Genomic DNA, 57671 nt, shown 5'->3' with positions numbered 1-57671 from the left:
TGCCAGCGCGCCAGAGAGAAGATCAACGCGGCAACGGCGACGATCGACGTGAGCAGCAGCATAAGCGCCGAGAGATTATCGAGCACCAATACGATGCCGAAGGGGGCGCTCCAGTTTCCGAGAAGATAGGCTCGCTCCTGACCGGCCGAGCCTCCCTCGGCGCGAAAGAGCACAAACGTAACGCCGACGAGCAAGAGCGTCGCGGCAAGGCTCACAAGCGCCTTCAACGTGCGTTCGCGCTCGTCGATGAACAGCAGAACAGCAGCAGCAACCAGCGGCAGCAAGATGGGAACAATGATGAGATGATGCGACCAGCCTGTCATTTATGGTCGCTCCTTCCGTCGACATGATCCGTGCCGGTCAGCCCGCGTGAGGCAAGCAGCACCACCAGGAACAAGGCAGTCGTCGCGAAACCGATGACGATCGCCGTCAGCACCAGAGCCTGCGGCACCGGATCGGCGAGCGTCGATGTCGGGGCACTGCCGGACAGCAGCGGCGGCATATTCGTCTTCACGCCGCCAACGCCGAAGATGAAGAGATTGACCGCATAGGATAGTAGCGAAAGGCCTATAATGACCTGATAGGTGCGCGGCCGCAGGATCAGCCAGACGCCGCAGGCCGTCATCACGCCGATAGCCACGGACAAGATGAATTCCATCAATCCCCCTTTGCCTTTTCCGCCTCGATGGCGCGAAGGCGATTGATACGGATCGATTGGTGCGCCAGCGCAACCAGGATCAAAACAGTGGAGCCGACAACGAGCAGGAAGACGCCGAGGTCGAAGAGCAGCGCGCTCGCAGCCGGCACCTTTCCGATCAGCGGCACGTCCAGATATTGGAAATGCGACGTGAGGAAGGGGTAGCCGAAGAACCATGCTCCGACGCCGGTTGCCGTCGCCACGAGAAGGCCAGCTCCCATCCATCGCAATGGCAGGATGCGGATGCGGTCTTCCGCCCAGCGCGTGCCGCCGGCCAGATATTGCAGCAGGAAGGCGATCGACAGCGTCAGGCCGGCCGAGAAGCCGCCGCCTGGAGCATCATGCCCGCGCATGAAGATATAGACCGACAGAGCGATGACGAAGGGGAACATCCACTGCATGATCACGGACGGCACGAGCAGATAGTCGCGCACCGTATCGCCGGCCGAGCGCTCCGGCCGTTCCTCGTCGAAACGGTTCTGGATCTGCTGCTGTTCCGGCATCTCCATGCTGTCGGGCGCCGGACGGAAGCGGCGCAGAAGCGCATAGACCGTCAGCGCGACGACGCCGAGAACGGCGATTTCACCCAAAGTGTCGAAGCCGCGGAAATCGACCAGGATCACATTGACGACATTGCGGCCGCCACCTTTCGAATAGGCATTTTCGAGGAAGTAGTTCGCAATGGCGTCGGGCACCGGCGTAGTCATGACCGCATAGGAGATGAACATCATGCCGACACCGCAGATGACGGCCAAGGCGAGGTCGCGGAAACGGCGGAAACGCGCGCGAAGATCGACCGTATCGTCGATCCCCTCTGTCCGCTTCGGCAGCCAGCGCAGCCCCAGAAGAATGAGAACCGTGGTGACAATCTCCACGAGCAGCTGAGTGATGGCGAGATCGGGCGCGGAAAGCCAAATGAACGTCATGCAGACGATGAGCCCCACTCCGCCCAGCATCACCAGCGCTGCGAGCCGGTGATATTTGGCAAAGAAGGCGGTGCCGATCGCCAGGCAGATACCGATTGCCCAAATCGCCGCGAAGACAGGATCGGCGCCCGAGAAGGCAAAACGCTTCGCCTCGAAGCCGGCCAGATAGAGTGGCAGCAGGCCGGCCGCAAAACCGGTCACGACCACCCAGCGAAGCTGCGGCTGCAGCTTGCGCGTGCCGATCCGCTTTTCCGCCGTTCTCGCCCAATGCCAGGAAACCTCGACCAGAACGCGCTCGAAGATGCGCTGGCCCTTCAGGCGCCGGAAAAGAGGCGGTCCATCCCCGCAGCGCGACAGATAATCCTTGAAGACGAAGTAGAATATTGTTCCGCCGATCAAGGCGATCACGCTCATGACGAGCGGCAGATTGACGCCGTGCCAGAGCGAAAGGCTGTATTCGGGCGTGTCAGCATGCAAAACGCTTGCGACGGCCGTGTGCAGGAACGGCGCGATCGAGACAGCCGGCGCGATGCCGACGATCAGACACACCACCACCAGAAGCTCGATCGGGAAACGCATCCACCGCGGCGGCTCATGCGGCTTGGCAATCGGCAGATCGGCCGGCGCCGGCCCGAAGAAAACCGTTTGAATGAAGCGCAAGGAATAGGCGACGCTGAAGGCGCTCGCCAGGGTCGCCACATAGGGCAGGATCCGGTCGAGAATGGAATCGGCGTGCGTTTCGAGAGCCTCGGCAAAGAACATCTCCTTCGACAGGAAGCCGTTCAGCAAGGGGACGCCGGCCATGGCCGCACTCGCGACGATCGCCAGCGCGCCCGTGAATGGAAGGTATCGGAACAGGCCGCTCAAGCGGCGCATGTCACGCGTGCCGGTTTCATGATCGATGATGCCGGCCGCCATGAACAGCGACGCCTTGAAGGTCGCATGGTTGAGCATGTGGAAGATGGCGGCGACGGTCGCGAGCGGGCTTCCGAGGCTGAGCAGCGTGGTGATGAGGCCGAGATGGCTGATCGTCGAATAGGCGAGCAGCCCCTTCAGGTCCTGCTGGAACATCGCGAAATAGGCTCCCAGCAGCAGGGTAGTGATGCCGGCCGCACCGACGAGATAAAACCATTCATCCGTACCGGCCAAAACGGGCCAGAAGCGCGCAAGCAGGAATACACCGGCCTTCACCAACGTCGCGGAATGCAGATAGGCCGAGACGGGCGTCGGAGCCGCCATGGCGTTCGGAAGCCAGAAGTGAAAGGGGAATTGCGCGCTCTTCGTCAGCGCTCCCAACAGGATCAGCACAAGGGCAGGCGAATAGAGCGGGTGATTGCGGATGATGTCGCCGGAGGCCAGGATCTTGTCGAGATCGTAGCTGCCGACGATATGCCCAAGCAGGATCAGCCCGATCAGCAGGCAGAAGCCGCCAATCCCGGTAATCGTCAGCGCCATGCGCGCACCGTCACGGGCGGCGGCGCTGTTGTGCCAATAGCTGATGAGCAGGAACGAGAAGATGCTCGTCAGCTCCCAGAATATCGAGAGCAGGATGACATTGCCCGAAAGCACGATGCCGAGCATCGCCCCCATGAAGGCAAGCAGGAAAGAGAAGAAACGCGGAACCGGATCCTCTTCCGACATATAGTATCGGGCATAGAGGATGACGAGAAAGCCGATCGCCGTAATGACGACGGAAAAGAGCCAGGAGAAACCATCCATTCTCAGGCTGAAATCAAGCCCGAGCTGCGGCAGCCACTCGATGCTGAAGCGCACCACTCTCTCGTCCATGACGGCAGGGTAGAAGCTGACCGAGATCAACAGCGCCAGAAACGTGACAGCGCCGGCGACCCAGGCTGGCGTGCGCCGCGACTGAGTGCGTAACAGGCAAACGGAGAGAAGACTTCCGATAAACGGCAGAGCCAAAAGTGCTAGAATAAGAGTGGGCCCGCTGGTTATCCCAAAACGTCGTTCCTTCCTTCAGCCGGATCACCACAGCCGCCTTAGGGGGCGAACACCTCTAGCAAACCAGCACAATATGGCCTATATGATAGATATTGCCCAATATGGGCAGTTTAGAACTACACGTCAAGGTAAGATGGCGATGATTTTGACACCCGCGCTCTGTCGAGCCGCCCGAGGGTTTCTCGACTGGACTCAGATGGACCTTGCCGACCGCTCCGGCGTATCGCGCAGCACGATCCGCGACTACGAGGGCGATCGCCATAGCCTGCATCGGGCAACGGAAGCACAATTGCGACTGGCCCTCGAAAACGGAGGGATCGCTTTCTTCCGCGTCGAGGGGCACGAGATCGGTATCTGCCGCAAAACTCCAATCACAGATGCGCCCGCGCCGACAAATACCGGGAGCGGCGAGATCTTGTCGACGTCGGGCGGATACAGTCAGACGACACGCAAAACCGGACAGTAGGCCCATAGGTGGCGACTTGACGTCCCTCAATCACGACTGCGCGCGGCTCGCATTTCCCGCTGTATGCACGGATGATCCTGATGCCATTCCCCGGTCACGCCATCTCCGCGGTCGAGTCTGCCATGAGCCGCGGAAGCCAGCCAATAAGCTGAGGCGACTACTGCAGATTGAGACGTGACAAGGTGAGACGCGACTGCTCGCACAGCGCCTCGTTTCTACCGCCTCGATAGTAGCTCAGAGCGATGACAGCCCCGTAAAGCGCCCATCCCTCGGCCCTGAGCCAATCGGCATCGTTCACCTCGCAGGCTATGCGAAAGGCTTCGCGAGCGGAAGGATCAACCCAGGACCATGCCGCCGCATAATCGGCCGCGGGATCGCCGACGGCGCAGAGGCCCCAGTCGATCACCCCGGTCAGTCGCCCACCTCTGGCTATCAGATTATCCGCCTTGAGATCGCCGTGCAGCCAGACCGGCGGCCCCTGATGCACGGTTGCACAAGCCCGTTCCCAGAGCTGCCGCGCCGCGGGACCGTCGATCTCGTCCGCCACAATATCGATCGCCGGCAGCGTGATGGAAGACAGAACCTCAAGCGCCACGCCGCGGCGATGATTGAGCTCTCCTGCAAGCGGTGCCCCTCGGGTGTCCACGCGATGCAGCGCCTTCAGAAAAGCCGCAAGTCCGAGTGCCGCGGCTGCCGGATCGGCAATGTTGGCTGGAGAGGCGATGTCTCCTTCCATCCAGTCGAAAATGCCGAAATCGCAATTCAAGCCGAACCCTGCCCTGCCTCGAAAACGCAGTCTCGGCACTTCGAGCGGCAGATCTGCAAAACGAGGCAGCCAATCGATTTCCTTATCGATGAGATGAGCCGCAGCTTCGCGCCGCGGAAGGCGCAGCAGCAATGTCTCGCCGATGCGATAAATCGCATTGTCGGTGCCCGAGGACACCAAACACCGAACGGGAAGATCCGCCCATTGCGGCGTCATCTCCGCCAGCAACCGCCGGATCGCAGCCTCTTCCGGCCCAATGTCATCCTGCATCAGACAACCCCAATATCCCGTCTCATTGCGGCACGACTTTCGGCGACATTCGAAAAAACGGTTCCAAGTCGGCGTCAACCGATCAGGCCTTTCGTTCGTCCATCTCCAGCCAGAGGCGACAGCGAGTAAAGTCAGATTTCGGGCCAAACTTGAAGCCGACCGCCTGCCAAAATGCGGCTGCGTCGGCATTGTCGGTGTTCACGGTCACGATGGTCCCGCTCGGCAGCGCGCGCCCCAGAATCGCCATCGCCAGCGCACGACCGAGACCGTGACGCCGGTAAGCGGGCCGAATATAGAAGCGACGCATGCGCATGGCGGACGGCTTGTCCGGATCAGCCGTCATCCCGCCGATCCCCGCCAGTTCGCCATTCACCCTGATCGCCAGCAGGATTTCATGCGCTCGATCAAACCGCTGCACACCATTCTGCCACTCGGCATATAATCGCTCCAGGAAGCGCTGCCCGTCGGCGGCAGCCTCCCGACGCAGCACCTCGAAATCAGGCGGAAGATGCTCCGTCAACTCCTCCAGCTCGAAACCATGCGAAGCTTGCATCCCTGATATCCTATTGCTTTGGCTCGATGGCGCTTGAGATTGCAAGTTGGCGGGACAATTTTCGATATGTTGTGAGCGGCAGAATTGGTGCGGCGGCCATTTCACTGCGGTTCGCCGATCTCCACCGCGTGACCATCCGGATCATAGAAGCGAAACACGCGCTGCCCCCATTCCTGCCGTTCCACGGGATGGATGAGTTCGACATGCGGAGCCACTTTTTCGAAGGCTGCATCCACATCGTCATGTTCAAAATAAAGCAAGACGTTTCGACGCCCGTAGGGTTCCGGCATCATTTCGGAGCCCGTCTTCCAAATCGTTTGCTCAAGCGATTTTCCGTTGTGTATTGCAAACCCAGTTTCAAAGAGCACGAAATTCCCAAAATCGCTCAGGATTTGAAGCCCCATGACGTCCCTATAAAACACCTTGGAGCACTCGATATCACTGACGAAGGGGATTGGATTCGATCGTGTCCCATGGAGTGGTGTAGCTTGATTTCATAGCCATCGGTGATTTCCGGTAGGGTCGGGTTGCTTAGAGCCAACCTGAGGGACACCACCGATGACCGACGACATGATGAACCTGCGCTCACTCGTTGAGAAGAGCGCTGATGCCGATTTGCTGCGGGAGATGATCGGCTTTGCTGCCGAGAAGCTGATGGCGCTGGAGGTCGGCACGAAGACCGGCGCGGCCTATGGCGAGAAGAATGGCTTCCGGCTGGCCCAGCGTAACGGCTATCGCGACCGGGATTGGGAGACACGGGCGGGCACCGTCGAGCTGCGCATTCCCAAGCTTCGCACCGGCAGCTACTTCCCGAGCTTCCTGGAGCCGCGCCGCATGGCCGAGAAGGCTCTGACGGCGGTCATCCAGGAGGCTTATATCCAGGGTGTTTCGACCCGCTCTGTTGATGACCTCGTCAAGGCCATGGGCATGTCGGGCATCTCCAAAAGTCAGGTGTCCCGGCTCTGCGAGGAGATCGATGAGAAGGTGAAGGCCTTCCTCGACAGGCCCATCGAAGGAGAATGGCCCTACCTGTGGATCGATGCGACCTACCTCAAGGTTCGGCGCGGTGGTCGTATTGTCTCCGTCGCCGTAATCATCGCCGTCGGCGTCAACACCGATGGCCGACGCGAAGTGCTCGGCATGGAGATCGGCACGTCCGAGGCCGAGGCGATCTGGACCGAGTTTCTTCGAAAGCTGATCAGGCGGGGGCTGCGCGGCGTCAAGCTCGTCGTCTCCGATGCCCATGAGGGCATCAAGGCCGCAGTATCGAAAGTGCTTTCCGCCACCTGGCAGCGCTGCAGGGTGCACTTTATGCGCAATGCCTTGGCCCATGCTGGAAAGAGCGGACGCCGGGTTGTCTCCGCGTTCATTGCAACGGCCTTCGCTCAGGACACGCCGGAGGCCGCAAGCACTCAGTGGCGCAACGTCGCCGACCAGATCAGGCCAAAGGTACCGAAGCTCGCCAGTCTCATGGACAGTGCCGAGCAAGACGTGCTCGCCTACATGACCTTTCCCAAGCAGCATTGGGCCAAACTTCACTCGACCAACCCCATTGAGCGATTGAACGGTGAGATCAAGCGGCGCACAGAGGTCGTCGGCATTTTCCCCAACGACGACGCCATCGTGCGCCTGGTCGGTGCGCTGCTGCTCGAACAGAACGATGAATGGGCCGTCCAGCGATCCCGCTACATGACACTTGAGACAATCGCCACAATGAGCGATGATCCGCTCATCAGCCTGCCAGCAGCAAGCTGATACTCATCCGACCCTCTGGGATGAGCCGTGGTCGTCTAAGCTACACCACGTCCTGGGACATGATCTTGGATTCACGAAACGCATATCCGAAACCAATTCTGCAGGAGAGGACGGATCGAGACGGAAATGACTTTTCAAATGATGCCGGAAAAGTGCATTTCCCATTGTCACACCGTTTCCAAATAAAGGGTCGATGTCAATTCTTCGGACATTGCGATCTTGAGATGCACCAATTGGAGGGCTGATCGATGACGGATAATGCGCGCACCATGATTGTCATGGATGCCGGAGTTTCACGCTTCCAGCTTCGGGCGGGCGCCTTGATCCGCTCCAACGGTCACCTCCTCATTCATCGTGCGGTCGGCGACGCCTTCTGGTCCCTGCCCGGCGGCCGGGTGGAGTTTCACGAGGCGGGTGCCGAAACGCTGGCGCGCGAGATCGAGGAAGAGATCGGCTGTCAGGCAGCGATCGGACCGCTGCGCTTCGTCATCGAGAACTTTTTCGAATTCGTCGGACGACGTGTTCACGAGGTCGGATTCTATTATGAGGCGGAGCTGTCCCAGCCGCTACCCTTCCACGAGAAGGAAATCGTGCATCGGGTCAAGGACGGCAGCGCCGACCTCGAATTTCGCTGGGCGCTGCCGACACGTGCCGCCCTGACGCAATTCGACCTGCAGCCCGCGCCCTTGCAAACTCTGATCGAGACCATGCCCGCCGGCGTTCAACACCTCGTTCGCCGCAACGCGGCCTGACTGTGAGGACAGTTGACCGCTGGATGCGAAATGGCTTGGTTGCAACATAACCAGCGGTCGGTTTCGTCAAACCGCGCCCCGCTCGGCACGCACGGTATCCGGCTGTCGGGATATGAGCCTCGACCAGCGGCATCGAACTCGATCCGATAATCCGGGAGAAGGCGGTTGCGCGCATTCGCGAGCTCGGCCAACATGCCGAAGAACTCGCCGCCGGAGCCTTGCCGGAAATGCATGAGGACATCTATCACCACGGCGCTGGCGGGCATTCCCTCAGCACCGGCATCCGTGATTATCTGCGACGCAACCAGCTGCATCGACAAGGATTGAACGCATGACCACGATCTTCGACGCCCCGGAAGAATTCGCTACGACGGCACTTGCGGGCTTTGCCGCGCTCCATGGCCGCTTCGTCCGCCTGGTAAAGGGCGGCGTGGTCCGCTCGACATCGGTGCCGGAAGGCAAGGTCGCCGTCATCGTCGGCGGCGGTTCGGGTCACTATCCCGCCTTTGCCGGCTATGTCGGGCCGGGCCTGGCAGATGCCGCGGTCGCCGGCGATGTCTTCGCCTCCCCTTCGACGGCAGCCGTTGCCCGAGTGTGCCGGAAGGCGCATCGCGGTGGCGGCATCCTGCTCGGCTTCGGCAACTATGCCGGCGATGTTTTAAATTTCGGCGTGGCCGCCGAACGTCTACGGGCCGAAGGTATCGATGTGCGCATCGTAGCGGTGACCGACGATGTCGCCAGTGCTCCCGCCGAGACCGTGGCCAAGCGCCGTGGCGTTGCCGGCGATCTCGTGATCTTTAAGATTGCCGGCGCCGCGGCGGAAGCCGGACTTTCGCTTGATGAAGTCGAGCGCCTGGCGCGGCACGCGAATGCCCGCACCGTCTCCTTCGGCGTGGCCTTCGACGGCTGCACCCTGCCCGGTTCTGCCGGCCCGCTCTTCATCGTACCGCGCGGCAAGATGGCTCTCGGCCTCGGCATCCACGGCGAACCCGGCATCAGCGAAGAAACAATCGTCAGTGCCGGGGATCTCGCAACGCTATTGACCCAAAAGCTTTTGCCGGAGCGTCCGAAGGATGCGCGGAAGGTCGGCGTCATCCTCAATGGCCTCGGCGCCACGAAATATGAAGAGCTCTTCGTGCTCTGGACGGCGATTTCGGCTCGTTTGGAACAGGCGGGGCTAGAAATCGTCGCCCCCGAGGCCGGCGAGTTCGTCACCAGCCTGGATATGCAGGGCTGCTCGCTGACGCTGATCTTCCTGGACGACGAGCTCGAGCGCTATTGGACCGCCGCCTGCGACACCCCGGTCTTGCGCCGCGGCGGCGCAATCGCCACCACGCCGGCAACGGACATTTTGGCCGGTGAGGACGGACCGGCGACCTATCCGCCAGCCGATGCCGAGGGCCAGCGCGGCGGTGCTTGCATCGCCCGCATCTTCACAGAGATTTCCGTGCTGCTTCACGAGGGGGAAGAGGAACTCGGCCGGATCGACGCTGTCGCAGGCGATGGCGACCACGGCCAGGGCATGGCCCGCGGCGCAGCAGCGGCCCTGGAAGCTGCCAAGGCCGCAAGCGCCGCCGGCGCAGGTACGGCGAGCGTGCTGGCGGCGGCGGGCGATGCCTGGGCCGACCGCGCCGGCGGCACGTCGGGCGCGATCTGGGGACTTCTCCTGCGGTCATGGAGCAATGCGCTCAGCGATGACGGTGCCGTCGACGGCCGCGCTGTCGTCAAGGGCGCCCGCCGGGCGCTCGATAGCGTGATGCGACTGGGCGGCGCAAAGATCGGCGACAAGACGCTGGTTGATGCATTCTCTCCTTTCGTGGATGCTTTGGAAAAGAGCTTCGCCGAAAGCGGATCTTTGGCCACCGCCTGGGGGCATGCCGCATCGGCCTCCAAGCTTGCAGCCGATGCGACGACGCAGCTTACGCCGAAGCTTGGGCGCGCCCGCCCGCTTGCAGAGCGAAGCCTCGGCCATCCCGACGCCGGCGCCGTTTCGCTTGCGATGATAGCGGGCTGCGTTGCCACTCTGCTTATTTAGCCGAGGAGCAAGCACGGAAGCCCGCCCCCTGCGCAAACCATCATTCTGGCGATTGCGCAGGTGGCCCATTTATGGAAATCACAAATCGCCCGCGGGGCGACACCCTCGTTGAAGGATGCCCATGAACATCCTGTCGCGACCACCGTCACCAAGGCTAGCGGCAGCAAAAAACCATTCCAAGAGATGGGCAATCTTTGAGACGATCTTGTTTGCTTTGGCAAATGACGAGCCCTAGCTTCAACCTGATCATCAGGACGTCCTTGCCTTGCCTGACGGAGCCGCGAGGCCGGATGCGCCTTTCGCGCACGCAATGACCTCGTCGCCGCCCCGGAAGCGGCGGCAAAGGCAATTTGTAAAAAGGAAATATTTCATTGACCGTTCACACGACGCCCGTCGAAGCATCGTTGCCGACCTTGGATCTCTCCCGCTTCCATGCCTCGCCGGAAGAGCGGCAAGCCTTTGTCGGCGAATTGCGCAGCGTGCTCCACGATCATGGCTTCTTCTATTTGACCGGTCATGGCGTCGACCCGAAGCTGATCGAAGATGTCGTGGCGACGGCGAAGCGCTTTTTTTCGCTTCCTCTTGAAGAGAAGCTCAAAATCGAAATGGTGAAATCGCCGCATTTCCGCGGCTACAACAGGGCCGGCCAGGAGCGGACGCGCGGCGAGCAGGACTGGCGCGAACAGCTCGATATCAACACCGAGGACGCCCCCGCCGAGATCGGCCCGGACACGCCCGCATGGCGACGGCTGCAGGGCCCTAATCAGTGGCCCGAAGCCTTGCCGGAACTCAAGCCCCTGCTGCTCGCCTACCAGGCGGAAGTCACGCGGATCGGCATCGATGTGCTGAAGGCCATCGCCGCAGCCCTCGGTCAGCCGGAAAACGTCTTTGCCGACATATACCAGCCGCAGCCGTCGCAGCTTCTGAAGATCATCCGCTATCCGGGCCGGGACGTCGCCGAAACCGACCAGGGGGTCGGTGCCCACAAGGATGGCGGCTTCGTGACCGTACTGCTTCAGGATACGGCGCCTGGCCTGCGCGTACGCACCGAAGACGGCGTATGGATCGACGCGCCACCGGTTCCCGGCACCTTCGTCATCAACACCGGCGAATTGCTCGAGCTTGCGACGAACGGCTTCGTGCGCGCCGACGTGCATGATGTGATCGCGCCGCCCGCAGGCGTCGAGCGATTTTCCGTCGCCTTCTTCCTGGGCTCCCGCCCGGACGCCACGATCCCCGTCATCGAATTGCCGGAGGATCTGAAGCGCGCGGAACGCGGTATTTCAGTCGACCCCCTCAATCCGATCTTCCGCGAAGTCGGCCAGAACCAGCTCAAGAGCCGCCTGCGTTCACATCCGGATGTCGCGCGCGCCCACTATGCGGAACTGCTGGCCTCGGAGCCGGGCCACTAGTCGACGCGCCGGCAAGGCGGCGGTTGCGGCCACCCGTATTCTCTTGCACACAGGACATTTCTCTGGAAGGGCCCTACCTCAGACGCTTGCAGCGCGAAATTGCTGCAAGCGTAGAGGACTACGTTGATGCTTCAAACAGCGGGCGGCTCGCAGCTTGACAAACGCGAAATGACCGTATTTTAATCACGCATAAGATATGAGCAAGTGTGCTCGTCTTAATGACATGACTTCGATTGTCGAAGGGCAATAGCGCCCCACAACGCCCCGGCTTCCGGGATACGCGTTGTGGGTTTTTTGTTTTTGGGGAGGTACCATGCAGGCCGTCGTGAAGATCGGCATTCTCTACTCGACCACCGGGCCATACGGCTCGCTGGGGCGCGAGGCTCAGCTTGGCGCGGAGTTCGCACTTCACGATTACCGCCGGAACGGCGGTCAGAAAGCAGAGCTCGTCTTTTTCAATCCGCATGCGGATCTTGCTGCCTATCTCGAAGGCGCGCGCAGCCTGATGCGCGACAGCGGCTGCCGGCATATCGTCGGCACGATCACCTCGGCCGCACGCAAGGAAGTGATCCCGCTCGTTGAGAAGCATGATGGCCTGCTGTGGTACATGTGCCCCTACGAAGGGTTCGAGGCGAACGAAAACGTCATCTACATCGGCTCGTGCCCGAACCAGCATCTCATTCCGCTGTTCGAACACCTCATTCCGCGATACGGACCGCGCCCTTATCTCGTAGGTGCCAACTACGTCTGGGGCTGGGAGATGAACCGGCTTGCCCGCGAGCTGATCGTCAATGCGGGCGGAACCATCCTCGGCGAGCGCTACCTGCCGCTCGAGGAGACAGCGGTCGAACGCATCGTCGCAGACATTGCTGAGAAGCGGCCGAGCTTCATTCTCAATAATCTGATCGGCCCTTCGAGCTATGCCTTCCTGGCCGCAATTGCCGAACTCGGCAGGCGTGATCCCGCGTTCTTGCCGGAGAATTGCCCGGTCGCCAGCTGCGACCTGACGGAATGCGAATTGGCGGATATTGCCGGGGGTGCCATTGGCCAGCTCTCGGCGCTTTCCTATTTCGACGGCCTGAATACGAGTGAGAACGTCGACTTCAAAGCTCGTCTGAAAGCATGGCGGCCGGAGATGGGCAAAGTTTCCACCATCTTCGCAAGCTCCTACACTGCCGTCGCCCTTTGCATCGCCGCGATTGAAGCATCCGGCAGCGACGATCCCGTAATGGTGCGGCAGGAAGTCGTCTCTCGGTCGTGGCCGTCGGTGCTTGGCAACCTTGTGGTCGACCCGACGACGAACCATGCGGCCCTACCCTTCTATCTCGGGCGCATCAACGCGCAGCAGGGGTTCGATCTCATCGCCTCGGAACAGGCCATTCCCGCCGATCCCTATCTGATCACAAGCAGGCAGAAGCCCGCTCGGCATCTGCGGGTCGTGCAATCATGAACGGCACGCCCAACTTCGCCGGCTGGCATGTCACGCTCCTTGCAGAGGACGACACCAATACCGAGAGGCTGAACCGCCAGCTCATCGTCCTCGGTATGCGGGTGAACCGCCAATGGAGGCCCATTTCCGTCGACGACCTGCCGGATCTGGTCATCGTCGATGTCGACCGTGGATGGGATGAGCTGATCCCATGGAGCGGCGACGAGCCGCTACGCCCCGTCGTTGCCGTGCTCGGTTCGGAAGCACCCGGTCGCATCGCCTGGGCCATGCGCCAGGGCGCCGGCGCGATCATTCAAAAGCCGGTGACGGCATCTGCCGTCTTTCCCGCCCTCGTGCTGGCAGCTTCCATCCATGAGGAGCGCCTCAATGCAGCAAGGCGCATCGCCCATCTGGAGGAGCGCCTCAAGCTGCGACCGGTCGTCTTCACTGCAATCGAACGGTTGAAGGCCGAGCGCAAGGTCGATGACGAGGGCGCCTATGCGATCTTGAGAAATTGCGCCATGCGCCGGCGTCTTCCGGTCGAACAAATCGCCGCCTTTTTCCTGGTCGGCTCCGAAACACTCTCCGAGGTCGGCTGATGCGGGTACTCAAGGAACTTTGCCGACAACCCGCCGGGTTGTTCGGTCTCGTCATTGTCGTAACCGTCGTTGCGATGGCGATCGTGGCACCATGGCTTGCGCCTTTCGACCCTGATAACCAGATGTTCGACGGCCTGACCCTGGAAGGAGCGCCCATACCGCCGGGCGGGCAATTCCTGCTCGGCACCGACACGCTCGGCCGCGACCTGTTTTCGAGACTGCTGTTCGGCGCCAGGACGTCCCTGATCATCGGCCTCGTCGCAAACGGCGTCGCTGTGACGATCGGCCTCTTCGTCGGCGTCATGGCGGGCTATCTGCGCGGCTGGGCCGGCAGTCTGCTGATGCGCTTCACCGACCTGATGATGGCCTTTCCTGCGCTTCTGCTCGCCATCGTCCTTGCCGCAATCCTGAAGCCCAGCCTTTGGATCGTCGCCATGGTCATTGCGCTCGTGAACTGGGTGCAGGTGGCCCGCATCGTCTACACCGAGACACGCGCTCTGGTGGAACGTGACTTCATCATGGCCGAACGGGCTCTTGGCGCAGGCCATGCCCGCATCGTCGTCCTGCACATATTGCCGCATCTGGTGCCGACAGCCATCGTTTGGGGAACGCTCGGCATCGCAACGACCGTTCTTCTGGAGGCAACACTGTCCTTTCTCGGCGTCGGCGTGCAGCCGCCACAACCGTCCTGGGGCAACATCATCTTCGAGAGCCAGAGCTATTTCCAGGCAGCCCCTTGGCTCGTCTTCTTCCCCGGCGCGGTCATTCTGCTGACGGCCCTTGCTTTCAATCTCGTCGGTGACGCGCTGCGCGACATTCTCGATCCGACCCAGAGGGGCAGAGGCTGATGCTGAACGTACTTGCAAGACGCCTCGTTCAATCGGCGCTCATCCTTCTCGGCGTCGCCGCCATTACCTTCATCCTGCTCTATGCACTGCCGGCCGACCCGGCGCGCATGATCGCCGGCCGCAGTGCCACACCACAGACGGTGGACAATATCCGGCGCGAGCTCGGTCTCGATCAGCCGCTGCTCGCGCAATTCATGCACTATCTGAACGGCCTGCTGCATGGCGACCTCGGCCGCTCCTATGCGCAAAAAACGCAAGTTATGACCCTCATCCTGGCCCGCCTGCCAGCGACGATCACCTTGATGGCGGCAGGCATCTTCGTGGAAGTGCTGCTTGGCCTGACGCTCGGCATCATCGCAGCGCTCGATCGCGGCGGCCCGACCGACCGGCTCGTCATGGCGTCTGCCTTCGTCGGCGTCTCCGCCCCGCAATTCGTCGTCGCACTGCTTCTGCTCTATCTCTTCGCGGCCACGCTCGGCTGGTTCCCGATGAGCGGCTACGGCAGCTTCTCCAACATCGTGCTGCCAGCCGCCACGCTCGGCCTTCTCGGCGCCGGCTGGTATGCCCGCATGGTTCGTTCCGCCATGATCGATGTGCTGAACCAGGATTTCATCCGCACGGCTCGTGCCAAAGGCCTCTCCGGGCGGCGCATTATCCTGCGCCATGCCCTGCCCAACGCCATCCTGCCGATCATTGCCATGATCGGCATCGACATCGGCCAGTTCATGGGCGGCGTGGTGGTGGTGGAAGCCGTTTATGGCTGGCCGGGCATCGGCCAGCTGGCCTGGCAGGCGATCCAGCAGGTCGACATCCCGATCATCATGGGCGTCACGCTCACCTCCGCGCTCGCCATCATTCTCGGCAACCTCGCTGCCGACCTTATCGCACCGCTTATCGATCCACGCATTCGTTCGCATTGAATCACACCAAGAAGGGGAACTAATCTATGTTCAAAAGCTGGTTACTCAGAACGACGACGGCTGCCATGCTGGCCTTCACGCCGCTGGCCGGCCATGCCTCCGATCAGCCCGCCCAGGGCGGCAGCATCACCGTCACCTACAAGGACGACATTACCACGCTCGATCCGGCCATCGGCTATGACTGGGTGAACTGGTCGATGATCAAGAGCCTGTTTTCCCGTCTGATGGACTACGAACCAGGCACCGCGAAGCTCGTCCCATCGCTGGCCGAAAGCTTCACCGTCTCCCCGGACGGCCTGACCTATACCTTCAAGCTGCACAAGGGCGTGAAGTTCTCGAATGGACGCGAGATCGTCGCTTCCGACGTCAAATATTCGATCGAGCGCGCGGTCAACCCGAAGACGCAAGGTCCCGGCGCTGGCTTCTTCGGTGCGATCAAGGGTTATGAGGATATGGCCGCCGGCAAGGCCGACAACCTTCCGGGCATCGAAGCTCCGGATGCGGGCACCGTCGCCTTCCATCTGAGCCGCCCCGACGCGACCTTCCTGCATGTGCTGGCGATCAACTTCGCCTCGGTCGTGCCGAAGGAAGCCGTAGAGGCCGCAAACGGCGACTTCGGCAAGAAGCCGGTCGGCTCCGGCACCTTCATCCTGAAGGACTGGACCATCGGACAGAAGCTCGTCTTCGAGCGTAACAAGGACTACTTCGCCAAGGGTGTTCCGCATGTCGACAGCTTCACCGTCGAAGTCGGCCAGGAACCGCTCGTCGCGCTTCTGCGCCTGCAGAAAGGCGAGGTCGATATCGTCGGCGACGGCATTCCGCCGGCCAAATTCCTGGAAATCAAGAATTCCCCCGACGGCGCGAACATGATCGTCGACGGCGAACAGCTACATACCGGCTACATCACGCTCAACACCAAGGTAAAGCCGTTCGACAATCTGAAAGTCCGCGAGGCCGTCAACATGGCCGTCAACAAGGATCGCATCACGCGAATCCTGAACGGCCGCGCGACATCGGCAAATCAGGTCCTGCCGCCGCTGATGCCGGGCTACGACAAGTCGTTCCAGGGCTTTGCTTATGATGCGAAGAAGGCAAAGGCATTGCTTGCCGAGGCCGGCTATCCCGATGGCTTCTCGACCGTGCTCTATTCGACCAACACCGATCCGCAACCGCGCATCGCACAGTCGATCCAACAGGATCTGGCGGCGATCGGCATCAAGGCCGAGGTCCGCGCGCTTGCCCAGGCCAACGTCATCTCCGCTGGCGGCACCGAAGGCGAAGCGCCGATGATTTGGTCGGGCGGCATGGCCTGGATCGCCGACTTCCCGGATGCGTCCAACTTCTACGGCCCGATCCTCGGTTGCTCTGGTGCCGTTCCGGGTGGCTGGAACTGGTCGTGGTACTGCAACAAGGCCCTGGACGAACGCGCCGTCGCGGCCGACTCCATGTCGGATCCGGCCAAGGTTGCCGAGCGTCAGGCGGCCTGGGGCAAGATCTTCACCGACATCATGGCCGATGCCCCTTGGGTGCCCGTCATCAACGAGCGCCGCGTGGTCGCCAAGTCGCTGCGCATGGGCGGCTCGGGCAACATCTATGTCGATCCGACCCGCGTCATCAACTACGACGCGATCTTCGTGAAGCAATAAGCCAAGAAGACGACCAATCCGTCTCCCTCGCCGCGCGCAAGGGAGACCGGCCAATGCCAGCGGAATTGAACTCGGAGACCATCATGTGCATCGCCTGCACCCACACTATTCATCGCGCGCAGCATCATTTCGGCTGGAACAAGGACTTTCCGCCGGCGCTGACGGCCAAGCCCGGCGAAACCATCCTGTTCGAATGCATGGATTCATCGGGTGGCCAGATGGGCGCAGATGCGACGCTGGAAACGCTCGTCAATCTCGACTTCGCCAAGATCAATCCCGTCTCCGGTCCGGTCTATGTGGAAGGCGCCAAGCCCGGCGACGCCCTCAAGGTAACCATCTGCAAGTTTCACCCGATCGGTCACGGCTGGACGGCGAATATTCCGGGCTTCGGACTCCTCGCCGACCAGTTCAAGGACCCGGCGCTGCATGTCTGGAAGTATGACAGCGTCACCATGGCGCCTTCAGCATTTGGCCCGGGCGGTCGCGTGCCCCTGAAGCCGTTTACGGGAACAATCGGCGTGGCACCGGCAGAACCTGGCCTCCACTCCGTTCTTCCGCCCCGTCGCGTCGGCGGCAATTTGGACATCCGTGATCTGACGGCGGGCGTCACGCTCTATCTGCCGATCGAAACGGAAGGCGCACTTTTCTCGGTCGGCGACACGCATGCCGCGCAGGGCGACGGCGAAGTTTGCGGCACGGCCATCGAAAGCCAGATGAATGTCGAGTTGACGCTCGACCTGGTCAAAGGCGCCAACCTCCAGACCCCGCGCTTTACGACCACCGAACCCGTCACGCGACATCTCGACGGCGCCGGCTACGAAGTGACGACCGGTATCGGCCCGGATCTGATGACCGGTGCGAAGGAAGCCGTCATGCGCATGATCGACCTGCTTGCGGCCGAACATGGCCTCAATCCGGTCGATGCCTACATGCTCTGCTCGGTTTGCGGTGATCTGCGGATCAGCGAAATCGTCGATATGCCCAACTGGGTTGTTTCCTTCTATTTTCCAAGGATTGTCTTCGCGTGAGCAATCAAAGCGCCCGTTCAGCGGTTCTCTCCGTCCGCAACCTGAGCGTCGATGCTAGAACGCCGGAAGGGTTGAAGCGCATCCTCGATGAGGTGAGCTTCGACCTCGAGCCCGGCAAGACGCTTTGCCTTGCGGGCGAGTCCGGATCGGGGAAGTCGGTGACATCCCTGTCAATCATGGGCTTGCTCCCCAAGGCTTCGCTGAAGGTCGCATCGGGCGAGATCCTGCTGGAGGGGCGCAATATCGTCGGCATTCCGCACCGCGCCCTTCGTCAGATCCGCGGAGGCGAAGTGGCGATGATCTTTCAGGAGCCGATGACCTCGCTCAATCCGGTCATGACGATCGGCGCGCAGCTTATCGAAGCCATTCGCGAGCATCAGGCTGACATTGCCGGCGATGCCACGAAGATTGCAAAATCGATGCTGGATGCCGTCCATATCAGCGACGCGGCCAAGCGCTTGACCCAATATCCTTACGAGCTCTCCGGCGGCATGCGCCAGCGTGTCATGATCGCCATGGCCCTGTCATGCCGTCCGAAAGTGCTGATCGCCGACGAGCCGACCACGGCGCTCGACGTTACGGTGCAAGCGCAGATCTTGACGCTGATGCGCGAGCTTCGCGACGAATTCAACACGTCGATCCTGCTGATTACCCATGACATGGGTGTCGTCGCCGAGATGGCCGATCGTGTCGCGATCATGCAGCATGGCCGCATCGTGGAACAGGGTGATGCGCTAGACGTCTTCGGCAAACCCGGCCAGGCCTACACGCGCGAGCTGCTGGCCGCCGTGCCGCGCCTTGGCACGCATGCCGGCACCGACGAGCCACCACGCATTTCGAATGCTCCCAAGATGACCGCGCCGGCCGCTCCGATCGTCGAGGTCGAAAAGCTGAGCGTGACCTATGGCGGCAAGGCGGGATTGTTCGGCAAAGACAAAACCACCGCCCCCACTGTCGACGAGGTATCCTTCACGATCAAGGCCGGTCAGACGCTCGGGCTGGTAGGTGAGAGCGGATCGGGCAAGTCCACCACGGGCAAAGCCATTCTCAATCTCATCGGTTTTACCGGTAGCGTGAAAATCGAGGGCCGCGAGGTTCATGGGCTTTCCGCCACGAAGATGCAGCCGGTGCGCCGTGCGGCGCAGATGATCTTTCAAGATCCCTATGCCTCGCTCGATCCGCGCATGAGCGTCGGCTCGGCGATCGCAGAGCCGCTCGTCATCCACAATGTGGGCAATGCATCCGAGCGAAAGGATCGCATCACGGCGTTGTTGAAGCGCGTCGGACTGACGTCGGACGCCGCAAGCCGCTATCCGCACGAGTTTTCCGGCGGCCAACGTCAGCGCATCTGCATCGCGCGAGCGCTGGCGCTCGAACCGAAGCTGATCGTTGCCGATGAGAGCGTGGCCGCACTCGACGTTTCGGTGCGCGCGCGCGTTCTCGACCTCATGCTCGAGTTGCAGGAACAGATGGGACTTGCCTATCTCTTCATTTCGCATGACATGGCCGTCATCGAGAAGATGTCGCATCACGTCGCCGTCATGCGCGGCGGACGAATCGTGGAAATGGGCACGCGCCGGCAGGTGTTCGAAAATTCGAGCGACGATTACACGCGAAACCTGATGGCTGCCGTTCCGATACCGGATCCCGCGCACTATCGGCAGGCGCGCCAGAGATGGCGGCAAGCGATCCAGTCATAGCGATACGACGCGCCGGCATCATCGCCGGTGCCATCATTCGATCATGAAAGTCGAATCCGAAGAGATTATCCCGGCAAACCGAAATCCTGGATATCAGTGCTGGCTGTCGGGGATGACGACGCGCATGCCGTCGGTGACGCCGTTCATGAGGATCTGACAGCTGAGGCGGCTATTGGCCTTCGGCTCCATAACGAACTCGATCATGTCAGCCTCTTCCTCCGAAGGCAGCGGCAGGAGATCGAGATGGGCCTCGTCGATATAGCAATGACAGGTGCCGCAGGCCAAGGCTCCCCCGCATTGCGCGACGATACCATCGATACCGCTTCTGACCGCGACGGCCATCAGCGTCTCGCCATCTTCTGCACTCACACGCGTCTCCCGGCCGGCGGAATCGACGAACACGACTTCACTCATTGCATTCTCCATGCTTTCGATAAACCCGTTCAGGCGGCAATAAGACGGATGTTGAGGCGCTGGGGCCCGCGAACCGACAGCCCGCGCTTGTAGGCCGGACGCTCGTCCAGCAGTTCGATGGAACGGGTGCGCTGGAGCAGCGTCGAGAAGATGATCTCCATGTCCAGCCGGGCAAGGTGATTGCCGAGACAGAAATGCGCGCCGCCGCCGAAGGCCAGATGCCGGTTGGGGGTCCGCTCGATATTGAACAGATCAGGCGCCTCGAACTGCTCAGGATCGCGGTTGGCTGCGCCATAGAGCAAGCCGACCTTGGTGCCTTTCGGCAAGCTCTTACCGGCAATGATCTTGTCTTCGGTCAGATAGCGATGAAAGAACGGCAGCGGCGATTCGAACCGGAACATTTCCTGAATGGCGGTCGGCATGACGGCCGGCGTATCCCTGAGCTTGGCTAGGGCGTCGGGATACTGCAAAAGCGCGTGCATTCCGCTGCCGAGCACGTCGATCGTCGAGCCATGGCCGGCCATCAGGATCAGCATACAGGTGGAAACGAGCTCGTCTTCGGTCATCTCGCCGCTCGTGTAAGCCTGCGTCAGCCGACAGAGAAGGTCTTCGCGCGGGTTGCGCACACGATCGGCAATGAGTTCCTTCAGCAGTTCGTAGAACTCCGTCGTCGCACGCTCGGCAATGGCCTTGCGCTCGGCGCTGCGGTCGACGTCGAAATATTGCACGACCTCTTCCGACCATTTCCGCAGCTGCCCCGCATATTCCTCCGGTACGCCGAGAACCGAGCCGATGATATGGCCCGGCACCTGCGAGGCGAGATCCTCGACGAAATCGATGGTTCCAACCTCGAGCAACCGATCGAGCAGCTTGTCGACGAAATCCTGGATCATTCCGCGCTGTCGCGCGACGAGGGCCGGGGTAAATTCACGGAAGACCTTGCGCCGCAGGCGGTCATGCGTTTCGCCATCGGAATCCAGCAGGCTGAACTGCACGAAGCGCGAATGGTTCGGCATGTCGTGCCAGTTCAGGCGAACCTTCTCCTCCTCTATCTCCTTGGGCGAGAGGAAGAACTCCATCGAACGCACCAGCGTCTTGTCGGCGGCGGCCGCGGCAACATCCTGATAGCGCGACAGCAGCCATATATCGAAATGCTCGTAATAGACCGGTCCGGGGCTGGCGCGCAGCTCGCTATAGGATGTATAGGGATCATCCGCGAAGGCCTTTGAGAGCGGATCAAATACGGGGCTCGCCGTCATCACCTGGATCTCCTCTATTCCGGTTCAAGAACGGTAGAATAGCCGCTCTCCGAACAGAAAGACATGGATGCGAACCGCAGCCATATGGATAAAACTCTCATCCTCGGATACGATCCGATCATCATGATCGACGATGCAGCCCGGGCGGAAATCCGCCCCCTCGATGAAGTCTTCTTCCAAACGCCGGGCCGGCTGTCCCGCGCCTTGCCCTATTCGCTTCTTGCCGCCGGACGGCGGATCTGCACGCCTGCGGAAGCGCCGATCGCCCACCGCTTCAACCAGCACACGCTGATCCTCACTCTCAACGGGAAAGGCGTGCTTGATATTAGCGGGCGACCAAATCTGCTACCGGAGAGAACCGTCGCATGGCTCGATTCCTCGATGCTCTATTCGCATGGCTGCGAGCCGCGCTGCACCCACTGGTCCTATCTCTGGCTCGGCTTCGTCGGGCAAGGATTGGACACCCTCTTCGATAACCTCGGAGTGGGCATGAATCCGGTCTTTGGAACGGCGGCCCAACATGATCTGCAGCCGCTGTTCGAGAACATTCTAAGCGAAGTGGAAGGAAGCAGCTTCCTGGCCGACAGCCGATGTTTTGCACTACTCGCCCAGCTGATTTCGACGCTAATTTCCGAGCGCGCCGATGGCGGCGATCTCAGCAGCGCGGTGCAGCGGCTGCAGCGCACGGTGGAAATGGTAAGGGCAGATCTCTCGCATCCCTGGAGCGTGGCAGAACTCGCGGATGCGGCCAATTTGAGCCAGGCGCAGCTGTTTCGCCGCTTCCGCCAGAGAATGGGAACGACGCCGCTCGACTGGCTGCGCCACGAGCGCGTCAATGCCGCCAAACGGCTGCTCGTGGTCACTGAAGATCAGATCGGAAGGATAGCTGCCAAATGCGGCTATCCCGATCCGTTCCATTTTGCGCGCGACTTCAAGAGATTGGCGGGCGTTACGCCCAGCGAATTCCGGCAACAGGGACAGAACGCAAGAAAGCGAGAACCCAGATAGTGCTCCGCACCTCTATTCGCGCTCCTGTCTCATCGGCTTGCATGATATCGCAAAGCCCGCCGTATATTATGGTATTGCTTGGACCATCAGGCTGGGCATCCCTCCCGAGGATAGAAGAGTGATCACTGAACAAAGCGTCCTGCGTATATCCATCATCGTGACATTCGTTCTTGCAGCAGCCGGCATCGTCTTCGGGCTTTTGTCCGGTTCTTACGCCATCGTCTTCGACGGCGTCTACGCTCTGACGGATGCGATCATGACGATCGTCGCGCTGATCGTTTCCAATCTGATCATTGCCGCGGCAACGAATAGCGCAAACACCGGCCGGTTCATCAAACATTTCACCATGGGTTTCTGGCATCTGGAACCCATGGTCCTCGGCCTCAACGGCATCCTGCTGACCGGTGCCGCCATCTATGCGTTGATCAACGCCATCGGCAGCATCATGGCCGGCGGCAGGCACCTCTCCTTCGACCATGCCATCATCTATGCGGTGCTGACGATGATCATTGCCTTCTTCATGGCAGCCTATGGCAGAAGAGCGAACAAGACGCTCGGCTCCAATTTCATCGCGCTTGACGCCAAAGCCTGGGTCATGACCGGCAGCCTCAGCGCGGCCCTGCTCCTCGCCTTCGTCTTCGGCTTCGCCATTCAAGGAACGGCGCTGCAATGGATGTCGCCCTATGTCGACCCGGTGGCGCTCGCCATCGTATGCCTCGTCGTCATCCCCATGCCGCTCGGAACGATCAAACAGGCATTCGCGGACATATTGCTCGTGACGCCGGCCGCCCTGAAGGAACATGTCGACCGCGTCGCTGCTGACGTCGTCCACCGCTACAACTTCGACTATTACCGCTCTTATGTCGCCCGGGTTGGGCGCGGCAAGCAGATCGAGCTCTACTTCATCGCCCCGAGGGATGGGCCGGCAAAAAAGCTCGAGGAATGGGATCAGATCCGCGACGAGATCGGCGAAGCGATCGGCGATGAAAGCCCGGATCGCTGGCTGACGATCGCCTTCACGACCGATCCCGAATGGGCAGACTAACCTTGAGGATGTCGGCGCGTTGCCGCCATCAGCCCGCCCTCATGGGCACCCACCTGATCGGTGAGCCGGTAATACTCTTCTGCCAGCGACTTAAGCACGCGTGCTAGGCATTTCCTGCGTCGATACCCGAGGTACTCGCCGCTCTCACAGATTTCTGCCGGTCGACACGGCGCGCGAAGCCTTGCACATAGGCGGTCAGGGGCTTTTCGATAAATTTGAAGAGTGCAAGAGCAAATATGGCGGCGGCGATCGCTCCGCACGCAACGAAAAGACCGAGAGGAAGATGATCGCCGACGAACTTCGCCCAGACGGCACGCAGCGGCCGCAGGATAAAAGGGTGAGAGAGATATAGACTATAGGAGGCGTCCCCGAGCGCGACGCCGCACAAGACCAGCCTGTTGGCGGGCAGCGCCGGCCCGATTGCCGCACCGAGGACGAACAGCGCAGCCGGCACACCACTCCGCAGGAATTGCGGCAGGGCCGCATCGTCCCAAGTCGTGGAGAAGCGCACGAAGCCGAGGAGCCCGACGGCCATCAGTCCAAGCGCCGCCCAGCCCCCGACGCGTCGGCCACTGCGGAAGATCAGAGCGACATAGACGCCGAACAAGAACTCGAGGATGATGGGGCTCGTCCAGAAAGCCAGCTGCACCTGCTGCGGATCAACCAGGTTGCCGATAAGCGCGAGCCCCATCATCAGCGCCGACAGCCAGAGGATTCCGAGCCGGATCGGCAGGATAAGCGCCAGCGCAAAGAACACGTAGAACAGCATTTCGTAATTCAGGGTCCAGCCCAGCGCGAGTACGGGCCTGATCTCGTCCACACCACGTCCGGAGGGAATGAAGAGGTAGGATGCCAATACATGCTGGATGCCGCCGATTGGAACATTGAGCAGCGAGGGCGCGATGGCAGCACCGAGCAGCAGAATGCTGGTCAACAGCCAGTAAAGCGGGATGACCCGCGCGCAGCGGCGCAGGAAGAAACGCAACGGTGCACCGCCTTTGCCGAATTCGACGGCGGCGGTATGGGTCATGATAAAACCCGACAGGACGAAGAATATGTCGACCCCGAAACCGAGATTCCATGTGGAGCCATCGAGAGGCACGCGCCCGGCCACGTCAGCCAGACTTGCGGTCTCGTGCATGGCATGGGCAACCACGACGGCAAAAGCCGCGAGCGCGCGCAGAAGCTGGAGATTGGGAATCTTGCCGGATGGCGCGCCAGCCTTAATGTTGCTGCCGGCATCCCGACCACTGGCTATTGTTCGATAAGGTTCCACCAGAAATCCCAGTATCTATTCCCTTGGATCTCTATTTCGTACCCCTTGCGATATAACAACTCGTCGCCGCGCATAGAAATTGGCGGCTTTGCTTGAAAATATAGTTATTCTTGCATTAATCGCCCTCAAAGCCAGTGTGGGCGAGTGGCTGGAGGCCACCGAATCCCGCCAAGTGCCGGAGCGGGATATTTCGGCCCTTAGGCGCCGGCAAGGATGACGTGGGCCTGAATTTTGGCGGCAACCTCGCCGCTGCCATGTCTGTCTGCGATCGCGGCTGCGACGTAGTCAGTTGCAGCCGTCAGTCGCCCGGCTTCCCTGGCCTCTATTTCATTGCGAAGAAGAGTCCCATGACAATAGGCGACCGCTGGAAAGCGCGGTGAGGACGCACGGCTCTCTTCGGTTCTCGTTTCGATCGCCACATCAGAGAAACCGGCACCATCCAGATCGCTGCGGATCTGGCCGGCATCATGATAGCCATACGGCGTGCGCGCCAGAAAGCGCGGCGGATCGTCCGGAAAAATCCGGGCGAGTGCGTTCGTCACGTCATCTGCAAATGCGTTCTCCTCGAGGCGATCCCACACGTTGAACAGAAAATGCCCTCCGGCTTTCAGGACGCGCTTTGCTTCGCGATAGGCAGCCATACGATCGGGGAAGAACATCGCGCCGAATTGGCAAAGGACGAGATCGAAGGCCGCGTCTTCGAACGGCAGCGTCAGCGCATCCGCTTGTCTCCATGTGATGCGGCTGTCAGGAGGCTGCCGCGAAGCCGCATAGTCGAGCATCGGCGGGTTAAGGTCGGTGACGACATAGCTTGCGCCGGGAGACAGCATTGGCGCCAAGGCGCGGGTGACAACCCCCGTGCCGGCGGCAACCTCCAGGACGGCGCTCGGCGCCAAAGACGCTGCTCGTCTCGCAATATCTGCGGCGTAAGGCTCGAAAATCAATGGCACCATATAGCGGTCGTAATTTTCCGGAATCGAGCCTGCGAATACCCTGTCAGCCTCCAGCATCGCCATCCCCCTGCGCATATGACGGGCTGTACATTAGCATGTCACGACGGGCGCGTCATTCGGCGTCTCAGAGATGCAATCGCGTGGAGCCGATCCGTTCAGCCCGTTTCGCCGCGCGCAAGCACATCCAATAGCTGGCTGGTATTGTCGATCGAAAACTGCACCCGCTCGCCTGGCCAAACCGATTCCGAATAGGAGATCGGCGTGCCCTTGAGATCGACGTCGACCTTTCTCAGCGCCACGACCGGCTGTGACGTCGATTGAGATAGCTGCTTGGCCTCCTCGCCTGTCGGCAGGCGGACGATGATGTCGGTGCGCAGACGGATGTAGTCGGGGACACCGTATTCTGCCAGAATGAGCGTCACGCTTCTCCCGCTGCGCCGCGCCTCGTCAAAACCGGGAAAACGGCGTACAGGATAATAGGCGTGCGAATAGTTGATCGGCTCCTCGTCGGCAAAACCGCGCCTGACAATGTGGTAGACCGGCTCGCCATGCGGAAGCCGCAACGCTTCGGCGATCAGCTCGGAAGCAGGAACCACTTCCTCATGGATGGCCTGCCCCAGCGGCTCCCTGCCCTGATCCAGCAGGTTCTGGGAAAATCGTGTGCGTTCCGACAGGCGGTAGTCGAGGCGGCTGTCCCGCACGAAGGTTCCGCGCCCCTGCTCGACCAAAACCAACCCACGGCTTTCGAGGCGGGAAATCGCGCGGCGTATGGTATGGCGCCCAACGCCGAACCGCTCCATCAGATCCGCTTCCGTCGGAAGCTGGGCCTTGGGCGACAGGCGGCCGGTCAGAATATCCTCGGCGATATCGCTCTCGACCTGTTGCCATTGCCCATGCAGCAGTTTTCTTTCCATGTTTACTCATCCGAGTTTATTGATGTCATTCGAATGTCATATATCGGCTCCAGCATTGCTTTTCAATCTCCGTCCCGTGATTGGCACCCGCTGGATAATTGCTGAAACGAAATTCGCTTCTGATCTTTTACCGTTAGGCCATCAGATCTTCATATGCGTGTCACCTGCCGTCACTAGATAAATATTCGGATGTTTTATTAATCATTCGAATATTGAGGATATGATGGTGGCGCTTAATCGTCGGCAATTCATCGCGGGCACGACCGCAGTCATCGGCACATCGATCGCAATGACCGACAAGGCTCGGTCAGCCGATGCGACCATCGAGATTTCCAGCACATGGGGCGCCGACAAGCCCTTCCAGAAGGTCGTCGATGCCTTCAACGCAAAAAATCTCGGCGTAACGGTCACCAACCGGTTCGATGGCGACTATGAAGCCGTTACCGCCAAGGCTGTCGCCAGCGTTGCGGCCGGCCGCCCTCCGGCCATGATGGTCACCGGCTGGAAGTTCGGCTATTTCGCCAAGCGCACGCTCGGCGCCCGCGACCTGCGTGAGATCAACGCCGCAAAGGCAGAAGCAATTCTGGCCAATTTCCGTCCCTCCGTACTGCCGCTCGTCACCGTCGATGGCGCGGTCATCGGCCTTCCCTGGGCGATGTCGACGCCGATCACCTATATCAACAGCGAAATGTGGAAGGCCGCGGGTCTCGATCCCAACCTGCCGGAAACACCGGATACAAAGTGGCTCTACGAGAGTGCACGCAAGCTCGATGCAGCCCTGAAAGGGAAGCATCTGACCTACCGTTCGCCGATCTCGCTTTCCAACAACGAATGGACGAGCCAGTCCTTCATCCAGAATGCCGGCGGCTTCATCATAAATCCCGATGGCAAGCTGTCCCTGAATAGCCCGGAAGCGATTGCCGGCATGACGGAGTATTGCGCGCCCGCTCATGAAGGTCTTTGGCTGCCCGTCAGCGACAAGGAACAAGTCGCCGCATTCCAGTCCGGCGCGCTTGCCATCTGCACGACCAGTTCGACGGCGGCCATTACCTTCCCGTTCGGCGAGGCGAAGGCCGTCACGACCAAATTCCCCGGTCTCCCAGGGCGTCCGCGCAAGATGAACAGCGGTGGTAATTTCCTCGCCGTCTACACGCATAACAAGGAACAGGCGGAGGCTTCGCTCGCCTTCCTCGAATTCTGCGCTTCGAAGGAAGGGCAGGCGCTGTGGTCCCAGACCGGCTATCTCAATACGTCGAAGCACGACATTCCGCTGATCAACGAGTTCATGAAGCCCGCAGCCGCACAGCTGGCGGACGGTTTGACCGCAGAAACGATCTGGCCGGGTAAGCGTGGCCTCGAGGGTCAGGCGGTTTGGCGCAAGTGGGTTTCGCGCATGCTGCTCAAGGAAACGACGGTTGCAGATGGCATCAAGGGCGCTCACGACGAACTTGCAGGACTGATTTCGGCATAGGCTCCGTATCATGCCATTTCGCTTCAAATCGCTGGCCCCCTACCTGTTCGTGGGGCCGGCCGTGCTTGCCGTTGCAATTTTCCTGTACGGTCCATTGATAGCCTCCATGTTGCTATCGGTGGTCGACTGGAACTTGCTGTCGGCAGACATCCGCTTTGTCGGCGTCGACAACTACGCATCGATTTTCGGCAATCCCGACTTCCGCATGGCTGCGTGGAACACGCTGCTCTACTGCGTCGTCCTCATCCCGGCCGAAATCGTCATCCCGCTGATATTTGCCGTCATGCTACATTCGGTGCGCAAGAATCCCCTGCAGGGGCTCTATCGCAGCAGCCTGTTCCTGCCGACAATCGTGGCCTATTCCGTTGCAGGTGTTGCCTGGTCCTGGCTGTTCAACCCGGTCAACGGTCTCTTCAACGAAGTCCTCGGCCATTTCGGCTTTCCGCCGTCGCGCTGGCACACGGATCCGAACCTTGCACTGTTCTGCGTCAGCCTCGTCACATTCTGGAAGACCTTTGGCCTCAACATGCTCCTGTGGCTGGCGGCGCTGGCAAACCTGCCGCATCAGCTGCGTGAGGCGTCACAGCTCGATGGAGCTGGCTCGACGCGGCATTTCTTTGACATCAGCCTGCCGCTGATGACGCCGACTGCCTTCTTCATCAGCGTCACGACCTTTTTCCATGTCCTCGACGATATCGTCGGCGTCATCGATGTCCTGACCCATGGCGGACCGGCGGGCAGAAGTTCGAGCCTCCTGTATTTCCTATGGCAACAGGGCCTCTTGTTCTTCCAGTTCGGGCCGGCAAGCGCCGTCGCCGTCATCATCATCGTTCTCGTGCTCGTCATCACGTGGCTGCAGTTCCGCGTCAGCGAAAAACGGGTGCATTACAGATGAGCGGCATCGGTCATAAGCTTCACAGGCTGCTGCTGCACGTCGTGCTCATGGCAATCTGCATCGTCACCGTGTTCCCGCTTGTCTGGATGGTATCCGCAGCCTTCACGCCCAATGACATGATCATGGCGAAGGCCGTGCGCCTGTGGCCCGAAAATCCGACGTTGTCGAATTTCACCATAGCCGCGAGCCGCCATCCCATCTGGATGTGGTTGTGGAATTCCATCCTCACAGCAACCCTCATCACCGCCGGAAAGCTTGTTCTCGCGATCCCGGCGGGCTTCGCCTTCGGGCGGCTGGAGTTCAAGGGGAAACAGACACTGTTCTGGTTCGTCATCGCCACCATGTCCTTTCCGAACGTGCTGGCGATCATCCCGACCTATATCGCCGTGGTAAAGCTCCAGGCTTTCAATACCTACGGCGCGATGATCATCCCGTCGATTCCCTATATCGGTTTCTACGTCTTCTACATGCGTCAGGCCTTCCGATCGCTGCCCGGTTCGATGTTCGAGGCGGCCCGGATCGATGGAAGCGGCCTGTGGCGACAATTCATCGAAATCGGCGTTCCGAACGTCATCCCGGCAATAGCGGCCCTATCGGTCATTTCCTTCATGGGCGCCTGGAACATCTATCTCTGGGGCCAACTCGTGCTTGATGACGCCTTTAAGAAGACGCTGACAACCGGCATTGCCGTCTTTGCCGATCTCGAAGGCGCGGAGCGAGCCTGGGGGCCATTGATGGCGACAAGCCTGTTGTCGATCGTCCCCGTTCTCTTGATCTTCCTGCTGGCGCAGCGTTTCATCGTGGACGCACTGGCACCAGGCATTGACGACAGATAGGCAAAGCATGCCCCGAGTCATCGTAATCGGATCGGTCAATCACGATCGCATATGGCAACTGGATGCCCCGTTGGTTCGGGGCGGACGGATGCAGTTTTCATCCCGAGCAACCCGACTTGGCGGCGGCGCCTATTATACCGGCCAGCAGCTTCTGGAATTGGGAGCCGACGTCGCCGTCGTCTCGCGGATGATGTCGGACGAGCAAGGACAGGCAGCGCTCAAATTTCTATCCGAAGCCGGCTTCGACACCGAATACATAGTGATGGCACCGGGAGGAACCGCACCGCTGGAAATTCTCCTCGAGCCAAACGGCGAGCGGACGATCATCGCGCCAGCCGGGCGGTCGTATCCTCTGACCGCCACCGGGAAATTATCGAGCGCAGGCGTCTATATCAATGCCCTTGCTCTTGACGACAGCCTGGTCGATCAAATCGATGCCCAGCCGCTCGTCGTCTCGCAATTCCCACTGAAGCCGGCAACACCGCGCCCGGCAGACTATGTCATCTCCTCTCGTGACGACGTTTCCGACGATCTTACCCTCGCCTGGCAGCGCGCGCGCCAGATCGCCGGCTCACGCCTGAAGATGCTCGTACTCACCGATGGCACGCGCCCGATCATATTGTTCGACGGTTCGGACGCCGTAGAGGTCCAACCGGCGGAGAGGATCGATACGGCAAACACGATCGGCGCGGGCGACCGCTTCGCGGGCTCTTTTCTGTTTGCCTTGCTGCAGGGGCAGACGCCGGCAGCAGCCGCATGGGACGCAAGCCGCATCACGGCCGAATGGCTGCGCCGGCGCGGCGACTGAACGCCTCGTACGGCCCGAGAAATCTCGTCTCTCAAAGCAAAATGCGATGGACAATTCATTCGGATGATTATAGTTATCATCCGAATGTTTTGGGTGAACTACCACCGGTATTGAGCGACCCCTAAGTGCCAAGGAAAAGATGATGACTGAGGAGAAGACTGGTGATCCGGTCGGCGCATCCTATGCCCATGCGCAGGCGCTGGAGATTCTCGCCGCGAGCCGTCCGACAAACATAAAGGCCACTGCCGAACAGCTGCTCGACACGCTTGGCGACGTCGACGTTGTCGTCAACCGCACTGGCCTTGTGATGCTTCCGTTGACGGATACGGTCCAGGGCACCGCCTTTCACCTGGGTGAAGTGCTGGTGTCCGAAGCACATATCCGGGTGCCGGAACGATCCGCAGAGGGCTACGGCGCCGTCATTGGTCGTGATCTCGAGCATGCCATGGCAATGGCGATCATCGATGCGGCGATCGCCAGCAATCATCGAGCCGACATCATCCTTGAGCTTCTGAATGCGGAACGCGACTGCCAGCAGGAAGAAGACCGCCGGTTGCTGCGAAAAGTTGAAGCGACCCGCGTGCAGATGGAGACATTCTGACCATGGCACATTCCCTTGTACCGACCGTGGACGATACCCGCACCAATGCCACGTTCGAAGATCTCATGTGGGCACTGAGCCGGCCCGGCCAGCCGCGCGACATGTCGGAAGAAGGTTTCTGGAGCCTCGCGGAGAGCCTGGTCGATCGCGAATGCAGCTTCCATTGCGAAGACGACGCCTCTTTGAGCGTCTTGCTGGCCGCAACAGGCGCACGCCCAACGTCGCTTGCCGAGGCGGATTATGTCTTCGCGGCAATTGACGCCCCGGCAAAAGTCAAAGCCCTCACCTCGTTGCGCGTCGGCAGCCTCGCCTATCCGGACGATGCAGCGACCCTGTTTGCTCCTGCGCGACTGGGCACCGGACAGCGGCTGCGTCTTTCCGGTCCCGGCATCAAGGACAACGTCACGATCGAGATCGATGGCGTCGATCCCGACTTCTGGCAGATGCGCGCAAGGGCGATCCGCTATCCGCTCGGCTGGGATCTCTATCTGGTCGATAGCAAGCGTCTGCTCGGCATTCCCCGTTCAACGAAAATCGAGGTGCTGTGATGGCTTATGTAGCAACCCGCGGCGGCGAATATGCCATCGAACAGGCGGAAAGGCTTTTCCGCGCCGATCTTGGCCCGATTACCCGCGAGCGCGTCGAAGCCGTTCGGACCGGCCTTCCCTATCTCATCGATCGCGTCATGGGCGAGGCCTCGCTTTACGAGCCCGATCTTGCCGCTTTGGCACTCGCCCAGGCAGGCGGCGATCTCTACGAAGCGATCCTTCTGCTGCGCGCCTATCGCACGACGCAGCCGCGTATCGCCGTTGCCGAGCCGGTCGGCCAGACCGATCTTTTCACCGTTCGCCGTATCTCCGCTGCCTTCAAGGACATCCCGGGCGGCCAGATCCTCGGGCCGACGCTCGACTACTCGCACCGCTTGCTGCAGGTCGACGTGTTGAAGGGCGAGGACTATGTGCCGGAACCGGTTATTCCGGCTGCAAAACCGGCTCCAGCGACCCAACCGTCTCTGACCAGCTGGCAGAAAGCGCAAGGCCTCATCCCCGAGCATCCAGCCCAAGCCGTCGCGCCCGACGACATTCCCGATTTGACGCGCGAGCCGCTGCTGTTTCCTGCCGCCCGAGCACACAAGCTGCAGAGCCTCGCGCGCTCCGACACCGGGGGAACCCTGGCGCTCGGCTATGCCACCATGCGCGGCTACAGTTCCGTGCATCCGACGGTCAACGAATTGCGTCTGGCCGAAGCACCGGTCCGGATGCGCCACCCCTGCGGCACCATCTTCAGTGCCGGCCGCGTCCGCGTCAGCCAGACCGAAGTCATCTCCAAGGCGAGAGAGCTGGAGCTGGGCTTCTCCGCCACCTTCGGCTGGAACGAGGTGAAGGTGATTGCCGCGGCAACGCTCGATCTCGCCTCCACCCAGCCCAATCCGCATCCGGCCGCCAACGAGGAATTCGTCCTCTATCACACCGAGCCGGTCGAAAGCTCCGGCTTCTGCATCCACTTCAAGCTTCCGCATTATGTCACGTTCCAGTCGAGCCTGGATGCGCTGCGCCGGGTCAAGGCGGACAAGAGTACCGCCACCACCAAACCCGCCGATGATGAGAAGCTTGCCACCCGGCAAGAGGAGGTCGCACTGTGAAACTTCAGGAGCTCACGAAGCCTTGGGTGGCTTTCAACTACGGCTTTCTCGACGAATCCGCCAAGCGCGAAATGCGCCGCCGCATTCTGAAGGCGATCGCCGTGCCGGGCTACCAGGTGCCCTATGCCAGCCGCGAAGTGCCAATTGCCCGCGGCTGGGGAACGGGCGGCCTGCAGGTGACGCTGACGCTGCTCAAGCCGACCTCCGTCGTCAAAGTCATCGACCAGGGATCCGACGATTCCGTCAACGCCAGCAGCATCCGCAAATTCGTGGCGCGTGTGGGCGGTGCCGTGGAGACGGAAGACACGACGGCTGCGACCATCATCCAGTCCCGTCACCGTATTCCGGAAGAAAAACTGCGCGAAGACCAGATCCTCGTACTGCAGGTTCCTGACCCGGAGCCGTTGCGCGCCGTCCAGCCAGACCTGTCCGTCGCCCGCGAAATGCATGGCGATGCCGATTACGGGCAGTTATGGCTCGTCCTCTACGAACAGCTGGTCAAATCGGGCCGGATCATGCAGGGCTCGAGCTATCCGAGCATGGTCAACGGCCGCCACGTCATGACGCCGTCGCCTATCCCGCGCTGGGACGTGCCGAAGCTCAATCAGGCTGACCATCTGACGATCCTTTCGGCCGGGCGCGAAAAACGCATCTTTGCCGTGCCGCCCTATACCAGCGTCGAACCGCTCGTCTTCGACGATGTGCCCTACCGCGTCGAGGATCATCAGGACAAGACCTGCTACCGCAGCAATGTCACGGGTTTCTTCATGAACGAGCTTCCGCAGGAAGACGGTTCCTCGCGTTACGAACTGTCGGACAGCCACTTCGGCGTCAAGCATATCCGCAAGTCGGAAGCGGAGCCGGTGGAAATCGGTGAGACCTGGTACAACAATGGAAAGATGGACTGATGATCGCGCTTGATCCCACTCAATCAACAGAGTTGACCCGCCAGCCGCCGAAGCTGATGCTGACGCCTCCCATCCTGACCATGCGCGGCATTGCCCGCAACTATGGTGACGTCACGGCGCTTGGTGGCGTCGATGCGACGGTCTATCCGGGCGAAGTGCTCGGCATCGTCGGCGAATCCGGCTCCGGCAAGTCGACCCTTCTGAGGATGATGAACCTTGAGGATACGCCGGATACCGGCACCTACAATCTCGCCCTTCCCGGCCACGAGGGCCGCAACCTCTTCACGCTCGACCGCTTCGAGCGGCGAATGCTGCGCGCCCACCATATCGGCATCGTCTACCAGAACCCGCATCTTGGCCTGCTGATGAACCATACCAGCAGCGGCAACGTCGCCGAACGCCTGCTGATTGCCGGCAATCGCAACTTCGCCGAACTGCGAGACCGGGCGCGTCAGTCGCTCAACGCATCCGAGTTTCCAATCGAGCGCATGGATGCCAGGCCGAGCGAACTATCCGGCGGCATGCAGCAACGCGTGCAGCTCGCCAAGGCAATTGCGCTCGAACCAGCCGTCCTCCTGCTCGACGAGCCGACGACGGGCCTCGACGTGAGCGTCCAGGCGCTGGTTCTCGATACGCTGAAGCGGCTGCAGCGCGAACGTTCCATCACCATGGTGTTGGTATCGCATGACCTTGGTGTCATCCGCACGATGGCAGACAGGGTTATGGTCATGCGCCGTGGCATGGTCGTGGAACAGGGCCTCGCCGACCAGATTTTCCAGGATCCGCAGCACGCCTATACGCAGCAGCTCGTTCACGCCAAGCTTTGAGAGGGAGAGAAAGATGAACATTCAGGTTTCCGCCCGCCAGGCCAAGCCGACAGTGCTGCGCGTCGAAGGCCTGTCGAAGCAGTTCGAGATGCATCACCTCAGGCGTACGCTGTTTGCCTTCGAGAATATCGATTTCGAACTGAATGCGGGCGAGTTCATTCTGCTGAAGGGCGAAAACGGCGCGGGCAAATCGACGCTGCTGCGCACGCTCTATCGCTCCTACCTGCCGCGCGCCGGCCACGTCTATTACCATACGCAGGAAGGCGTCATCGATCTCGCGACCGCCGCCGATGTCGACATCGCCGTCCTGCGACGCCGGGAAATCGGCTTCGTCACGCAATTCCTCAATGCGCGTCCGCGCGTTGCGGCCGAAGAGATCGTCGCCGAGCCGCTGAGGCTCGCGGGCACGGCGCATGCCAACGCGTTGAGCGAAGCGCGCCGCTGGCTCGATGCTTTCGGCGTGAAGAAGCAGCTCTGGTCGGCCTATCCCTCCACCTTCTCCGGCGGCGAGCAGCAGAAGGTCAATCTTGCGCGTGCGCTCATCCTGCCGCAGCGCCTCTTGCTGCTCGACGAGCCGACAGCCTCGCTCGATCACGCCGCGCGACGCGCGCTGGTCGAGAGATTGGCGCAGCTCAAAGCGTCTGGCGTTGCAATGATCGGTGTCTTTCACCATCCGGAGGATGTAAGAGCTTTGATCGACCGGGAATTGCATCTGGAAGCCATCAAGATCGAGGACGAGCAGGACGATGTGGCTGAGTAATTTTGAAATTGTATTGCAAGATCGCGTGATCGAGCGCGGCGCCGTCAGGATCGAGGATGGGTTGATCGCAGACATCAGCGAAAGATCGGTCGAAGGGGCTGCGATAGATGGCCACGGCCGGCTTTTGCTTCCCGGTTTCGTCGACATGCATGGCGATATGATCGAGAAGGACGTTGAACCCCGCGTCAATGTCCGCATGCCCATCGAACTCGGCGTGTACGATCTCGACAAGAAGCTTGCCGCCTGCGGCGTGACGACGGCCTACGCCGCGGTCGCCTTCACGCCCGCCACCTATGGCCACGTCCGCGCGGTCGAGCATACCCGCGCGATGATCGAAACGCTCGCATCGATGCGAGACGAACTCCTGATCGACCACCGCATCCATGGCCGCTTCGAGGTGACCTTCATGCCGGCCGTGAAGGAGGCAAAGGCGCTGATCGACGCCGGCGCGCTTCACCTGATCTCGCTGATGGACCACACGCCGGGCCAGGGACAATATCGCGATATCGAACTGCACATCGCCAATACGGCGAAGGCGAGGAAGATCAGCGAGACCGAGGCGGCGGAGCTGATCAAGCAGCGCATGGCTGCCCGCTCCGAGCACGGTGACAGCGTGGACATCATCAACGGCCTCGCGGAACTGGCGCGGGAAAATGGCGTCGTGCTGGCCTCTCATGACGACGATACGGTCGAGAAGGCAGCCCTGCTGCACGGCCTGGGAGCTGCGATCAGCGAATTCCCGATCAATGTGGCGACAGCGGCCGAAGCCAAGCGGCTGGGATTGGCGACGGCTATGGGCGCGCCGAATGCGCTGCGAGGGTTGTCCTACTCCGGCAATCTTTCAGCCCGCGAGGCCTATGAGGCGGGCGTGCTGGATATCCTTGCCAGCGATTATCATCCCTCCGCCATCCTTCCGGCCGTTATCGCACTTGCCGAGATCGGCAAAGGCGGCCTCCCCGCCTCGGTCGCATTGGCGAGCGCCAATCCCGCCAAGGCGCTCGGCCTCAGCGACCGCGGCCAGATCGCCGAAGGCCTGCGCGCCGATCTCGTGATTGCCGAGCGGGGCCGGGTGCCGCGCCTGCGCAGCACGATCCGCGGCGGCCGGATGGTGTGGTCCGACGGCTCGATAAGAGGCTTTTGAGCTCATCGGCGCAACTCGTCTCGAGAAAGGCCCTCAATGCTTGTGCGTTGCAAGGCGCGCTTCATTCGGACCATGTTAGCATGGTGCCTCGGCAGGGATGATGGAAGGTTTGCCCCGACGGCAGACCAGGATGTTTTGAGCACGGCGCAATTTTTCATTGCTCGACACAACCCAGAGCGGATAGCAAGCAGAAACAGCATCCAAAAGCAGCAGAACAATATCTGTCTTAACCAATTTTTTACGTTTAAATTGAAGAAAAGCCGCCCCCAATGTAAATAAGGCTGGGTAAATTATATCTCCGCCGGATCGCCACTTGAATACTGATATACTATCTCAAACTATGGCATTTACCGAGGACTATGCGGGGAAAATTCTTCCTGTCGCAATGATTTTGCTTGCCGCGGAATTTATTTTTCCGAAATCAAAATACACGTATATGTCGCATGCCCGCGGCGCGGTCTTCTGCGTCGCCAACATTATTATCACGAAGGTCAGCCTCACGCTTTTCTACAGGCTCTGGGAACGCATCGGCGTAAGGCCGCTATTCCACATTGATCTTAGGTTTTTATCGGAGTTTTCCAGCTTCTGGCTGCTACAGGCCCTGGGTGGGATCGTGGCGTCCCTGATCGTGCTGCAAGCCAGCGAGTTCTTCTATTACTGGTTTCATCGGCTTCAACACAGCAACAAATTCTTCTGGCGTTTCCATGCGGAGCATCATTCGCTCGAAGAGATGAGCGCATTCAACAGCAACCATCACTTCAGCGAGGAAATATTCCGGATCCCCTTCCTGATCATTCCGGTCTCGCTCTTGTTCAGTTTCGAGCAGGGATATGTCCCGTGGATCTGGGTATTCCTCGTCCGCTGGCAAGGCTATTTCGAGCACAGTTCGACGCGCCTGCACCTCGGCTGGATCCGCTATCTGTTTCCCGACAACCGCTATCATCGCGTTCATCATTCGGTCGAGCGGCAACACTTCAACAAGAATTTCGGCAGCGGATCCGCAATCTGGGACATATTGTTCGGCACGGCATATTACCCGAGAGCGGATGAATGGCCTGACGTCGGCCTGCCGAACAAGCGCGAGCCGCAGAATTTCAGAGAGTTTCTGCTTCGTCCTTTCCTGCGCGGCAAGATACAGCTGCATCCCGCACCCACGGGGAAGGAAGCCAGCCTCAACCCAGCGAGCGAATGATTTCCAGCTTGGGCGCGCATTTGATCAGGCAGCGTGACATCCGAAGACCACGCACCTTTAAAGTCAGGGCCGCTCCCCGGCGACGAGCCGGCGTTCGATCTCATCGATGACCGGCAGCAGATCGGCGACCGTGCCGATAATATAGTAGGCACCGTGTTTCCTGAGCACGCCGGATACATGCTCGCTGGCCACCGCCCGAAGTACCGTCATGGAGGCCGTCGGCGCCACAGATTGTGACGACATTGTCCGCTGCCTTGGCCGGCAGCGCGACCGAGTCCAGAAGGCCGGCACGCGCAAAAATGGATTTCGTGTTCGAGCTTTGCGCGTTTCCGCCGCTAATCGGGCTTCTGACAGTCCTCTTGCCACAAAACGATCTTGTCCGGGTCAACAGGACCGGCTCGCGAAAGGGGGTTCGCTCCTCGTAATTGGAACGCTTCCGCGCCCGGTCCTGCATTCCTCACAGGCCTAACCTGCTGGAGGCGGCGCTATTGCCCGCTGATTGCGGCAAGAGATTGGCTGTCGATAAGGAAATTCGAAAGGTCTTGAATTCAAGGCTCCTTCGGTTGGTCTGAGGCGTGCTTCCTGGCTTTTCGAGGAAAAAACAGGAATGCTCTCGTATCTTGCCGAACGGTTCCGGTCATTCCATCCCGGCGACCAGCAGTCCGGTGCTCAACTGCCTCTTTCACCCCCTCGGCCAATTAAGGCACGGCAGCCTCCACAACCGCATCTATCGCCATCCGCAGGCGTGCTTGGCACCGATAGGAATCGGCTGCGACAATAATCGATGGAGCGAGGCAAGGCCGGTCATCTCGGACGTATGGCCGAAGACCTCAACGATCGCGCCCGGAGCGCTCCTGCCGTTAACCATCTATTAAGATTTGGCGCCGCTCCGCAATGAGCCAAATTGACTTCACCGCCTGCAAAACTTAACAATTCGTTAACACCGTTCCTTTGGGCAAAGGCCTTTGTATGTTTTGCGTCGTACGGTCAGCCAGCCTCTTTTCCGTTGGCAAGAGCATTCTCTCCGCCTTGATTTTCGCAAGCACTGTGATCGCCTGGGAGGCAGGCGCCTCGGCGGCTCCAAGCCCGGTCATGTCGACAGGTTCGATCACCTCTCAGCCGATCGGACATTATGATTTTTGCCAGCGGCGGCCAGACGAATGCTCGATCCATCCGAGCGACCGGCGCCCCGTCAAGATCACCCAAAAGACCTGGGACGAGATTGTCGAGGTCAATGCCTCGGTCAACAAATGGGTCAAGCCCGTCAGCGATTTCGATCACTACGGCGTGGTGCAATATTGGAACTATCCCGACGATGGCATGGGCAATTGCGAGCATTACGCTCTCGAGAAGCGCCGCGAACTAATGGAAAAGGGCATATCGCTTGCCAATCTGCTCATCACCGTCGTGCGCCTTCCCGATGGCGAGGGCCACGCCGTCGTCACGGTGCGTACCGATCGCGGCGACTTCATTCTCGATAATCTGAGCGACCAGGTGAAAAACTGGACGCAGACGCCGTATCACTTTCTCAAGCGACAGGCGATCAACGACACCGGCCGTTGGGTCGACATCATCCAGAAGCCGACCGTCGTGGCGAGTGTGGTGAACTAGGCGGAGAGGCCGCTTTTGCGGCCTCTACCCGTGCAGCATGCGCGCCAGCACAGGCCTGATATGATCCTGGCCACCGAAGAAAACGGCAGCAACGACAATTCCCTGCCGCTCCTCGACCGGCGGTTCGTATTGCGTCGGGTTTTCGCCCGAACCGGCGATATGATCGCCGATATTCTTGAGGCGCATCGAGATCCAGCGGCTATCCGGCAGGCGGCTGCCGTCTTCCGGCGCTATCAGCTCGCCGGATTGTAGGCTCCGCTGGATCCCTCCTAGGCAAGCGTGGCGATGAGCGTTCGGACATTGCAATCCTGTTGTGACAGGAGCGAACCATTGCGGGGCCGAAGGCGGAAATTAGGGCCCATTTTAGCCCCGCATAGCAAACTGCCCTCGGCAAAACATGTGCCTGTCGAAGCCGTTCAAAGACGGTCAACCTAGGCTCTTGCCGCCTCGCCGATCCGCGTCGCCCACCACCGACGGCGCGATCGATCTGATCTCCAGCCGCACGCAGAAACCCTGATTGGTGTCGGAGAACGACACGCTTCCGCCGTGAATTTCAGCGGCCCGTTTGACCAGGTTCAAACCCAGGCCGGCACCGGACGAGCTGGTGTTGATGCGGCGGAATGGTTCGAAAACGCGATCGCGCTCTGATGGCGGTATGCCCGGACCTTGGTCGCAAACATCGATCGTACCGGCGGCGCCGACCTTGACGACGATCGCGCCCTTGCCACCGCCATGATCGATGGCGTTTCGAATGAGGTTCACCACCGCCATTTCGATCGTCGACGGCTGGATAACGAAGGCGGCCTCGTCCGCGCTGGGTTCGAAGTCGAAATCGTAGCCGACATCCATCGCAATCGGGGCAAGATCGGCGACGATGTTCTCGACCAGCACATTCAGGTCCCTCCGTTCCGCTCGCAATTCGACTACGCCTATGGCCTGCATCTCCAGGAGCTGATGCGCCACGCGCGAAAGACGATCGATATCGCCCCGAAGCTGCTGACTGACCTCCGCCTCTGGGAGGAGATCGGCGCGAGTTCTCGCGATTGCGATGGGCGTCCTCAGCTCATGAGCGGCGTCAGCGAGAAAACGATTGTGTCGATTATATCCTTCATCCAGCTTGGAAAGAGCATGGTTGAACGCGTCCACAAGAGGGATGATCTCATTTGGCACCTTCGAGCGGTCGAGGCGGGCCGAACGGGTTTCGAAGTCGATCGTCTGTGCCTTCGTCGCCGTTTCCACGAGCCCCTTCAATGATCGACCGACCGCCCGCGGCGTCACAAGCAAGGTCGCCACACCGGTGAGCGCCAGCATCGGGACGACGGCAATGAAGATGACGAAGACCATGGCTGGCAGGGCGTTGAGCCAGAGGGTTTCCCCGTCAGGACCTTTCGCAACATCGACATGGATGTTGATCCACACATTCAAACCCTCATTGGGAAACCCTCGTTCGGTCGCCACCGTGAATTGAAGCTTGCCAATCGGCGTATCCCGGTTTTCGACGGTGGCATGCGTTCCGTTGCCAACCTCCACCCTCGCTCGATCGATCGTCCGGGGAAAACCGTCCTTGAGAGGAGCTGCCGGTGCCTCTCCATATTGGAAGATGGAGCCATCGGCATCGCGGATGATGAACCATAGCTCCGGAAAGCGATGCTTCAGTTCCGTGACCTCCGGTGCCCCGATCACTTGCAGCCGGCCTTCGGCATCTCTCGCCACATGTTCCGCAACGACTCGGACAGCCTGTTCATTGGCATCCTCCAGCTCGGGATTGATGATCCAGATCCAGGCGACGAGAAGAAAGACAAAAAGAACCAGGAGAAATGCCTGCAATGTAATGAGGCGCTTTATCAGCCCCCATCGCAACGATCGGCTGCGCTCTGCCTTCATACCTTTGCCCGGATCAGATAGCCGATGTTTCGCACAGCTCTTATCTCGACCGCGGCTCCGGCGAGAACGAGCTTCTTTCGAATCCGCGAAATGTGAGCGTCCAGGGCATTCGATCCGATTTCGTCCTCCAAGGCATAGACGGCCTCGATCAGGTTCGACCTCGTGACGATACGGTTCGGACGGCGCATCAGGGCCTCCAACACCAGATACTCGCGGCGCGGAAAATCGATCACCGATCCCGCAATGGAGATTTCATTGCTCCGGGGATCGACGCTCAGATTTCCGAAATCCAGATATTTGTCAGAGAGCATGGGACCTCGCCTCTGGAGCGCCCGCAGCCGGGCAAGCAGTTCCTCGATCGCGAAGGGCTTGGCAAGATAGTCGTCGGCACCGCTGTCCAGCCCGTCGACGCGATGATCGACGCTGCCAAGCGCGGTCAGGACGAGAATCGGCACGGCATGCTTGCGTTGACGAAGCGCTGCGACGAGGTCAAGACCCTCGCCATCCGGCAGGCGGCGATCCAGCACGAGAACGTCGTAGCTGCCGACACGGGCCATGGCATCGGCATCGGCGATCGTGCGGACATGGTCTGCAAGCACATCGCGGCGCCTAAGCGCCTCGAGCAAAGCCTGAGCCATCTCTGGTTCGTCCTCAAGTAGCAAGATCCGCAATGGCCTCTCCATAAGGAGGATAGCGCCCTGCCATCCCCTTCCCCACTGACATGCCAAAGATTGCCGAAACATTACATGTGGACTTCCCGCATAGAGCGCAAGGCGGGATTCGAGCGATATTGCTTGGATGAAGATCCGGCATTCGAGGCGAGACCGAGGAGCGGTACGCCGAGTCTACGTTCACAATTTGGTCAGACTGCTTAAAAGTTGTTAAAGACTTGCCTTTCCACCTTTTGTTGGTCTAATCCAGCCACAAATCAAATCTACGGGTCGGGCGACAGATTCACCCGCCCGCCTTATTCGTTAACAACACCATCGCAATCCTCATGAGCCGCATTCCATCTTCCTTATCGCGCCGAACTTTCATTTTTGGTTCGCTGGCCGCTTCGGCTACGCTGGCCGGCTGTTCCACAGTGTCCGGTACGCAAGGAGCGCCCGACGAGCAAGCGCAGTCGCCGACCCCGCTGCCGGCCACTCCATCGCCCAAGCCCGCCGTCGAGCCGGAAATCACTCCCGGGGTCGCCTCCGCTCCCGCAGCCTCCCCTGAAATCGCGGCCCGTTATGCGCAGCTCCAGGATGGCGATTTCACGATTCCTGCAATTCCCTACCAGAAGATCGATCCGAAATATTATCGCCAGCAAGTCACGGACCCCACCGGCGAGCCTGCGGGCACCGTCGTCGTCGACACGGCTTCGCGCTTCCTCTACCTGGTACAGCCAGGCGGCAAGGCGATACGCTACGGTGTGGGGATCGGTCGCGAAGGCTTCGCCTGGAAGGGCGAAGGCACCATCCACTGGCGTCAGCATTGGCCTCGCTGGAAGCCGCCGTCTGATATGATTGCCCGCCAGCCGGGCCTTGCCAAATTCTCCGTCGCCAATGGCGGCATGGCGCCGGGATTGAAAAATCCGCTCGGAGCCCGCGCGCTTTACATTTTCCAAAACGGCAAGGACACGCTCTACCGCCTGCACGGCACGCCGGATTGGAAATCAATCGGCAAGGCAACGTCTTCCGGCTGCGTCAGGCTGATCAACCAGGATGCGATCGACCTTTACGAACGGGTTCCATACCATGCCCGGATCGTCGTCTATCAGACGCCCCTGCCCGGAACTACGGCCTGAGAATCTACCAACCATCGGACAGCCGGCGATCGCCGACCCGCCGCCTGTCTTGCCCGCATGTTGTCGCAACGGCGGATTCTCTTTGGAGAGCCTTACGCCTAGCGGCAAAGGTGTTCCTTCGCCCACTTAATGGTTCTTGTTGGGACCCTTGCCGGTGGTGAAGCTGCAGGTCTTGATCTTGCAGCTCGGCTCGTCACTCGTCGGGACGCTAGCGCTCGCCATAACACCCTGGCCGAGGCACGACATCGAATTCGAGACGGTTCGGTAGTACATCATCAGGCCCGGATGATGCGACGGGTATCTCAGGACTATCGAGTCTTCCTGTGACATCTTTTCGTGGACGGCAGAGCAAGTCATCGACTTGGAATCATGGGCCGACATGGCCGTGGCATTTGTGGAAATCATTCCGATTGCCGCAAGTATGATGATCATCTTCATGAGGGCTTCCTTTCCTCGGCACTGAACGGCGCTGGAAGATGACATATCCCTTCATTGGCATCACATTTATGACTGTGAGCCGGCTTCCTTTTCGCTGGACCGCAAGCGCAGCCGTGGCCGATTGCTGACGAATACATCACCCGACGCGGTCAAGCGGAAGACTGCCTCGGGCCACGCACCATCCGTTGCAGGGCGCGGGCCGAGCCGGATTTTCAATTGCTTCCGATGGAATAGAAAAGGCCCGGCGCACATACCGGGCCTAGTCTCGACGTGAAGGTTGAGCCAAATCGAATGGGATCAGAAAGTCCGTTCGAAACGCAGGATGCCTGAGAAGGAATCGTCACCCGGAAGATCGTAGTGAACGTAGGTCACTTCCGGCTCGATCAGCAGGTTCTTGACCGGATTGAACTTTACGTTCGTCGTCGCCTCGAAGATCTTGGAGTCGGTATAGGCGAGCTGGACGTTCCACTTCAGCTTGTCATTGATCGGCACGCCGACGCCGCCCCATACGGCCCAATCACCCCAGCCGCAATCTGCGCCATGAACGACACCGGAAGAGGTCGTGCAGGCCGAGACGTTCTGGTTCGATCCGGCATACTGGTTGAGCTTGTCGCCATTCGTGTTCCAGCCCCCCATCAGGAAGGCGGAAAACACGCCGAAATCGGCGTCGATACGAGCCTTGACGGCGCCCTCCTCGACGATGGAGTCATAGCCGCCAACGACGCGGAACTGCCAAGCGCCAGCCTTGTAGCCCAGACCGGCGACGACGTTCGGAGCATAATGGTTCGACTCCGACAATTGCCAGCTGCCGCCATAAGCGCTGGTTGTGGTTCCTGAATTGCTGTCTTCGAGCGAAATGACGCCGGTAAAGCCGGTGCCGCTGTCGTAGTTATACGTCAACTGATTGAGTTCGTACGGACCGTCATAAATGACGTCGTCCTGGATCACATCGCCGGCATAGCCGATGAACTGGTTGTACTGCGAGTCCGTCTTACCTACGGTGAAGCCGCCAAGAGTGATGTAGGCCCACAGGAGGTTGGTGCCGGTGGCGTTGCCGTCGTTCCAATCCCAGCGAACGATGGTCTCGGTCTTCAGCGGACCGTATTCGGTATCGGTCGCGGTGTTGAGGTTCAGCTCGGCGCGGGTATGCCACTTTGTGCCAAAGCTGCTGCTTCGATTATAAGGGTCCTTCCACTGCCCTTCAGTGCGCACCTTGCCGCCCACTCTGAGGCAGGTCTCTGTGCCGGGAATGAAGAAGTAGCCGGCGCCGAAAGCATCGCAAATGCGGACATATTCCAACGGTTCCGGCTCGGCGGCCACGATAGCGTCGGCTGCGTGGGCGCCGGATACGACGCTGAACGCAGCAGCGGAGCCTATAAGCAAGCTTTTGATGTCCATGGTAACTCCATTCGTCAAGTGAACTTGCGCGATGAACAAACCTGGGGGCCGCTCGACATCAAGTTCGGTGCCAATCTCGAAGCATGACGCTCCGCCTCCCAACGGCACGATGCTTTCGGGACAGGCCTTTTACAAGCAGCTAATGAAATGTGACGGAATGTGACGGCGCGTACACATGTTGTGTTGCTGAAACAGCGCAAATCTCCATCGGCAGCAAAGTCTTCGGTTGCCCGTTGACGACCAAGTCGCGGGTCCAGTGGCCGCAATATTCCGCGACGAAGGCCCTATTCGATCGCGGTGATCTCCAGCTCTTCATTGCCCAGGGTGACGAGATCGCCCGCCGCCTTGCCCATCAAGAGCCTTGCCACGGGAGAGACGTAGGAAATCGACCCGGCCTTGGGGTCGGCCTCGTCCTCGCCCACGATACGATATTTTTGAACGCGTCCGTCTTCGCGACTATAGGTCACCGTGCTACCGAAGGCGACAATATCCGTTGAAGCCGGGGCCGGCATGACTTCGGCAGTTCGGACCCTTTCGACGAGGTAGCGGACATCGCGCAAGGGAATGGCAGCCTGTCGCCGGCGCTCATTGACATCGTCGATGCCGCTCGTCGCCTCATAGGCCTCGCGCGCCTGCAGGAGCTGCCGCTCCAGCGCCTTCAATCCAGCCTCGGTCACAAGGTTCGGATGCGGTGAGATAGCCCGGTCCGGCAGCAGGGTTTCCGCAGCCGTTTCGGCGCTTTCTTCCTTCATGAAGGCTGTGCTCAATTTCAAACTCCATTTGGACGCGCTACGCTTTGATCGCGGATGGATATGTGCCTCATAAGCAAGCGAGGCGCATGGCCTCTCTGGAACAACGAGGATCGAATACCAAATCACTGCTATACCACAGACCCGACGGCAGCTGCGGAGAAAAGCTATGGCGAAGAAAACATCCAAGTCAGTGATGGAGACCGAGCCCCAACGGGCCGCATCGGAACCGAAACTGCTTTCAGGCGGCAATCCGCAGATCGCCAAAGGCTACGGCGACGAACCGGTGCAGGCTTACATCGCTGCCATGCCCGGCTGGAAAAGCGAGGTCGGCCGCCGCATCGACGCACTCATCGTCGAAACCGTTCCGGATGTACGCAAGGCGGTCAAATGGAATTCGCCGCTCTATGGCATCGGGGGCGACGGTTGGTTTCTCGGGATTCATTGCTTCGCGAAATATGTGAAGGTCGCCTTCTTCCGCGGCGTGTCGCTTCAACCTGTTCCACCGGGCGAGTCCAAAAGCGGGCAGACACGCTATCTCAACATTCACGAGGGCGATCCGATCAACGAGATACAGCTTGCCGATTGGGTGAGGCAGGCGAGCCAATTGCCCGGCGAGCGGATGTAGCGGCCAGCAGCCGGGACGCCGTTACGGACATTTCTTGGCATTCCCGGCACGATTGCGTAGCATCCGCCTGAAATTGCAATCATCCCGCGGGCCTGTCTGCCTGCATTTCTAACGCCGTGCAAAAGGTTCGCCATGCGTCGTCTCGACAAGGAGATGTTCCACTCGCTTTCGCTTCTGGGCATGGTCATGGGGCTGATCTTCTTCGCGGCTTCGCTGACACCCAGCCTCATGCCGCGCTCCTATCTCGTCCAGGGCGCGCTCTCCGGCGTCAGCGCGGGCGTTGGCTATATGATTGGCACGGCTCTGACATGGCTTTGGTTCTATCTCCAACTGCCGGCTCCAGATAAGTCGTTAAAACTGGCGCGATGGTCGATCGGTCTCGCCTGTCTGCTTCTTTGCCTGGCGGCGCTTTGGCACGCCACCTTCTGGCAGAACTCGATCCGTCTTTTATGGAAGATGCCGCCGATTGCTACCGCAGAGCCCTATTGGCTAGCCGCGGTGGCGGCCGGAACCTTTCTGGCGGTCTTTATCGTCGGGCGCCTGTTTCGGCTGGCCTGCCTGGTGTTTTCGACATGGCTTTCGCGGATCGTGCCAAGCCGGCTCTCGAAGGTCGTGGGTGCCTTGCTGGCCGTGGCGCTGTTCTGGTCAATCGGCCAAGGCATATTGCTTCGCCTTGCGCTCGACGCAGCCGACGCCTCCTTCCGGCAGGCTGATGCATTGATCGGGGATGACCAGCCGAGCCCGCGGGATGCGGCGAAAACCGGGAGCGCCGCCTCGCTCGTTACATGGCAGGGCCTTGGGCGGCAGGGACGGCACTTCATTGCATCCGGCCCGGCTGCAAGCGAGATTTCAGGCTTCTGGAATAGAAAGGCGCAGGAGCCGCTTCGCGTCTATGTCGGATTGAACAATGCCGAAACGAGCAAGGAGCGCGCGGCGCTCGCCTTGAAAGAGCTGATCCGGCAGGGCGCTTTCGATCGCTCGCTTCTGGTGATAGTCGTCCCGACCGGGACGGGCTGGGTAGATCCCGCCGCCATGGATACGCTCGAATATCTCCAGCATGGGGATGTCGCCAGTGTCGCTGTGCAATATTCCTATCTGGCGAGCTGGATGTCGCTTCTGTTCGAACCGGAGCAAGGCGAGGAAACGGCGGTCGACCTCTTCGATGCCGTCTACGGCTATTGGTCCAAGCTCCCGCGTGATAAACGCCCGAAGCTCTATCTGCATGGGTTGAGCCTCGGAGCGCTGAATTCGCAGCTCTCCCTCGATATCTACAATGTCATCGGCGATCCCGTGAACGGTGCTCTATGGAGTGGGCCTCCCTTCCGGAGCGCCAGATGGAAAGCGGCCACGGCAACGCGCGCTCAAGGCACCCCTGAATGGCTGCCGAAGTTTCGCGACGGGTCCGTCATCAGATTTGCGAACCAGGAGCATGCGCCCGACCAATACGCGGCGCTCTGGGGACCTCTTCGGGTCGTCTATCTGCAATATGCGAGCGATCCGGTCGTCTTCTTCGATGCCGCATCCGCCTTTCGCGAGCCGGAATGGATGAAAGCGCCACGCGGGCCGGATGTTTCGCCTCAGCTCACCTGGATACCCGTGGTGACGATGTTGCAGCTCCTCTTCGACATGATGATCGCCACGACATCGCCGGTCGGCTATGGGCACATATACGCGCCGCAGCACTATATCGATAGCTGGATATCCCTGACCGACGCCTCGATTGCGCCGCAGGATGTCACGCGGCTGAAATCGCTTTTCGCCTCGCGCTTTGGCATGGCGCTCTAAAACGTGAGCGAAGAAAAGACCGGCGGCGCGATCGATTGCGCCGCCGCACGGTGGCTATGCGCTGCCGGATTGCCGGTGTTCAACGGCAAAAGGCCGCCCGGTTTTCACCGGGCGGCCTTTTGCCAAATGCATTTGCTAGTGCGCGACCCTAAGCCGATACCCCTCGTTGAGATGATCGATGGCGACGCCATTGACCGTCACCGAATATTGGCCTCCCGCGGCGTCCTTAGAAACCGACACCTGGTATTTGCCGCTTGGCAAATCGAGATCCGCCGAGAACTTGTCCCACTTTGCCGGCAGCGCCGGCTTCACATGGAGATGACCGTTCTCGACGCGCACGCCAAGGATGCCCTCGATCGCCGTACGATAGAGCCAGCCGCCCGAGCCGGTGTACCAGCTCCAGCCGCCGCGACCTTTGAGGGCGCCTTCGCCATAGACGTCGCCGGCAATCACATAGGGCTCGACCCGGTAGACATCCGCCGCAGACTTATCGAGCGAATGATTGATCGGGTTGAGCATTTCGAAGCAACGCCAAGCATCTTCCGAGCGGCCCATGCGCGCAAAGGCGAGCGTGGTCCACACGGCGGCGTGCGTATACTGCCCGCCATTTTCGCGAACGCCCGGAGGATAGGCCTTGATGGCACCTGGATCGTTGGCCGGGTTGGTGAAGGGCGGTGTCAGCAAGCGGATGAACCCGCCTTCCTTGTCCGCGAGCTTTTCGAGGACGGCGTTCATCGCCATCTCGCTGCGCTCCGGATTGCCCTCGCCCGACAGAACACTCCACGACTGGGCGATGGAGTCGATCTTTGCCTGATCGGACTGGCTGGAGCCGAGCGGCGCGCCATTGTCGAAATAGCCGCGACGATAGTAATCGCCATCCCAGCCGGCGGTTTCGAGCGCTTCCTTCAGCTTGGTCAGATGTTCCGACCAGCGGCTGACACGCTGCGTATCGCCACGCGTCTCGGCATAACCGATGAACCGACGCAGGGCGCCCGCCAGGAACCAGCCGAGCCAGACGCTTTCGCCGCGGCCATCGATGCCGACGCGGTCCATCTTGTCGCACCAGTCGCCGCTCATCATCAGCGGCAGGCCCTTTACGCCGATGCGCTTGATTGCCAGGTCGAGGCCAAGGGCAGCATGCTCATAGAGCGATGCGTTCTCGGCGGAGACCCGCGGCACGAGGAACGCGTCATACTGGCCCGGGCTAAGCTCAGCCCCTTCGACGAAGGGCAGCATCTCGTCGAAGATCGCCGTGTCGCCCGTCGCCGTGCAATATTGGTCGACCGCATAGGCGAGCCAGACCGGATCGTCCGAAATATTCGTTCTGACGCCGGCGCCGCTGTCGGCCAGCCACCAGTGCTGGAAATCGCCCTTGGCAAACTGGCGACGGCCGGTATTGAGGATTTGCCTGCGGGCGATGTCAGGCGAATGTAGCAGGAAGGCGAGCGAATCCTGCAGCTGATCGCGCAGACCCCACGCGCCGCTCGACTGATAGAAGGCGGTGCGCGCCATGATGCGGCAGCTGAGCGTCTGATAGGGCAGCCAGTTGTTGACCATGAAGTCGAAGCGCTGATCGGGGGTCGAAACGCGTGCCTTGCCCGTAAACGTCGTCCAGTAGCTCTTGGTCTTGCCGAGCACTTCCTCGAAGCTGACGGAACGGATTTCGGCCATGAGCGCTGCCGATTCCTCGCGCGAGCCGGCATCGCCCATATAGAAGCAGATGGCGCGCTCCTCGCCCGGCTCGATCGTCAGATCGAAGGCCATGGCCGCTGCCGGATCGCCATCGAGTTCGATCACGTCGGACAGGCGCGAACCTGCCGAAACCTTGCGAGGCTGCTGGATCGTTCCATGGCGGCCGATGAACTCGCGGCGGCTGCCGGAGACGCTCGAGGGCTTTTCGCTCGCCGCAAACGACGCCACGCGCCCGCCAAAATCGACGCTGAACGGGTTGTTCGCGAAGATCACACCGCTCTCCCGATCGAATTCGGAGACGATGTATGGTTTGCTCTTGGTCGGATTGTTGCCGAGAATCCATTCGGCGTAGCCGTAGAGGCGAAGCTTGCGTGCCTCGCTTGCGGTGTTGCGAATGCGCAGCTGCGTCAGCTTGACCGGCTTTTCCATATGGAGCGTCTGGGTGACTTCCAGCGCGATCTCGTCCTGGGTCGTGGAGAAGACCGAATAACCCAGGCCGTGGCGAACCTCGAAGTTCGTATCCGAAGTCTGCGCCAGGGCAGCATAGGGAACGATGATCGAACCGCGATCGAGATCCTTCAAATAGAAGGCTTCGCCGGGCCTGTTGGTGACCATGTCGTTGGTCCAGGGCGTCAGCTGATGGTCACGGGAGTTCTGGCTCCAGGTGAAGGCCGCACCTTCGGCCGAGACATGGAAACCGAAGCTCTCATTGGCCATGATGTTGACCCACGGATGCGGCGTCTGTTCTCCGCCCGAAAGACGCACGACATATTCGCTGCCATCGGCTGCAAAACCGCCATAGCCGTTCCAGAACGTCAGATCGCTGCCGTCGCCGTTCGTCGGCGCGACCTTGCTGCGCGTCATTGTCGGCACGAGCGTGGAATCGCCCCACTGGCCAAGCAACGCCGGCGAGCCTGCGACGGAGCGGGCCCGTTCCAGCTGATCGTTCAGGCTGCCGTCCCGGCCACGCAGCACGATGCGCGAGGCCGCGATGATCGCATCATAGACTTCCGGAGTCGTCATATCCTTGCGGATCACATAGATGTTGCGCTGAATGCCGGCCGCCTCGCTTGCATGGCGCGCGCCATCGCAAAGCTGGTCGATCGTGCGCTGCATCTCAGAGGCGTCCTCGCCGGAGCGCTCGTTGAAGATCACGAGATCGACCTCGACGCCGCGCGATTGCAGGAAGCCCTGCGCACGCAGCAGTTCCTTGACGAGATCAGTGCCGAGCTCGTCGGTGATGCGCAGGGTCATGATCGGCGCGTCGCCGGAGAGCGTCGCTCCCCAAAGAACCGACTGGGACCGCAAGCCGTCGCGAACCGTCTGCTTGTCCGCGCGCAGCGACATCTCGGGGTAGACGATATAGCGCGCAAAGCGCTGATAGGCTGCCGCTTCCTTCGAATTGACGCCGATCTGGCGCAGCTGCTTCTGGGTTCGCGTCCAGGCCTGAACGAGGCCTTGAGCAAAGCTGTCGGGCTGGCGATAGTGCTCCACCGCCGTCTCGAGCTCTGCCCGGGTTCTTGCCGCCATGGTCCAGAAGACCAGGCTGATCTTCTTGCCAGCCGGAATGCGCACGATACGGCGCAGCGAGACGCAGGCATCCATGGTGAAGCCGTCCGTGCCCGAGAGCGTAGCACCTTCGTCAAAGGCTGCAGCTTCCGTCAAGGTGCGACCTCTTCCGAGGAACCGCATGCGGTCGGTTTCGAACTGGGTTGGGCCGTCGCCGCCGCTGCCGTCGACGACAAGCTGCGCGATCGCAACTTCCGGATCAGTGACGCCGCGCTTGCGGCGCTCGACGAAAATGGCGTCGCCACGGCTGGCAATCTCGGTATGCACGAACATGCGGGCGAAGACAGGATGGCCGGTATCGACGATATCGAGCGTGGCAACCGGCTCCATATAGGAGGTGACTTCGATCACTCGGTCTTCCGTGCCGGAGTTGGTGATCGTCAGACGGCGGCCTTCCGCGTCGTGATCGCTCGCGATGAAGACTTCCATTTCGCTGGTGAGTTCGCCGACAGTCTTGACGAACTCAGCCTTGTCGTCGCTGAAGGTGACGCGAACATGCTCGTTGGCGATGGAGCGCGGCTCGGCGGTGGCGGACCACCATTCATGCGATGCCGTGTCGCGCAGGAAGACGAAGGAACCCCAGCGGTCTTCGGTCGGATCGGCGCGCCAACGGTTGATGGACAGGTTGTTCCAGCGCGTATAGCCCGCGCCGGTCGCCGTCAGCATCGTCGAATAGCGGCCGTTGGACAGCAGCGACAACTCCCGCTCGCGCGATGCCGGATCCTCGACGCGACGCACTTCGGGGCGCATCAGGTCGCCCTGGATAGTTGCCGGAGCATCGGTCTCGTGCTTGGACGCCATGACCGGAATGTCGCGCGGCGCCTTTTCCTGCAGCAGCAGTTCGGCCGCCTCGATCACCGGATCGGCGTGGAAGAGTTCGCGCAGCAGCCCGTCGAAAGCGACGTTGGCGACGGCTGCGATCGACATGCCATGGTGGTGGGCATAGTAGTTATAGACGACCGCGCACTTCTTGCCTTCGGGCACACGGCTCGGCGTAAAATCGACGGCATCGTGGAAGCCGTACATACCGAGTGCGCCGACCGCCCTGAGCTTTTCGAGGTTCTCGAGTGCTGCCACCGGATTGTACTGGCTGGCGAGCAGCGAAGCGTAGGGCGCAATGACGGCATTCTGGCCAAGGCCGCGCTTCAGGCCGAGCGTCGGCACGCCGAAATTGCTGTACTGATAGTTCATCTGGTGGTCGCGGGCATTGAAGGCCGCTTCCGAGATGCCCCAGGGGATGCCAACACCAAGGTGCTTGGCATAATTCATCTGTTCCTGGACGATCAGATTGTTGGTCTGATTGAGGATGCCGCCCTGACGCTCCTGCATGACGAGCGGCGGCATGAGATATTCGAACATCGAGCCCGACCAGGAGACCAGCGCACCGCGGGGTCCCACAGGAACGACATGGCGTCCGAGCTTGTACCAGTGCTCGGTCGGCAGATCGCCCTTCGCGACTGCAAAGAGGCTGGTGAGGCGCGCTTCCGATGCCAGCAGGTCATAGCAGGCGGCATCGACCTCTTCGGTCTCGACGCGGAAACCGATCGACAGCAGGCGACGCTCCGGGCGGAAGAGGAAGCTGAAGTCCATCGCGAAGGCGATATTCCGGGCGCGACCGCCGACGGCGATCAGCCTTTCGGAGATGGCATCGATCTTCGCCTGATCGAGCGCGTTATCGACCAGATGAAGCTCGCAGGTTGCCACAAGCCTGCCGGCCCAGTAGACGACTTCCTCGCTCCGCGCGGTCTTGACCTCCTGGTCGAGATTGCCGGCAAGCTTGCCGATTTCGCGGGCGTCCTCCACCAGCCGCTCGACGGCGGCAAGAGTGAATTCCTTCTTCTGCTTGGCTGCGGCGAGCGTGTTTTCGAAGGTTGCAATCCGCTCATCGACGCGATCCCGAAGGTCGCGGCTCGTCTTGTTGTCATCCGCAAGCTCGGCAAGGACCTCGCGAAGAATGCCGACGATGTCACCGATCCCATCGAGACTGCCGTGAATCTGGGCGGTAGGTGCCTGTGCCCAGCCACGGCAGGCAGAGCCGACGGCAATCAGATGGCCGGCCAGGTTGCCGCTATCCACCGACGAGACATATTTGCGGCCGAGCGGCTTCAGCGTGTCGGTGTGATACCAGTTGAACAGGTGGCCGCGATATTTTTCGAGCTTCTCGGTGGTGTCGATCGTCTGTTCGATGCGCCTGACCGCTTCCTCGAACGAGATCCAACCGAATTGACGCGCCGAAATCACCGACAGAAGGTAGACGCCGATATTGGTCGGCGAGGTGCGCATGGCCACGACGGCATGCGGCGTCTGCTGGACGTTATCGGGCGGCAGGTAATGCTGGCCGGGCACGACGAAATTGTCGAAGTAGCGCCAGGTCCGGCGTGCAATCTTGCGAAGCTCGCTTCTGACCTTGTCGGGAACGACCAGCCGGTCTTCGGTCTCCGCCGTCTGGCTGACTATCCAGGCGATCATGGGTGACAGTACCCAGAGAATGATGAAGGGAACGCCGACCAGATAGGCGTTGTCGCCGGAATACAGGGCGAAGAGCAGCGCGAGAACCGCAAGCACGGGAGCGCGCCACATGACCTTGTAGTGACCAAGGATGGTGGTCTGCGCCGCGGCCTGGGCGCTTGCGGCGGTGCGCCATTGCAGCATCAGCTTGTGGCTGACGAAGAGACGATAGAGCGAGCGGAGGATGGCATCGGCCATGACGCATGCGCTGTCGGCAATGAAGACGACACGCAACGCGACCTGGGCATTGGCATTCTGGATGTCGGTCCAGACCATATGCAGATGCGCGCCCAGGATGATGTCGCTCGTGCGGGGAATGATGCCGTTGATCAAAGACAGCGTCGGCGCCACGAACAGGCTGAAGATCAGCACGATCTGCCAGAGGAGCGCACCGAGCGGGCTCATCCAGTACCAGCCGAGCGCAGACGCCAGGAACCAGGCGATCGGCGTCAGTGAACGGCGCAGATTGTCGGCCATCTTCCAGCGGCCGAGCGCAGTGACGCCACGCTTCGGATTGAAGATATAGGGAAGCAATTGCCAGTCGCCGCGAGCCCAGCGATGCTGGCGCGAGACTTCCACTTCGTAGCGGATCGGGAAATCCTCGACGAGTTCGCAGTCGGTCACCAGGGCGCAGCGCGCCATCGAGCCTTCGAGCAAGTCATGGCTCAGCACCGAGTTTTCCGCGATCCTGCCCTTGAGCGAGGCTTCGAAGGCGTCGACGTGATAGAGGCCCTTACCCGTAAAGGTGCCTTCGCCCGTGATATCCTGATAGACGTCGGAGACGGCGAAGACGTAAGGGTCGAGGCCGCGATTGACCGAGAAGATGCGCTGGAAGGCCGAGGCATCCTTGCCCGTCGTCAGCGACGGCGTCACGCGCGGCTGTAGCACGCTGTAACCATCGACGACGCGCTGGCTCTTGGCATCGAAAACCGGGCGGTTGATCGGATGATGCAGCTTGCCGACGAGCTTCGTCACCGTGTCGCGAATGATGCGCGTATCGCTGTCCAAGGTCATGACGTACTTCACGTCCTGCGGCACGGTATCGGCGCCGGGAAGGAAGGTCGTATTCGGATCGCCGCGCAGCAGCATGTTCAATTCATGCAGCTTGCCGCGCTTGCGCTCCCAGCCCATCCAGGCGCCTTCGGCCTCATTGTAGAGGCGGCGGCGGTGCAGGAGGTAGAAGCGCTGCTTGCCGTTCTCGGCATAGCGCGCATCCAGATTGGCCATCTGGCGACGTGCGTAGTCGAGAACTTCGAGATCGCGGGCGTTCTGTTCTTCCTGGCTGTCGGGCCAGTCGCTGAGCAGGGCGTAGTAGATCTCACCGCGGGGATTGGCGAGATAATGAACTTCGAGATTGCGAAGCAGTTCATCCACATGCTCGCGCTTGCCGATGAGGCTCGGAATGGTGACCAGCGTGCGCGCCTCTGCCGGCAGACCCTTCTTGAATTCGTAACCGATCAGGCGATCGGGGGCGATGAAGAATGTGGCGAAAAAGTTAAAGAGGCCTGTCGCGCCTTCCGAGGCCGGAAGCGCGAATGCCAGCAAAAGAACGATCGTCGCAAAAAGAGGGATGCCCGTGCTGACGAAAACAGCGCCGACGGCGATCAGCGCCAGCAGCGTGAGGGTGAGCACAGGTACGGCGATCGCGAGCCAGTTCAACCGGCGGATCGCCCGCATGAACCGCACGCCAAGCGGCTTGCGGAAGCCGATCTCCGCCTCGAGCGCGGGGCGTCCTGCGCCAACCAGGAAATAGCCGACATTGGTGGCGGCAGCCGGAGCATCCTTGCCACTGGCGCTTGCGCGTTCGGCAAGCTTGATCGCTGCCTCGGCGATATCGAGTTCCGTCTTCTCGCTGCGCTTTGCGAGCTTTTCGATCTGGCGGCGATAGGAATTGCGCGAGCCGGAGTCGAGTTCGGCATAATCGGTCTGCTTCCACAGAAGCTTGTCGATCTTGCTGACCTCTTCGACCCAGGTCGACCAATCGGTATCGTTGATTTCCCTGAGGCTCTTGATGATGCTGCCCATCAGCGTATTGGCAGCCGCAAGCCGGCCCTGCTCGACCGACATGACGGTTTCGGCGTCGGCACCGTTGGCGGCAAGTTTTGCTTCCAGCCAGCCGAGCGCGGCCTCTGTCGGCTCAAGGGCGTTGCGCAGGCGGTAATGCAGCTGGGTAACGAAGGTCGAATCGCCAAGATTCGCAGCCAATGTCTCAAGGAATTCGACGGATTTGGCGTCACCGAGCGCAATTGCCTTATTGGCCGCATCGTTGGCGATGCCGCGCATCTCTCGGCTCTTGTCGATCCGCGTCGCGACGCGCCTGAGATTGTCGATCAGCACGTAGCGAACGAGCGACGGCAGCGCCCAAAGCTCGCCGATATGCAGGGTCTGCCTGTCCTGGAAGCCCTCGGTCACGGCCGCCATGCCGGCATTGCTGATATTGCTGTGCGCATGGGCCATGTAGAGCCAGGCAAGCGCCAGGGTGCGCGGAATGTCGATGCCATCGAGCTTGATGGTGCGCAGCTCGCGATAGAATTTCTTCGGGAAGTCGCGGCGGACTTCCTGAATGGCTTCCTCGACGATGTAATGGTTGTCGAGCAGCCATTCGGTCGCCGGCGTGATGCTTTCGCCCGCATCGACATCTGCCGCTGCGGATTTGTAGACCCGCAGGATCTCGCTCTCGTTTTCGCGATGTCTTTGGAAGAAATCGAAATTTTCGAAGCTCGTGACATCAAGCTGCCGGCTCTCGGCAAACTGCGTTGCCTTCGCCCGCAGCTGATCGTTGGATAAAAGAGTAGAGCGGATTCCGAAGTCGAGATCCGTGTGAGGCGATTTGGCCTGTGCGGTCGAACCGCCCGCTAGATTTTGAGGCACCATAGCATCTGCTCTTCTATTGAGATCATTATCGAGATCATATCCGACCGTGTATTCTAACCAAACAAGGTGCGCAGTTGGGAGCTAGCGTTTCGTGTTCGGGTTCTTCATGGGGTTTGAAGGGAAATAGCTAAGTTCAGACATGAGATGTTGGAAACAGTTAACGCTTCTCAATAGCGGCTGCAAAATGAACGAGCGATTAATCAAGATATTTATTTAACAGCAGGAATGAGGAGTTGGCTGCTGCGGCCTGCCGGGCACCGCTTCACAGGCCGTACTCTCAACCACTGGCGCGCGTAGCATGCCGGCACTCTTGCGGTCCGATCCTGGCACAGACATGGAAAAGGCCCCGGAAGGGGCCTTTTGCAATTGCATCTCATGTCATCGGCAGGCTCTGGAGCCTGACGATTGGGAAACCGGCTCAGGCTCAGGCCCTGTACGTCTGCACGGCGCCGGGCAGCTTGCTCCACTGCGCATACCAGCCGTTGAACAGCTTGAACTGCGCCTCGACATAGCCGCGCTGGCTCTCCGACAGCACATCGCTCGCATTGAAATGCAGCGTATATTCCGCATCGCCCTTTAGCACCATCATGTGCTTGAAGTAGAGCACCAGATCCGGACCCTCGTCGAAGGACGACAGCACCGCCAGCGCCTGCTCCAGCTCCAGCGCCCGCTGACGCGCATCGGCGTCGCCCGCAGCCGCCGCCTGGGCAAGCTTGCACAGATGGATGACTTCCTTCGGCAGCACGTTGCCGATGCCGGTGATCGCGCCCGTCGCACCGCAATTGACGAAGCCGTGGAACACCGCCGTGTCGACGCCGATCATCAGCGAGACCTCGTCGTCGCGGCTGGTGATGTTCTCGGCCGCATAGCGCATGTCGGCCGCACCGCCGAACTCCTTGAAGCCGACGAGATTGCCATGCTCGGCCCTCAGCGCGAAGAATAGGTCGGCGCGGGTGGCAAAGCCGTAATAGGGGCTGTTGTAGATCACGGCCGGAAGATCGGGGGCCGCCGACAGGATCGCCTTGAAATGTT

General features: G+C 60.6%; 49 protein-coding genes and 1 pseudogene (1 of these 50 running past the window's edge). 30 read left to right on the top strand and 20 right to left on the bottom strand.

Annotation, left to right across the window (positions count from 1 at the left end):
- The 3 genes in view from RHSP_RS05875 to RHSP_RS05865 are tightly spaced (each overlapping or abutting the next) and all read right to left on the bottom strand, a layout consistent with a single transcriptional unit that may run on beyond the window.
- On the bottom strand, nt 1-323 hold the 5' end (the start) of the coding sequence (locus tag RHSP_RS05875; RefSeq protein WP_004110544.1) for a monovalent cation/H+ antiporter subunit D. Its footprint begins 1288 nt before the window's first position; only the first 323 of its 1611 coding nucleotides appear in the window; the start codon lies at nt 321-323; its stop codon lies off the left edge, out of view.
- A complete protein-coding gene (locus RHSP_RS05870; protein WP_004110541.1) occupies nt 320-658 on the bottom strand; it encodes a Na+/H+ antiporter subunit C in 339 nt (112 codons plus the stop codon). The genes RHSP_RS05875 and RHSP_RS05870 overlap by 4 nt, the downstream gene beginning before the upstream one ends.
- The gene (locus RHSP_RS05865) at nt 658-3579 is read right to left on the bottom strand and encodes a monovalent cation/H+ antiporter subunit A (protein WP_037149934.1); all 2922 of its coding nucleotides are present in this window, start codon (nt 3577-3579) and stop codon (nt 658-660) included. Before RHSP_RS05865 ends, RHSP_RS05870 begins: the two co-directional genes overlap by 1 nt.
- 79 nt (nt 3580-3658) lie before the next feature.
- On the opposite strand from RHSP_RS05865, the pseudogene RHSP_RS05860 reads away from it, so the two are divergent.
- A pseudogene (locus tag RHSP_RS05860) lies at nt 3659-3952 on the top strand (helix-turn-helix transcriptional regulator); the annotation flags it as partial.
- 256 nt (nt 3953-4208) lie between these two features.
- Here RHSP_RS05860 and RHSP_RS05855 read toward each other — a convergent pair.
- From RHSP_RS05855 to RHSP_RS05845, 3 genes are all read right to left on the bottom strand, one after another.
- Nucleotides 4209-5087 carry an aminoglycoside phosphotransferase family protein gene (locus RHSP_RS05855; protein WP_037149931.1) on the bottom strand — a complete coding sequence of 293 codons (879 nt, stop codon included), beginning with the start codon at nt 5085-5087 and terminating at the stop codon, nt 4209-4211.
- Between the two features lie 82 nt (nt 5088-5169).
- On the bottom strand, nt 5170-5640 hold the full coding sequence (locus tag RHSP_RS05850) for a GNAT family N-acetyltransferase (protein WP_037149929.1): 471 nt from the start codon (nt 5638-5640) through the stop codon (nt 5170-5172).
- Between the two features lie 101 nt (nt 5641-5741).
- A complete protein-coding gene (locus tag RHSP_RS05845; RefSeq protein WP_037149927.1) occupies nt 5742-6095 on the bottom strand; it encodes a VOC family protein in 354 nt (117 codons plus the stop codon).
- A 103-nt stretch (nt 6096-6198) separates the two neighbouring features.
- Here RHSP_RS05845 and RHSP_RS05840 point away from each other — a divergent pair, with 103 nt between their 5' ends.
- The 11 genes from RHSP_RS05840 to RHSP_RS05785 all read left to right on the top strand — a co-directional run bounded on the left by RHSP_RS05840 (nt 6199) and on the right by RHSP_RS05785 (nt 19764).
- Nucleotides 6199-7395: an IS256 family transposase gene (locus tag RHSP_RS05840; protein WP_004110519.1), complete on the top strand. Its 1197-nt coding sequence runs from the start codon at nt 6199-6201 to the stop codon at nt 7393-7395.
- 248 nt (nt 7396-7643) lie between these two features.
- Nucleotides 7644-8147 carry an NUDIX hydrolase gene (locus RHSP_RS05835; RefSeq protein WP_004110514.1) on the top strand — a complete coding sequence of 168 codons (504 nt, stop codon included), beginning with the start codon at nt 7644-7646 and terminating at the stop codon, nt 8145-8147.
- 331 nt (nt 8148-8478) lie between these two features.
- Nucleotides 8479-10182: a dihydroxyacetone kinase family protein gene (locus tag RHSP_RS05825; RefSeq protein WP_004110513.1), complete on the top strand. Its 1704-nt coding sequence runs from the start codon at nt 8479-8481 to the stop codon at nt 10180-10182.
- Between the two features lie 371 nt (nt 10183-10553).
- A complete protein-coding gene (locus tag RHSP_RS05820; RefSeq protein WP_004110502.1) occupies nt 10554-11594 on the top strand; it encodes an isopenicillin N synthase family dioxygenase in 1041 nt (346 codons plus the stop codon).
- Nucleotides 11595-11907: 313 nt separating this feature from the next.
- Nucleotides 11908-13044 carry a transporter substrate-binding protein gene (locus RHSP_RS05815; RefSeq protein ID WP_037149921.1) on the top strand — a complete coding sequence of 379 codons (1137 nt, stop codon included), beginning with the start codon at nt 11908-11910 and terminating at the stop codon, nt 13042-13044.
- Entirely contained in the window at nt 13041-13622 is a 582-nt protein-coding gene (locus RHSP_RS05810; RefSeq protein ID WP_004110498.1) for an ANTAR domain-containing response regulator, read from the top strand. The genes RHSP_RS05815 and RHSP_RS05810 overlap by 4 nt, the downstream gene beginning before the upstream one ends.
- Nucleotides 13622-14470 (top strand): ABC transporter permease, encoded by an 849-nt coding sequence (locus RHSP_RS05805; RefSeq protein ID WP_004110496.1) that lies wholly within the window; start codon nt 13622-13624, stop codon nt 14468-14470. Before RHSP_RS05810 ends, RHSP_RS05805 begins: the two co-directional genes overlap by 1 nt.
- Nucleotides 14470-15390 carry an ABC transporter permease gene (locus tag RHSP_RS05800; RefSeq protein ID WP_004110494.1) on the top strand — a complete coding sequence of 307 codons (921 nt, stop codon included), beginning with the start codon at nt 14470-14472 and terminating at the stop codon, nt 15388-15390. The genes RHSP_RS05805 and RHSP_RS05800 overlap by 1 nt, the downstream gene beginning before the upstream one ends.
- Before the next feature lie 26 nt (nt 15391-15416).
- The gene (locus tag RHSP_RS05795; protein WP_004110492.1) at nt 15417-17036 is read left to right on the top strand and encodes an ABC transporter substrate-binding protein; all 1620 of its coding nucleotides are present in this window, start codon (nt 15417-15419) and stop codon (nt 17034-17036) included.
- Nucleotides 17037-17119: 83 nt separating this feature from the next.
- The gene (locus RHSP_RS05790) at nt 17120-18064 is read left to right on the top strand and encodes an acetamidase/formamidase family protein (protein WP_037150038.1); all 945 of its coding nucleotides are present in this window, start codon (nt 17120-17122) and stop codon (nt 18062-18064) included.
- Nucleotides 18061-19764 carry an ABC transporter ATP-binding protein gene (locus tag RHSP_RS05785; protein WP_004110481.1) on the top strand — a complete coding sequence of 568 codons (1704 nt, stop codon included), beginning with the start codon at nt 18061-18063 and terminating at the stop codon, nt 19762-19764. The genes RHSP_RS05790 and RHSP_RS05785 overlap by 4 nt, the downstream gene beginning before the upstream one ends.
- Before the next feature lie 93 nt (nt 19765-19857).
- Here RHSP_RS05785 and RHSP_RS05780 read toward each other — a convergent pair whose 3' ends face one another.
- Nucleotides 19858-20178: a 2Fe-2S iron-sulfur cluster-binding protein gene (locus RHSP_RS05780; RefSeq protein WP_004110477.1), complete on the bottom strand. Its 321-nt coding sequence runs from the start codon at nt 20176-20178 to the stop codon at nt 19858-19860.
- Nucleotides 20179-20207: 29 nt separating this feature from the next.
- Nucleotides 20208-21437: a cytochrome P450 gene (locus RHSP_RS05775; RefSeq protein WP_004110474.1), complete on the bottom strand. Its 1230-nt coding sequence runs from the start codon at nt 21435-21437 to the stop codon at nt 20208-20210.
- An 84-nt stretch (nt 21438-21521) separates the two neighbouring features.
- On the opposite strand from RHSP_RS05775, the gene RHSP_RS05770 reads away from it, so the two are divergent.
- A complete protein-coding gene (locus RHSP_RS05770; RefSeq protein ID WP_240535369.1) occupies nt 21522-22445 on the top strand; it encodes a helix-turn-helix transcriptional regulator in 924 nt (307 codons plus the stop codon).
- Nucleotides 22446-22563: 118 nt separating this feature from the next.
- Nucleotides 22564-23490, top strand: coding sequence for a cation diffusion facilitator family transporter (locus tag RHSP_RS05765; protein WP_037149916.1), 927 nt, complete (start codon nt 22564-22566; stop codon nt 23488-23490).
- A 103-nt stretch (nt 23491-23593) separates the two neighbouring features.
- On the opposite strand, the gene RHSP_RS05760 is transcribed toward RHSP_RS05765, so the two are convergent.
- The 3 genes from RHSP_RS05760 to phnF form a co-directional block, all read right to left on the bottom strand.
- On the bottom strand, nt 23594-24766 hold the full coding sequence (locus RHSP_RS05760) for an acyltransferase family protein (RefSeq protein ID WP_004110468.1): 1173 nt from the start codon (nt 24764-24766) through the stop codon (nt 23594-23596).
- A 197-nt stretch (nt 24767-24963) separates the two neighbouring features.
- A complete protein-coding gene (locus tag RHSP_RS05755; protein ID WP_004110466.1) occupies nt 24964-25776 on the bottom strand; it encodes a class I SAM-dependent methyltransferase in 813 nt (270 codons plus the stop codon).
- Nucleotides 25777-25874: 98 nt separating this feature from the next.
- Nucleotides 25875-26633, bottom strand: coding sequence for a phosphonate metabolism transcriptional regulator PhnF (gene phnF, locus RHSP_RS05750; protein ID WP_004110464.1), 759 nt, complete (start codon nt 26631-26633; stop codon nt 25875-25877).
- Between the two features lie 226 nt (nt 26634-26859).
- Here phnF and RHSP_RS05745 point away from each other — a divergent pair, with 226 nt between their 5' ends.
- The 12 genes from RHSP_RS05745 (at nt 26860) to RHSP_RS05685 (ending at nt 37714) form a co-directional block, all read left to right on the top strand.
- Nucleotides 26860-28104 (top strand): extracellular solute-binding protein, encoded by a 1245-nt coding sequence (locus RHSP_RS05745; protein WP_157385296.1) that lies wholly within the window; start codon nt 26860-26862, stop codon nt 28102-28104.
- Nucleotides 28105-28114: 10 nt separating this feature from the next.
- Entirely contained in the window at nt 28115-28999 is an 885-nt protein-coding gene (locus RHSP_RS33355) for a carbohydrate ABC transporter permease (RefSeq protein WP_037149911.1), read from the top strand.
- Complete coding sequence (locus RHSP_RS05735) at nt 28996-29835, top strand: carbohydrate ABC transporter permease (protein ID WP_037149909.1); 840 nt, start codon at nt 28996-28998, stop codon at nt 29833-29835. Before RHSP_RS33355 ends, RHSP_RS05735 begins: the two co-directional genes overlap by 4 nt.
- Before the next feature lie 88 nt (nt 29836-29923).
- Nucleotides 29924-30643, top strand: a complete 720-nt coding sequence (locus RHSP_RS05730; protein ID WP_004110452.1) for a PfkB family carbohydrate kinase — start codon at nt 29924-29926, stop codon at nt 30641-30643.
- A gap of 142 nt (nt 30644-30785) precedes the next feature.
- The gene (phnG, locus tag RHSP_RS05725) at nt 30786-31244 is read left to right on the top strand and encodes a phosphonate C-P lyase system protein PhnG (RefSeq protein WP_004110449.1); all 459 of its coding nucleotides are present in this window, start codon (nt 30786-30788) and stop codon (nt 31242-31244) included.
- Between the two features lie 2 nt (nt 31245-31246).
- On the top strand, nt 31247-31792 hold the full coding sequence (phnH, locus tag RHSP_RS05720) for a phosphonate C-P lyase system protein PhnH (RefSeq protein ID WP_037149905.1): 546 nt from the start codon (nt 31247-31249) through the stop codon (nt 31790-31792).
- The gene (locus RHSP_RS05715) at nt 31792-32886 is read left to right on the top strand and encodes a carbon-phosphorus lyase complex subunit PhnI (protein ID WP_037149901.1); all 1095 of its coding nucleotides are present in this window, start codon (nt 31792-31794) and stop codon (nt 32884-32886) included. Before phnH ends, RHSP_RS05715 begins: the two co-directional genes overlap by 1 nt.
- Nucleotides 32883-33794, top strand: coding sequence for an alpha-D-ribose 1-methylphosphonate 5-phosphate C-P-lyase PhnJ (locus tag RHSP_RS05710; protein WP_004110443.1), 912 nt, complete (start codon nt 32883-32885; stop codon nt 33792-33794). Before RHSP_RS05715 ends, RHSP_RS05710 begins: the two co-directional genes overlap by 4 nt.
- Complete coding sequence (locus tag RHSP_RS05705; protein WP_004110440.1) at nt 33794-34621, top strand: ATP-binding cassette domain-containing protein; 828 nt, start codon at nt 33794-33796, stop codon at nt 34619-34621. The genes RHSP_RS05710 and RHSP_RS05705 overlap by 1 nt, the downstream gene beginning before the upstream one ends.
- Before the next feature lie 13 nt (nt 34622-34634).
- Nucleotides 34635-35381, top strand: a complete 747-nt coding sequence (locus RHSP_RS05700; protein ID WP_004110437.1) for a phosphonate C-P lyase system protein PhnL — start codon at nt 34635-34637, stop codon at nt 35379-35381.
- A complete protein-coding gene (locus RHSP_RS05695) occupies nt 35368-36522 on the top strand; it encodes an alpha-D-ribose 1-methylphosphonate 5-triphosphate diphosphatase (protein ID WP_037149898.1) in 1155 nt (384 codons plus the stop codon). The genes RHSP_RS05700 and RHSP_RS05695 overlap by 14 nt, the downstream gene beginning before the upstream one ends.
- A gap of 436 nt (nt 36523-36958) precedes the next feature.
- Nucleotides 36959-37714, top strand: coding sequence for a sterol desaturase family protein (locus RHSP_RS05685; RefSeq protein ID WP_004110431.1), 756 nt, complete (start codon nt 36959-36961; stop codon nt 37712-37714).
- A 63-nt stretch (nt 37715-37777) separates the two neighbouring features.
- Here RHSP_RS05685 and RHSP_RS05680 read toward each other — a convergent pair whose 3' ends face one another.
- A complete protein-coding gene (locus tag RHSP_RS05680) occupies nt 37778-37957 on the bottom strand; it encodes a hypothetical protein (RefSeq protein WP_037149892.1) in 180 nt (59 codons plus the stop codon).
- Between the two features lie 726 nt (nt 37958-38683).
- Here RHSP_RS05680 and RHSP_RS05675 point away from each other — a divergent pair.
- Entirely contained in the window at nt 38684-39325 is a 642-nt protein-coding gene (locus RHSP_RS05675; protein ID WP_051074045.1) for a transglutaminase-like cysteine peptidase, read from the top strand.
- A gap of 24 nt (nt 39326-39349) precedes the next feature.
- Here the strand turns inward: RHSP_RS05675 and RHSP_RS35280 are convergent, their stop codons facing one another.
- From RHSP_RS35280 to RHSP_RS05665, 3 genes are all read right to left on the bottom strand, one after another.
- Nucleotides 39350-39511: a hypothetical protein gene (locus tag RHSP_RS35280; RefSeq protein WP_200863242.1), complete on the bottom strand. Its 162-nt coding sequence runs from the start codon at nt 39509-39511 to the stop codon at nt 39350-39352.
- Nucleotides 39512-39751: 240 nt separating this feature from the next.
- Nucleotides 39752-41209, bottom strand: a complete 1458-nt coding sequence (locus tag RHSP_RS05670) for a sensor histidine kinase (RefSeq protein ID WP_004110426.1) — start codon at nt 41207-41209, stop codon at nt 39752-39754.
- The gene (locus RHSP_RS05665; RefSeq protein WP_037149889.1) at nt 41206-41880 is read right to left on the bottom strand and encodes a response regulator transcription factor; all 675 of its coding nucleotides are present in this window, start codon (nt 41878-41880) and stop codon (nt 41206-41208) included. Before RHSP_RS05665 ends, RHSP_RS05670 begins: the two co-directional genes overlap by 4 nt.
- 326 nt (nt 41881-42206) lie before the next feature.
- On the opposite strand from RHSP_RS05665, the gene RHSP_RS05660 reads away from it, so the two are divergent.
- Nucleotides 42207-42998 carry a L,D-transpeptidase gene (locus tag RHSP_RS05660; RefSeq protein ID WP_037149886.1) on the top strand — a complete coding sequence of 264 codons (792 nt, stop codon included), beginning with the start codon at nt 42207-42209 and terminating at the stop codon, nt 42996-42998.
- Nucleotides 42999-43124: 126 nt separating this feature from the next.
- On the opposite strand, the gene RHSP_RS05655 is transcribed toward RHSP_RS05660, so the two are convergent.
- From RHSP_RS05655 to greA, 3 genes are all read right to left on the bottom strand, one after another.
- Nucleotides 43125-43436: a hypothetical protein gene (locus RHSP_RS05655; protein WP_004110418.1), complete on the bottom strand. Its 312-nt coding sequence runs from the start codon at nt 43434-43436 to the stop codon at nt 43125-43127.
- Nucleotides 43437-43733: 297 nt separating this feature from the next.
- A complete protein-coding gene (locus RHSP_RS05650; RefSeq protein WP_037149884.1) occupies nt 43734-44834 on the bottom strand; it encodes a porin in 1101 nt (366 codons plus the stop codon).
- 284 nt (nt 44835-45118) lie between these two features.
- Nucleotides 45119-45601, bottom strand: coding sequence for a transcription elongation factor GreA (gene greA, locus RHSP_RS05645; RefSeq protein ID WP_004110405.1), 483 nt, complete (start codon nt 45599-45601; stop codon nt 45119-45121).
- Between the two features lie 151 nt (nt 45602-45752).
- Between greA and RHSP_RS05640 the strand changes: the two genes are divergently transcribed.
- The gene (locus tag RHSP_RS05640; RefSeq protein WP_004110402.1) at nt 45753-46211 is read left to right on the top strand and encodes a DUF1801 domain-containing protein; all 459 of its coding nucleotides are present in this window, start codon (nt 45753-45755) and stop codon (nt 46209-46211) included.
- Nucleotides 46212-46343: 132 nt separating this feature from the next.
- A complete protein-coding gene (locus tag RHSP_RS05635; RefSeq protein ID WP_004110400.1) occupies nt 46344-47996 on the top strand; it encodes an alpha/beta hydrolase in 1653 nt (550 codons plus the stop codon).
- Nucleotides 47997-48131: 135 nt separating this feature from the next.
- Here the strand turns inward: RHSP_RS05635 and RHSP_RS05630 are convergent, their stop codons facing one another.
- On the bottom strand, nt 48132-56639 hold the full coding sequence (locus RHSP_RS05630; RefSeq protein ID WP_004110397.1) for a glycoside hydrolase family 94 protein: 8508 nt from the start codon (nt 56637-56639) through the stop codon (nt 48132-48134).
- 424 nt (nt 56640-57063) lie between these two features.
- Nucleotides 57064-57671, bottom strand: a 608-nt coding sequence (locus RHSP_RS05625) for a dihydrodipicolinate synthase family protein (RefSeq protein ID WP_037149882.1), incomplete at its 5' end; no start/stop codon positions are given.

This window comes from Rhizobium freirei PRF 81, assembly GCF_000359745.1.
In the GTDB taxonomy this organism is placed as follows: domain Bacteria; phylum Pseudomonadota; class Alphaproteobacteria; order Rhizobiales; family Rhizobiaceae; genus Rhizobium; species Rhizobium freirei.
This window is presented reverse-complemented; position numbering and strand designations above follow the sequence as displayed.

Coding starts and splice junctions, on each gene's coding strand:
- RHSP_RS05640 (WP_004110402.1), top strand. CDS start 45,753: ATGGCGAAGAAAACATCCAAGTCAGTGATGGAGACCGAGCCCCAACGG.
- RHSP_RS05780 (WP_004110477.1), bottom strand. CDS start 20,178: ATGAGTGAAGTCGTGTTCGTCGATTCCGCCGGCCGGGAGACGCGTGTG.
- RHSP_RS05680 (WP_037149892.1), bottom strand. CDS start 37,957: ATGTCGTCACAATCTGTGGCGCCGACGGCCTCCATGACGGTACTTCGG.
- RHSP_RS05735 (WP_037149909.1), top strand. CDS start 28,996: ATGAGCGGCATCGGTCATAAGCTTCACAGGCTGCTGCTGCACGTCGTG.
- RHSP_RS05715 (WP_037149901.1), top strand. CDS start 31,792: ATGGCTTATGTAGCAACCCGCGGCGGCGAATATGCCATCGAACAGGCG.
- RHSP_RS05650 (WP_037149884.1), bottom strand. CDS start 44,834: ATGGACATCAAAAGCTTGCTTATAGGCTCCGCTGCTGCGTTCAGCGTC.
- RHSP_RS05730 (WP_004110452.1), top strand. CDS start 29,924: ATGCAGTTTTCATCCCGAGCAACCCGACTTGGCGGCGGCGCCTATTAT.
- RHSP_RS05755 (WP_004110466.1), bottom strand. CDS start 25,776: ATGCTGGAGGCTGACAGGGTATTCGCAGGCTCGATTCCGGAAAATTAC.
- RHSP_RS05670 (WP_004110426.1), bottom strand. CDS start 41,209: ATGAAGGCAGAGCGCAGCCGATCGTTGCGATGGGGGCTGATAAAGCGC.
- phnF (WP_004110464.1), bottom strand. CDS start 26,633: ATGGAAAGAAAACTGCTGCATGGGCAATGGCAACAGGTCGAGAGCGAT.
- RHSP_RS05805 (WP_004110496.1), top strand. CDS start 13,622: ATGCGGGTACTCAAGGAACTTTGCCGACAACCCGCCGGGTTGTTCGGT.
- RHSP_RS05810 (WP_004110498.1), top strand. CDS start 13,041: ATGAACGGCACGCCCAACTTCGCCGGCTGGCATGTCACGCTCCTTGCA.
- RHSP_RS05705 (WP_004110440.1), top strand. CDS start 33,794: ATGATCGCGCTTGATCCCACTCAATCAACAGAGTTGACCCGCCAGCCG.
- RHSP_RS05790 (WP_037150038.1), top strand. CDS start 17,120: ATGTGCATCGCCTGCACCCACACTATTCATCGCGCGCAGCATCATTTC.
- RHSP_RS33355 (WP_037149911.1), top strand. CDS start 28,115: ATGCCATTTCGCTTCAAATCGCTGGCCCCCTACCTGTTCGTGGGGCCG.
- RHSP_RS05835 (WP_004110514.1), top strand. CDS start 7,644: ATGACGGATAATGCGCGCACCATGATTGTCATGGATGCCGGAGTTTCA.
- RHSP_RS05660 (WP_037149886.1), top strand. CDS start 42,207: ATGAGCCGCATTCCATCTTCCTTATCGCGCCGAACTTTCATTTTTGGT.
- RHSP_RS05630 (WP_004110397.1), bottom strand. CDS start 56,639: ATGGTGCCTCAAAATCTAGCGGGCGGTTCGACCGCACAGGCCAAATCG.
- RHSP_RS05655 (WP_004110418.1), bottom strand. CDS start 43,436: ATGAAGATGATCATCATACTTGCGGCAATCGGAATGATTTCCACAAAT.
- RHSP_RS05855 (WP_037149931.1), bottom strand. CDS start 5,087: ATGCAGGATGACATTGGGCCGGAAGAGGCTGCGATCCGGCGGTTGCTG.
- RHSP_RS05825 (WP_004110513.1), top strand. CDS start 8,479: ATGACCACGATCTTCGACGCCCCGGAAGAATTCGCTACGACGGCACTT.
- RHSP_RS05795 (WP_004110492.1), top strand. CDS start 15,417: ATGTTCAAAAGCTGGTTACTCAGAACGACGACGGCTGCCATGCTGGCC.
- RHSP_RS05685 (WP_004110431.1), top strand. CDS start 36,959: ATGTCGCATGCCCGCGGCGCGGTCTTCTGCGTCGCCAACATTATTATC.
- RHSP_RS05635 (WP_004110400.1), top strand. CDS start 46,344: ATGCGTCGTCTCGACAAGGAGATGTTCCACTCGCTTTCGCTTCTGGGC.
- RHSP_RS05870 (WP_004110541.1), bottom strand. CDS start 658: ATGGAATTCATCTTGTCCGTGGCTATCGGCGTGATGACGGCCTGCGGC.
- RHSP_RS35280 (WP_200863242.1), bottom strand. CDS start 39,511: ATGCGCCTCAAGAATATCGGCGATCATATCGCCGGTTCGGGCGAAAAC.
- RHSP_RS05800 (WP_004110494.1), top strand. CDS start 14,470: ATGCTGAACGTACTTGCAAGACGCCTCGTTCAATCGGCGCTCATCCTT.
- RHSP_RS05815 (WP_037149921.1), top strand. CDS start 11,908: ATGCAGGCCGTCGTGAAGATCGGCATTCTCTACTCGACCACCGGGCCA.
- phnG (WP_004110449.1), top strand. CDS start 30,786: ATGACTGAGGAGAAGACTGGTGATCCGGTCGGCGCATCCTATGCCCAT.
- RHSP_RS05770 (WP_240535369.1), top strand. CDS start 21,522: ATGGATAAAACTCTCATCCTCGGATACGATCCGATCATCATGATCGAC.
- RHSP_RS05700 (WP_004110437.1), top strand. CDS start 34,635: ATGAACATTCAGGTTTCCGCCCGCCAGGCCAAGCCGACAGTGCTGCGC.
- RHSP_RS05840 (WP_004110519.1), top strand. CDS start 6,199: ATGACCGACGACATGATGAACCTGCGCTCACTCGTTGAGAAGAGCGCT.
- phnH (WP_037149905.1), top strand. CDS start 31,247: ATGGCACATTCCCTTGTACCGACCGTGGACGATACCCGCACCAATGCC.
- RHSP_RS05695 (WP_037149898.1), top strand. CDS start 35,368: ATGTGGCTGAGTAATTTTGAAATTGTATTGCAAGATCGCGTGATCGAG.
- RHSP_RS05850 (WP_037149929.1), bottom strand. CDS start 5,640: ATGCAAGCTTCGCATGGTTTCGAGCTGGAGGAGTTGACGGAGCATCTT.
- RHSP_RS05775 (WP_004110474.1), bottom strand. CDS start 21,437: ATGACGGCGAGCCCCGTATTTGATCCGCTCTCAAAGGCCTTCGCGGAT.
- RHSP_RS05675 (WP_051074045.1), top strand. CDS start 38,684: ATGTTTTGCGTCGTACGGTCAGCCAGCCTCTTTTCCGTTGGCAAGAGC.